The 57,671-nt window shown below is 67.7% G+C and carries 46 protein-coding genes and 1 riboswitch (1 of these 47 running past the window's edge); of the genes, 23 read left to right on the top strand and 23 right to left on the bottom strand.

The features are described from left to right. The 6 genes from BLQ75_RS18515 to BLQ75_RS18540 all read left to right on the top strand — a co-directional run. A partial coding sequence (locus BLQ75_RS18515) for a methionine adenosyltransferase domain-containing protein (protein ID WP_170837565.1) occupies positions 1-479 on the top strand: 479 nt, incomplete at its 5' end. 148 nt (positions 480-627) lie between these two features. Further along, positions 628-1,602, top strand: a complete 975-nt coding sequence (locus BLQ75_RS18520; RefSeq protein WP_092603957.1) for a carbohydrate kinase family protein — start codon at positions 628-630, stop codon at positions 1,600-1,602. 20 nt (positions 1,603-1,622) lie between these two features. Further along, positions 1,623-5,228 carry a methionine synthase gene (gene metH / locus BLQ75_RS18525; protein WP_092603958.1) on the top strand — a complete coding sequence of 1,202 codons (3,606 nt, stop codon included), beginning with the start codon at positions 1,623-1,625 and terminating at the stop codon, positions 5,226-5,228. A gap of 62 nt (positions 5,229-5,290) precedes the next feature. Next, positions 5,291-6,754, top strand: a complete 1,464-nt coding sequence (gene ahcY / locus BLQ75_RS18530; RefSeq protein ID WP_043571739.1) for an adenosylhomocysteinase — start codon at positions 5,291-5,293, stop codon at positions 6,752-6,754. Positions 6,755-6,927: 173 nt separating this feature from the next. Next, positions 6,928-7,821, top strand: a complete 894-nt coding sequence (locus tag BLQ75_RS18535; protein WP_092603959.1) for a methylenetetrahydrofolate reductase — start codon at positions 6,928-6,930, stop codon at positions 7,819-7,821. Between the two features lie 321 nt (positions 7,822-8,142). Then, complete coding sequence (locus tag BLQ75_RS18540; protein ID WP_092603960.1) at positions 8,143-9,492, top strand: alkaline phosphatase PhoX; 1,350 nt, start codon at positions 8,143-8,145, stop codon at positions 9,490-9,492. An 87-nt stretch (positions 9,493-9,579) separates the two neighbouring features. On the opposite strand, the gene BLQ75_RS18545 is transcribed toward BLQ75_RS18540, so the two are convergent. The 7 genes from BLQ75_RS18545 to BLQ75_RS18575 form a co-directional block, all read right to left on the bottom strand. After that, a complete protein-coding gene (locus BLQ75_RS18545) occupies positions 9,580-10,008 on the bottom strand; it encodes an ester cyclase (protein ID WP_092603961.1) in 429 nt (142 codons plus the stop codon). 121 nt (positions 10,009-10,129) lie between these two features. Next, positions 10,130-12,349, bottom strand: a complete 2,220-nt coding sequence (locus tag BLQ75_RS18550) for a thiamine pyrophosphate-dependent enzyme (protein WP_211481460.1) — start codon at positions 12,347-12,349, stop codon at positions 10,130-10,132. A 44-nt stretch (positions 12,350-12,393) separates the two neighbouring features. Continuing rightward, positions 12,394-13,311 (bottom strand): LysR family transcriptional regulator, encoded by a 918-nt coding sequence (locus BLQ75_RS18555; protein WP_092603962.1) that lies wholly within the window; start codon positions 13,309-13,311, stop codon positions 12,394-12,396. Between the two features lie 169 nt (positions 13,312-13,480). After that, entirely contained in the window at positions 13,481-15,085 is a 1,605-nt protein-coding gene (locus tag BLQ75_RS18560; RefSeq protein ID WP_244515702.1) for an aldehyde dehydrogenase family protein, read from the bottom strand. A gap of 475 nt (positions 15,086-15,560) precedes the next feature. After that, entirely contained in the window at positions 15,561-15,851 is a 291-nt protein-coding gene (locus BLQ75_RS18565) for a DUF6355 family natural product biosynthesis protein (RefSeq protein ID WP_092604071.1), read from the bottom strand. A gap of 331 nt (positions 15,852-16,182) precedes the next feature. Then, the gene (locus tag BLQ75_RS18570) at positions 16,183-17,808 is read right to left on the bottom strand and encodes an amidohydrolase (protein WP_092603963.1); all 1,626 of its coding nucleotides are present in this window, start codon (positions 17,806-17,808) and stop codon (positions 16,183-16,185) included. After that, on the bottom strand, positions 17,808-18,680 hold the full coding sequence (locus BLQ75_RS18575) for a hypothetical protein (protein WP_092603964.1): 873 nt from the start codon (positions 18,678-18,680) through the stop codon (positions 17,808-17,810). Before BLQ75_RS18575 ends, BLQ75_RS18570 begins: the two co-directional genes overlap by 1 nt. Positions 18,681-19,050: 370 nt before the next feature. On the opposite strand from BLQ75_RS18575, the gene BLQ75_RS18580 reads away from it, so the two are divergent. Beyond that, on the top strand, positions 19,051-20,013 hold the full coding sequence (locus BLQ75_RS18580) for an NAD-dependent epimerase/dehydratase family protein (protein ID WP_244515703.1): 963 nt from the start codon (positions 19,051-19,053) through the stop codon (positions 20,011-20,013). A 311-nt stretch (positions 20,014-20,324) separates the two neighbouring features. Here BLQ75_RS18580 and BLQ75_RS18585 read toward each other — a convergent pair whose 3' ends face one another. Both BLQ75_RS18585 and BLQ75_RS18590 read right to left on the bottom strand, forming a co-directional pair. Further along, on the bottom strand, positions 20,325-20,507 hold the full coding sequence (locus BLQ75_RS18585) for a hypothetical protein (RefSeq protein ID WP_092603965.1): 183 nt from the start codon (positions 20,505-20,507) through the stop codon (positions 20,325-20,327). A gap of 127 nt (positions 20,508-20,634) precedes the next feature. Continuing rightward, positions 20,635-21,411, bottom strand: a complete 777-nt coding sequence (locus BLQ75_RS18590; protein WP_092603966.1) for an enoyl-CoA hydratase-related protein — start codon at positions 21,409-21,411, stop codon at positions 20,635-20,637. Positions 21,412-21,656: 245 nt separating this feature from the next. Between BLQ75_RS18590 and BLQ75_RS24515 the strand changes: the two genes are divergently transcribed. The 4 genes from BLQ75_RS24515 to BLQ75_RS18615 all read left to right on the top strand — a co-directional run bounded on the left by BLQ75_RS24515 (position 21,657) and on the right by BLQ75_RS18615 (position 25,563). After that, entirely contained in the window at positions 21,657-21,959 is a 303-nt protein-coding gene (locus BLQ75_RS24515) for a BCCT family transporter (protein ID WP_092603968.1), read from the top strand. Positions 21,960-22,009: 50 nt separating this feature from the next. Further along, positions 22,010-22,267 carry a hypothetical protein gene (locus tag BLQ75_RS24520; protein WP_170837566.1) on the top strand — a complete coding sequence of 86 codons (258 nt, stop codon included), beginning with the start codon at positions 22,010-22,012 and terminating at the stop codon, positions 22,265-22,267. Between the two features lie 150 nt (positions 22,268-22,417). After that, a complete protein-coding gene (locus BLQ75_RS18610) occupies positions 22,418-23,869 on the top strand; it encodes an MFS transporter (RefSeq protein WP_244515704.1) in 1,452 nt (483 codons plus the stop codon). Between the two features lie 221 nt (positions 23,870-24,090). Beyond that, positions 24,091-25,563, top strand: a complete 1,473-nt coding sequence (locus BLQ75_RS18615) for an acyl-CoA synthetase (protein ID WP_092603970.1) — start codon at positions 24,091-24,093, stop codon at positions 25,561-25,563. A 128-nt stretch (positions 25,564-25,691) separates the two neighbouring features. Here BLQ75_RS18615 and BLQ75_RS18620 read toward each other — a convergent pair whose 3' ends face one another. Both BLQ75_RS18620 and BLQ75_RS18625 read right to left on the bottom strand, forming a co-directional pair. Continuing rightward, on the bottom strand, positions 25,692-27,332 hold the full coding sequence (locus BLQ75_RS18620) for a beta-N-acetylhexosaminidase (protein ID WP_092603971.1): 1,641 nt from the start codon (positions 27,330-27,332) through the stop codon (positions 25,692-25,694). A 195-nt stretch (positions 27,333-27,527) separates the two neighbouring features. Beyond that, a complete protein-coding gene (locus BLQ75_RS18625) occupies positions 27,528-29,201 on the bottom strand; it encodes a high affinity choline transporter 1 (protein WP_092603972.1) in 1,674 nt (557 codons plus the stop codon). 1,309 nt (positions 29,202-30,510) lie between these two features. On the opposite strand from BLQ75_RS18625, the gene clsA reads away from it, so the two are divergent. The 6 genes from clsA (at position 30,511) to BLQ75_RS18660 (ending at position 37,089) form a co-directional block, all read left to right on the top strand. Then, the gene (gene clsA / locus BLQ75_RS18635) at positions 30,511-31,185 is read left to right on the top strand and encodes a cardiolipin synthase ClsA (protein ID WP_092603973.1); all 675 of its coding nucleotides are present in this window, start codon (positions 30,511-30,513) and stop codon (positions 31,183-31,185) included. A gap of 204 nt (positions 31,186-31,389) precedes the next feature. Next, a complete protein-coding gene (gene garA, locus BLQ75_RS18640) occupies positions 31,390-31,854 on the top strand; it encodes a glycogen accumulation regulator GarA (protein WP_092603974.1) in 465 nt (154 codons plus the stop codon). Between the two features lie 335 nt (positions 31,855-32,189). Continuing rightward, positions 32,190-32,666: a bifunctional nuclease family protein gene (locus tag BLQ75_RS18645; RefSeq protein WP_026152307.1), complete on the top strand. Its 477-nt coding sequence runs from the start codon at positions 32,190-32,192 to the stop codon at positions 32,664-32,666. 296 nt (positions 32,667-32,962) lie between these two features. Next, positions 32,963-33,529: a MerR family transcriptional regulator gene (locus BLQ75_RS18650; RefSeq protein WP_092603975.1), complete on the top strand. Its 567-nt coding sequence runs from the start codon at positions 32,963-32,965 to the stop codon at positions 33,527-33,529. A 27-nt stretch (positions 33,530-33,556) separates the two neighbouring features. Continuing rightward, a riboswitch (glycine riboswitch) is annotated at positions 33,557-33,655 on the top strand. Between the two features lie 181 nt (positions 33,656-33,836). Continuing rightward, a complete protein-coding gene (gene gcvP / locus BLQ75_RS18655) occupies positions 33,837-36,731 on the top strand; it encodes an aminomethyl-transferring glycine dehydrogenase (RefSeq protein ID WP_092603976.1) in 2,895 nt (964 codons plus the stop codon). A gap of 73 nt (positions 36,732-36,804) precedes the next feature. Further along, the gene (locus tag BLQ75_RS18660; RefSeq protein WP_043571713.1) at positions 36,805-37,089 is read left to right on the top strand and encodes a HesB/YadR/YfhF-family protein; all 285 of its coding nucleotides are present in this window, start codon (positions 36,805-36,807) and stop codon (positions 37,087-37,089) included. A 42-nt stretch (positions 37,090-37,131) separates the two neighbouring features. On the opposite strand, the gene BLQ75_RS18665 is transcribed toward BLQ75_RS18660, so the two are convergent. Continuing rightward, the gene (locus BLQ75_RS18665) at positions 37,132-38,007 is read right to left on the bottom strand and encodes a 3-methyladenine DNA glycosylase (RefSeq protein WP_092603977.1); all 876 of its coding nucleotides are present in this window, start codon (positions 38,005-38,007) and stop codon (positions 37,132-37,134) included. 398 nt (positions 38,008-38,405) lie between these two features. Then, complete coding sequence (locus BLQ75_RS18670) at positions 38,406-39,602, bottom strand: hypothetical protein (RefSeq protein ID WP_139183035.1); 1,197 nt, start codon at positions 39,600-39,602, stop codon at positions 38,406-38,408. Positions 39,603-39,707: 105 nt separating this feature from the next. On the opposite strand from BLQ75_RS18670, the gene BLQ75_RS18675 reads away from it, so the two are divergent. After that, positions 39,708-40,556 (top strand): RAMP superfamily CRISPR-associated protein, encoded by an 849-nt coding sequence (locus BLQ75_RS18675; protein WP_139183036.1) that lies wholly within the window; start codon positions 39,708-39,710, stop codon positions 40,554-40,556. Here BLQ75_RS18675 and BLQ75_RS18680 read toward each other — a convergent pair. The 4 genes from BLQ75_RS18680 to BLQ75_RS18695 form a co-directional block, all read right to left on the bottom strand. Next, the gene (locus BLQ75_RS18680) at positions 40,498-41,688 is read right to left on the bottom strand and encodes an IS110 family RNA-guided transposase (RefSeq protein WP_139183037.1); all 1,191 of its coding nucleotides are present in this window, start codon (positions 41,686-41,688) and stop codon (positions 40,498-40,500) included. The two genes, BLQ75_RS18675 and BLQ75_RS18680, sit on opposite strands and share 59 nt — an antisense overlap. 144 nt (positions 41,689-41,832) lie before the next feature. Further along, a complete protein-coding gene (locus BLQ75_RS18685) occupies positions 41,833-42,873 on the bottom strand; it encodes a hemolysin family protein (protein ID WP_092603981.1) in 1,041 nt (346 codons plus the stop codon). Continuing rightward, positions 42,870-44,237 (bottom strand): hemolysin family protein, encoded by a 1,368-nt coding sequence (locus BLQ75_RS18690; protein ID WP_092604075.1) that lies wholly within the window; start codon positions 44,235-44,237, stop codon positions 42,870-42,872. Before BLQ75_RS18690 ends, BLQ75_RS18685 begins: the two co-directional genes overlap by 4 nt. 320 nt (positions 44,238-44,557) lie before the next feature. Further along, entirely contained in the window at positions 44,558-45,118 is a 561-nt protein-coding gene (locus BLQ75_RS18695; protein ID WP_092603982.1) for a TIGR03086 family metal-binding protein, read from the bottom strand. A 449-nt stretch (positions 45,119-45,567) separates the two neighbouring features. Between BLQ75_RS18695 and BLQ75_RS18700 the strand changes: the two genes are divergently transcribed. After that, a complete protein-coding gene (locus BLQ75_RS18700) occupies positions 45,568-47,049 on the top strand; it encodes a peptide MFS transporter (protein WP_092603983.1) in 1,482 nt (493 codons plus the stop codon). Between the two features lie 138 nt (positions 47,050-47,187). Here the strand turns inward: BLQ75_RS18700 and BLQ75_RS18705 are convergent, their stop codons facing one another. From BLQ75_RS18705 to BLQ75_RS18715, 3 genes are all read right to left on the bottom strand, one after another. Next, positions 47,188-48,255, bottom strand: a complete 1,068-nt coding sequence (locus BLQ75_RS18705) for a DUF3616 domain-containing protein (protein ID WP_092604076.1) — start codon at positions 48,253-48,255, stop codon at positions 47,188-47,190. A gap of 61 nt (positions 48,256-48,316) precedes the next feature. Further along, positions 48,317-50,341 carry an FUSC family protein gene (locus BLQ75_RS18710; RefSeq protein WP_244515708.1) on the bottom strand — a complete coding sequence of 675 codons (2,025 nt, stop codon included), beginning with the start codon at positions 50,339-50,341 and terminating at the stop codon, positions 48,317-48,319. Between the two features lie 215 nt (positions 50,342-50,556). After that, positions 50,557-51,150, bottom strand: a complete 594-nt coding sequence (locus BLQ75_RS18715) for a TetR/AcrR family transcriptional regulator (RefSeq protein ID WP_043571705.1) — start codon at positions 51,148-51,150, stop codon at positions 50,557-50,559. Between the two features lie 190 nt (positions 51,151-51,340). On the opposite strand from BLQ75_RS18715, the gene egtA reads away from it, so the two are divergent. Genes egtA through egtD form a run of 4 tightly spaced genes read left to right on the top strand, consistent with a single transcriptional unit; the run spans position 51,341 to position 55,768 of the window. Next, a complete protein-coding gene (gene egtA, locus BLQ75_RS18720; protein WP_139183038.1) occupies positions 51,341-52,615 on the top strand; it encodes an ergothioneine biosynthesis glutamate--cysteine ligase EgtA in 1,275 nt (424 codons plus the stop codon). After that, positions 52,612-53,958 carry an ergothioneine biosynthesis protein EgtB gene (egtB, locus tag BLQ75_RS18725; RefSeq protein ID WP_092603985.1) on the top strand — a complete coding sequence of 449 codons (1,347 nt, stop codon included), beginning with the start codon at positions 52,612-52,614 and terminating at the stop codon, positions 53,956-53,958. Before egtA ends, egtB begins: the two co-directional genes overlap by 4 nt. A 12-nt stretch (positions 53,959-53,970) precedes the next feature. Continuing rightward, positions 53,971-54,792, top strand: a complete 822-nt coding sequence (gene egtC, locus BLQ75_RS18730; protein ID WP_092603986.1) for an ergothioneine biosynthesis protein EgtC — start codon at positions 53,971-53,973, stop codon at positions 54,790-54,792. Positions 54,793-54,796: 4 nt separating this feature from the next. Beyond that, positions 54,797-55,768 carry an L-histidine N(alpha)-methyltransferase gene (gene egtD / locus BLQ75_RS18735; protein ID WP_092603987.1) on the top strand — a complete coding sequence of 324 codons (972 nt, stop codon included), beginning with the start codon at positions 54,797-54,799 and terminating at the stop codon, positions 55,766-55,768. 26 nt (positions 55,769-55,794) lie between these two features. Here egtD and BLQ75_RS18740 read toward each other — a convergent pair whose 3' ends face one another. The 3 genes from BLQ75_RS18740 to BLQ75_RS18750 all read right to left on the bottom strand — a co-directional run. Continuing rightward, positions 55,795-56,076, bottom strand: a complete 282-nt coding sequence (locus BLQ75_RS18740) for a hypothetical protein (RefSeq protein WP_092603988.1) — start codon at positions 56,074-56,076, stop codon at positions 55,795-55,797. Then, positions 56,073-56,294, bottom strand: a complete 222-nt coding sequence (locus tag BLQ75_RS18745; protein WP_092603989.1) for an HC3 family zinc finger protein — start codon at positions 56,292-56,294, stop codon at positions 56,073-56,075. The genes BLQ75_RS18740 and BLQ75_RS18745 overlap by 4 nt, the downstream gene beginning before the upstream one ends. Positions 56,295-56,498: 204 nt before the next feature. Further along, positions 56,499-57,671, bottom strand: the end of a protein-coding gene (locus BLQ75_RS18750; RefSeq protein ID WP_092604077.1) for an aconitate hydratase. 1,635 nt of this gene lie beyond the right edge of the window; the window shows 1,173 of its 2,808 coding nt (coding positions 1,636-2,808); its start codon lies beyond the right edge, outside the window; the stop codon is at positions 56,499-56,501.

The raw sequence follows: 57,671 nt of genomic DNA on the forward strand, positions 1-57,671 counted from the left end.
CGACGGGTCGGTTCGTCACGGGTGGTCCGATGGGTGACTGTGGTCTGACGGGCCGCAAGATCATTGTGGATACCTATGGTGGTATGGCGCGGCACGGTGGTGGCGCGTTCTCGGGTAAGGACCCGTCGAAGGTGGACCGGTCGGCGGCGTACGCGACTCGGTGGGTGGCCAAGAACGCGGTGGCCGCGGGGTTGGCGAGCCGGATCGAGGTGCAGACGGCGTACGCGATCGGTAAGGCGGCTCCGGTGGGGCTGTTCGTGGAGACGTTCGGCACGGAGAACGTGGATCCGGTCAAGATTCAGGCCGCGATCAACGAGGTGTTCGATCTGCGTCCGGCGGCGATCATTCGGGATCTGGACCTGTTGCGGCCGATCTACGCGCCGACGGCGGCCTACGGGCACTTCGGGCGTACGGATGTGGACCTGCCCTGGGAACGCACCGACCGCGTCGAGGCCCTGAAGAGCGCCGCGGGCCTCTGACAGCCGAATACGCGACGTGTCGCCGACGCCGCGGGGCGCGGGATGTTTCCGCGCCCCGCGGCGTGGCGAGCAAAGCCAGGTTCGCTCATCCACGACCGCGGGCCGGTGTCCGGACACCGACGCCGGCCCTGGTGAAGGAGTTTTCCCAGTGCAAATTGCGGTGACCGGTTCAATCGCCACCGACCATCTGATGTCCTTCCCGGGCAAGATCGCCGACCAGCTCATCGCCGATCGGCTCGACCAGGTCTCGCTCTCCTTTCTCGTCAACCAGCTCGAGGTGCGCCGGGGCGGCGTCGCGGGCAACATCACCTTCGGCCTCGGCCAGCTCGGCGTGAAACCGCTGCTGGTGGGTGCGGTCGGTGAGGACTTCGCCGATTACCGCGCGTGGCTGGACCGGCACGGTGTGGACACCAGTGCGGTCCACACCTCCAAGACGGCGCACACCGCGCGCTTCACCTGCACCACCGACGAGAGCCAGAACCAGATCGCCTCGTTCTACCCGGGTGCCATGTCCGAGGCCAGCGAGATCGAGCTCAAGCCCATCTCCGACCGGGTGGGCGGCCTGGACCTCGTTGTCGTCTCGGCCAACGATCCGGAGGCGATGCTGCGCCACAGCCAGGAGTGCCGCGACCGTGGTTTCGACTTCATCGCGGACCCGGGCCAGCAGCTCGCCCTGATGGACGGGCCGCAGATCCGTAAGCTGGTGGAGGGTGCCAAGTACCTGTTCACCAACGAGTACGAGCACAGCCTGCTGCTGCAGAGCACCGGCATGTCGCACGCCGAGGTGCTCGACCAGGTCGGCATGTGGGTCACCTCGCTCGGTGAGAACGGTGTGCGCATCGAGTCCAAGTCGGCGGAGACGATCGAGATCGCCCCGGTCAAGCCCAAGCAGGTCGGCGACCCCACGGGCGTGGGCGACGCGCTGCGCGCGGGCTTCCTCGCCGGGTTGGCCAACGGGCTGAGCCTGGAGCGTTCCATCCAGCTCGGGTGCACCCTGGCGACCACATCCCTTGAAACCGACGGACCGCAGGAATACGAGGTCGAGAAGGGCTCGTTCGTTTCGAGGTTCGCCGAGGCCTACGGCAAGCAGGCCGCGGGCGAAATCGAATCTGTGCTTCGCTGAAGCGTTCGGAAGGCAGCGTGATGACGAAACAGGAAGAATCGGGCCGTCGGGACAACGACCCGAGCGGGTTTCTCACGGCCATCGCCGAACGTGTGCTCGTCGGGGACGGCGGCATGGGTACGGCGCTGCAGGAGCACGACCTGACCCTGGAGGACTTCAACAACCTCGAAGGTTGCAACGAGATCCTCAACGAGACGCGCCCCGACGTCGTGCGCTCGGTCTACCGGGGCTTCCTGAAGAACGGTTCGGACGCCATCGAGTCGAACACGTTCGGCTGCAACCTGCCGAACCTCGGTGAGTACGGGATCGAGGACAGGATCCGGGACCTCGCCGAGAAGGGTGTGGCGCTGGCCAGGGAGTGCTGCGACGAGTACTCCACACCGGACAAGCCGCGCTTCGTGCTGGGGTCGATGGGTCCGGGGACCAAGCTGCCCACCCTGGGGCACGCGCCGTACGCCGATCTGCGCGACGCGTACTACCAGCAGGTACTGGGCATGCTCGACGGCGGCGTCGACGTGATCCTCGTGGAGACCTCGCAGGACCTGCTGCAGACCAAGGCGTCCATCATCGCGGCCAAGCGCGCGATGGCCACGCAGCGGAAGTGGGTGCCGATCATCGCCCACGTCACCGTGGAGCAGACCGGCACCATGCTGGTCGGTTCCGAGATCGGTGCGGCGCTGACCGCGCTGGAGCCGCTCGGCATCGACATGATCGGCATGAACTGCGCGACCGGGCCCGCCGAGATGAGCGAGCACCTGCGGGTGCTGGCCGACCACGCGCGGGTGCCGATCTCGGTCATGCCCAACGCCGGTCTGCCGGAGCTGGGTCCCAACGGCGCGGTGTATCCGCTGCAGCCGGCCGAGCTCGCCGAGGCGCTGGTCGACTTCGCCAACAACTACGGTGCGCGACTGGTCGGCGGTTGCTGCGGTGTGACCGGTGAGCACGTTCGCCAGGTCTCCGAGGCGGTCTCAGGCCTCAATCCCCCCGAGCGGACCCCCGAGATCGTTCCGTCGATCTCGTCGGTGTACCAGTCCATCCCGTTCGAGCAGGAAGCCTCGATCCTCAACGTGGGTGAGCGCACCAACGCCAACGGGTCCAAGGCGTTCCGCGAGGCGATGCTGGAGGGGCGCTACGAGGACTGCGTCGAGATAGCCAAGGGGCAGACCCGCGAGGGCGCGCACATGCTCGACCTGTGCGTGGACTACGTGGGTCGCGACGGCACCCACGACATGCGTGAGCTCGCCTCCAGGCTGGCCACGGCCTCGACGCTGCCGGTCATGGTGGACTCCACCGAGGCCGACGTCATCGAGGTCGGCCTGGAGCACCTCGGCGGTCGGTGCGCGATCAACTCGATCAACTACGAGGACGGCACCGAGGAGGGCGGTCGGTACGACCGCGTCATGAAGATGGCCGTCGAGCACGGTGCCACCGTGGTGTGCACCTGCATCGACGAGGAGGGCCAGGCTCGGACCGCGGAGTGGAAGCTGCGGGTGGCCGAGCGGATCATCGAGGACCTCACTCAGAACTGGGGCCTGGACAAGTCCGCGATCATCATCGACCCCCTGGTCTTCCCGATCACCACCGGTCAGGAGGAGGTCCGCCAGGACGCGATCGAGACGATCAACGCGATCCGGGAGCTCAAGACGCGGCACCCGGAGGTGCAGACCACGCTGGGTCTGTCGAACGTCTCCTTCGGGCTCAACGCCGCGGCGCGCCAGGTGCTCAACTCGGTGTTCCTCAACGAGTGCCGGGAAGCGGGGCTGGACAGCGCCATCCTGCACGCGTCCAAGATCCTGCCGATGAACAAGATCGACGAGGAGGCGCGTCAGGTCGCGCTGGACCTCGTCTACGACCGGCGGACCGAGGCCACCGAGACGGAGGAGGCCTACGACCCGCTGCAGAAGCTGATGGCCCTCTTCGAGGGCAAGTCGGCCGAGACCAGCGGCTCGTCCAAGGCCGAGGAGCTGGCGGCCCTGCCGCTGTTCGAGCGGTTGGAGCAGCGCATCGTCGACGGCGAGAAGAACGGCCTGGAGGCCGATCTCGACGAGGCGATGAAGGAGAAGAAGCCGCTGGAGATCGTCAACGACACCCTGCTCTCGGGGATGAAGACGGTCGGTGACCTCTTCGGCGCGGGTCAGATGCAGCTGCCCTTCGTGCTGCAGGCCGCAGAGATCATGAAGACCGCGGTGGCCTATCTCGAACCGCACATGGAGAAGGAGGACTCCGGCGGCAAAGGCAGACTGCTGCTGGCCACGGTCAAGGGCGATGTGCACGACATCGGCAAGAACCTGGTCGACATCATCGTGTCCAACAACGGCTACGAGGTGGTCAACATCGGCATCAAGCAGCCGATCAACACCATCCTCGAGGAAGCCGAGAAGCACAACGTCGACGCGATCGGTATGTCCGGGCTGCTGGTGAAGTCCACGGTCATCATGAAGGACAACCTGGCGGAGATGAACTCCAGGGGAATCGCGGAGAAGTACCCCGTCCTGCTGGGCGGTGCGGCTCTGACGAGGTCCTTCGTCGAGAACGATCTCGACGAGATGTACCAGGGCGACGTGCGCTACGCCAAGGACGCCTTCGAGGGCCTCAAGCTGATGGACCGCATCATGCAGTCCAAGCGCGGCGAGTCTCCAGAGGAGGACGAGGCCGAGAAGGCCAAGAAGGCCGAGCGCAAGGCCAGGCGCGAGCGCTCCAACCGGATCGCGGAGAAGCGCAAGGCCGAGCAGGGGCCGGAACCGGACGAGCGCGACGACAGCGTCCGCTCCGACGTCGACCCGGACGTGCCGGTGCCGACGCCGCCGTTCTGGGGTCCCAAGGTCGTCAAGGGCCTGTCCAGCAACGAGTACCTCGCGCTGCTCGACGAACGTGCCACGTTCTTCGGACAGTGGGGGCTGCGCGGAGCCAAGAAGGGCCAGGGGCCCAGCTACGAGGAGCTCGTCGAGAGCGACGGGCGTCCCCGGCTGCGCGCCTGGATGGACGAGCTGGCGACCAAGGGCATCCTGCAGCACGCGGCGCTGGTGTACGGCTACTTCCCGTGTGTGTCCGAGGGCAACGACCTGATCGTGCTCGACAAGGACTCCCCGGACGCCCCGGAACGGTTCCGGTTCAACTTCCCGAGGCAGAAGCGGGACCGCAGGCTGTGCCTGGCGGACTTCTACCGCTCCAAGGAGAAGGCCGAGGCCACCGGGCAGGTGGACGTGCTGCCGTTGCAGCTGGTCACGATGGGCCAGCCCATCGCCGACTACGCCAACGAGCTGTTCGCCGCCGACGCCTACCGGGACTACCTGGAGATCCACGGGCTCGGTGTACAGCTCACCGAGGCGATGGCCGAGTACTGGCACCGCCGCATCCGCAGCGAGCTGCAGTGGTCCTCCGGTGAGACGGTCGCCTCCGAGGACCCGGAGAACGTCGAGGAGTTCTTCAAACTCGGCTACCGAGGGGCTCGGTTCTCGCTCGGCTACGGCGCTTGCCCCGACTTGGAGGACCGCGCCAAGATCGTCGAGCTGCTGGGCGCGGAGAACATCGGCGTGGAACTCTCGGAGGAGTACCAGCTCCACCCCGAGCAGTCCACCGATGCCATCGTCGCGGTCCACCCCGAGGCCAAGTACTTCAACACCTGACAGGCGGCAGGCGCGACACTAGGCCGAAAGCTGCCCGATAGAGAAAACGAGGAAGGGAAAACATGAGCCCGAAGTTGCAGAAGGCAGGAGACATCGAGTTCGCCATCGCGGATCCGAAGCTGGCCGAGTCCGGCCGTCACCAGATCCGGCTGGCCGAACACGAGATGCCCGGCCTGATGGCGACTCGCCGGGAGTACGCGGACAGCAAGCCGCTCAAGGGTGCGCGTATCGCGGGTTCGCTGCATATGACCGTGCAGACCGCGGTCCTGATCGAGACGCTGGTGGAGCTGGGCGCCGAGGTACGCTGGGTGTCCTGCAACATCTTCTCCACCCAGGACGAGGCCGCCGCGGCCGTCGTGGTCGGCCCCAACGGCACGCCGGACAAGCCCGCCGGTGTTCCGGTCTTCGCCTGGAAGGGTGAGACGCTGGAGGAGTACTGGTGGTGCACCAACCAGCTGTTCCAGGGCTTCTCCAACAACCAGGGCCCGAACATGATCCTGGACGACGGTGGCGACGCCACCATGCTGGTCCAGAAGGGCGTGGAGTTCGAGACGGCCGGTGCCGTGCCGCAGCCGACCGAGGACGACCCGGACGAGTTCAAGGTCGTGCTCTCGGTGCTGCGAGAGAGCCTGGCCAACGACAAGCAGCGGTTCACCAAGGCCGCCAAGGAGATCAAGGGCGTCACCGAGGAAACCACCACCGGTGTGCACAAGCTCTACGAGCTGGTCAAGTCCGGTGATCTGCTGTTCCCGGCGATCAACGTCAACGACTCGGTCACCAAGTCGAAGTTCGACAACAAGTACGGCTGCCGCCACTCCCTGGTCGACGGCATCAACCGTGCCACCGACGTGCTCATCGGCGGTAAGACGGCCGTGATCTGCGGCTTCGGTGACGTCGGCAAGGGCTCCGCCGAGTCGCTGCGTGGTCAGGGCGCTCGCGTCATCGTGACCGAGATCGACCCGATCTGCGCGCTGCAGGCCGCGATGGAGGGCTACGAGGTCCGCACGATGGAGGAGGTCGTCGAGACCGCCGACATCTTCATCACGACCACGGGCAACTTCGACGTCATCACGGCCGACCACATGAGCCGGATGAAGCACAACGCCATCGTGGGCAACATCGGCCACTTCGACAACGAGATCGACATGGCCGGTCTGGAGAAGACCCCCGGCATCAAGAAGACCGAGATCAAGCCGCAGGTGCACGAGTTCACCTACCCGGACGGCCACGCCATCATCGTGCTGTCCGAGGGCAGGCTGCTCAACCTCGGCAACGCCACCGGCCACCCGAGCTTCGTGATGTCGAACTCCTTCACCAACCAGACGATCGCCCAGATCGAGCTGTTCAACAAGGCCGAGGAGTACGACCGCGACGTCTACATGCTGCCGAAGCACCTCGACGAGAAGGTCGCTCGGCTGCACCTGGACGCGCTCGGCGTCAGCCTCACCAAGATGACCAAGGCTCAGGCCGAGTACATCGGTGTGGACGTCGAGGGGCCGTACAAGCCCGAGCACTACCGCTACTGATCCGGTTCGGTCGGTATCAGAGTGCCGTGTAGGGGTGATCACCGCCGAACGTGGTGGTCTCCCCTGCATACCGAGGGAACCCCGCGCCCTCGCCCCACCCGGTGCACCCCGGGCGGGGCAGCGGCGCGGGGTTTTTACCGAGCCGGTGATGACACAGTCAAGGAGGTCAGAACGTGACCCGGGTCGTGGACCGGCTACAGCCGGGCAGGACCGTGTTCTCGGTGGAATTCTTCCCGCCGCGCAACGACGACGAAGAGCAGATCCTCTGGAAAGCCGTGCGCGAGCTGGAACCGCTGGACCCCGCATACGTGTCCGTTACTTATGGTGCGGGCGGCTCCAGCAGGGACCGCACGATTCGCACGGTTGGGCGCATAGCCCAGGAAACCACCATGCTGCCGATGGCACACCTGACCGGTGTGGACCACTCCAAGGACGAGCTCCGGCACGTCGTCGGATCGCTGGCGAACGAGGGGATCCGGAACATCCTGGCGATCCGGGGTGACCCGCCGGGCGATCCGATGGGGGAGTGGATCCCGCACCCGGACGGGATTCTCTACGCGGACGAACTGGTTCGGCTGGTTCGTTCCTGCGGCGACTTCTCCGTGGGAGTCGCGGCGTTCCCGCACATGCACCCGCGTTCGACGGACATCGAGACCGAGACCGATCACCTGGTCAACAAGATCAGGGCCGGGTCGGACTTCGCCGTGGCGCAGCTGTTCCTGCAGCCAGAGTACTTCCTGCGGCTGCGCGACCGGCTGGCTGCCCGCGACTGCCACGTCCCGATCCTGCCGGGGGTGATGCCGATCACCACCCCGAAGGTGTTGAGCAAGTTCCAGCACCTGGCCGGTGTGCCCGTGCCCGCCGAGGTCTCCAACGTGCTGGACCCGCTGGCCGACGATCCCGAGGCGTTCCGCGCGGCGGGGATCGAGCTGAGCACCAGGCTGTGCGAACGGTTGATCTCCGAAGGAGTTCCCGGCCTGCACTTCTACAGCCTCAATCGGGCCAAGGCCACCCGCGAGGTGGTGGACAACCTCGGTCTGGCCGAGGTCGTTCCGCAGCCGGCCTGACCCGTCGCGGCCGCGAGTCCTCCGGTGCCGCCGTCCCCTCCGGGGCGGCGGCACTTTCGTTCGCGCCCCGCCCGTACCTCGCCGGTTCACAGGCGGAGTTCGCCACCTTCAGCTCCAGTGCCAGCGCCTGGGCCGTGTTCGCGGTCAGTGGTGCGGGCTCCCCTCTACGGGGGAGTGACATCGGACACTCGGAGTGTTCGTCCGTGTGCCTCAAGTGATCGCCGTTTCGTGGTCAGCTCCCGTCGGCCCCGTGATCACGTGCCGGTTACCCGCCCGCTGTTCCATCGGGGCGTTCCCGGAAACCGACACGGGAGTATTCCGATGACCAGTGAGTCCAACCCGTCCGCGTCCCACCTCAACCGACGCCGTTTCCTCGCCGCCACCGGCCTGGTAGGCGCCACCGGGGCCCTGCAGGCGTTGATGAGCAACACCGCCGCGGCCGCGGGACCCGGCCGTGGCGACCGGAGCGTCCGCGCCGCGGCCAACGGTGGCTACGGCGCCCTGCGACCCGCCCCGCCGGACGGGGAGCTCCTGCTGCCCGCCGGGTTCTCCTACGTGGCGTTCGGCGAGACCGGCAGCACGATGCGGGACGGCCTGCCCACCCCCTCGCGGCACGACGGCATGGCGGCCTTCGCGGGTGAGGACGACACCGTACGGCTGATCCGCAACCACGAGCAGAGCGACGGCTTCGCGTTCGCCCAGCCGAGTTACGACTCCTTCGGGGCGGGCGGTACGACCACGCTCGTTTTCGACCCGGCCCGGATGCGACTCGTCGAGTCCTTCGCCTCGCTGGCCGGGACGGTGCGCAACTGCGCGGGCGGTCCCACTCCGAACGGTTCCTGGCTGTCCTGTGAGGAGACCTTCACCGGACTCGGCGAGAGCAGCCCGCACGGTTACGTGTTCGAGGTCCCGGTGGAGGCCGAGGGGCCGGTCGACCCGGTTCCGTACCCGGCCATGGGACGCTTCACCCACGAAGCGGTCGCCGTGGACCCGGCCACCGGGATCGTCTACGAGACGGAGGACCGGGGCAGCGCGGGTTTCTACCGCTTCGTTCCAGCGGACCCGACCGACCTGGGCGCGGGTGGCAGGCTCCAGATGCTGGCGATAGCCGGTCAGCCCCGTTACGACACCCGCAACGGACAGCGGCCGGGGCGGGCGCTGCCCGTGGAGTGGGTCGACATCGCCGATCCCGATCCCGACAGCGACGACTCGCTGGCGGTGTTCTACCAGGGCAGGGAGCAGGGCGGCGCGGTCTTCGCCAGGTTGGAAGGCGCCTGGTTCGGGGACGGCTCGGTGTTCATCAACTCCACCAGCGGGGGAGACGCCGGTCTCGGGCAGGTCTGGCAGTACCGCCCCGGCGGTTCCTCCGGCGGGGAACTCGTGCTGGTCTACGAGTCCACCGATCCGGAACTGCTGGAGAGCCCGGACAATCTCTGCGTCTCCCCGAACAGCGGCGGTCTGGTGCTGTGTGAGGACGGCAGCGGGGCCGACATGCTGCGCGGAGTCACCCCCGGCGGTGAGATCTTCGACTTCGCGGCGTTGAACAGCTCCAACACCAGCGAGCTGGCCGGGGCCACCTTCAGCCCCGACGGCAGCGTGCTGTTCTTCAACGTTCAGACACCCGGGGTGACCTACGCCGTCACCGGTCCCTGGAGCGACGGGGCGCTCTGATCGACCCGCCCCACCGGTTTCTCGTCCCCCGGTCCCAGCCGGGGACCGGGGGCGCCTCGGGGAGCGGAGCGGCTCGGATCGTGTGGGTCAGCCGTCCACGCCCAGCTGCTTCATCAGCCACGGACCGTCCGAGCAGACCCAGTAGGCCACGAACCTCCCGTCGCGGAATCGCAGGATGTCGTTGCCCGCGAACTCCACCTCGGTGCCCGGCGCGGCCGTGGCACCGGCCACGTCCCCCGCGTAGGTGCCGTTGCCGATCCACCGCGCGCTGAGCAGGTCGCCCTCCACGATCGGTCCGACGGCTAGCGTGAACCGCAGTTCGTCGAACGGCTTCCTCCCCAGCTCGACCAGTTTCACCAGGCCCGCCGGGCCGACCAGCTCCCGCTCGGTTCCGGGACGGATCTCGCCGTGGTGGATGGCGAAGTCCTCGCTGACCAGCTCCGCCGCCACGTCGTGGTTCCCCGCCCACAGCTCGCTCAGCCAACGCCGGTACAGCTTCTTCGCCGTCTCGCCCATCCCGTGCCCTTCGACCAGCTCGTTGTCCGCCCCTCGTGGTGTTCCGACACGTATCCTCCCTCCGAATCGGGGATGACACCACCGGGTTTCCCGTCGGGCCGGATCGCTAACCGGCACGACCTCAGAGCATCGCCAACGCCGTCCGCTCGATGCTTTCCTCGTCCAGCAGTACGTGGTGAGCCGCCTCGCCGAGCGGGATGAAGCTGTCGGCGCTGCTCACCCTGCGCATCGGCCCGGTGAATCCGGCGTCGATCAGCGCGGTGACCACGCGCTCCGAGATACCGCCGGAGGCTCTGGTCTCGTCGGCCACCAGCACCCTGCCGGTGGCCTCGGCGGCCAGCCACAGCTGGTGCCGGGGAAGCGGAGCCAGCCAGCGCAGGTCCAGCACGCGCACCCCCACACCGCGCTGCCGCAGCCGTCGTGCCACCCGCAACCCCATGGCCAGCCCGTTGCCGGACGTGACCAGGGTGAGGTCCGAACCGTACACGTACTCGCACGCCGAGCCGAGCGGTACGTGGCCCGAATCCCCGTCCGGGTAGGCAGCCGTCCAACCACCGTCACCCGATTCGTGCAGGTCCCGGGTGTGGTACAGCGCTATCGGCTCCAGGAACACGCACACCCGTCCGTCCACCTCGGCCGCGGCGAGGCAACTCCGCAGCATCGCCGCCGCGTCGTCCGGCCTGGCGGGGGAGGCGACGACCAGCCCGGGAATGTCCAGCAACGCGGCGACACTGTTGTCGTTGTGGAAGTGGCCGCCGAACCCCCGCTGGTAGGCGTAGCCCGGCACCCTCACGACCATCGGATTCCGGTACCTCCCGTTGGAGAAGAATCCCGTCGTGCTTGCCTCCCCGCGTATCTGGTCCGCGGCGTTGTGCAGATAGGCCAGGTACTGGATCTCGGGAATCGGCAACAGCCCGGCCAGGCCCGCACCCAGCGCGGTACCGAGGATGCTCTGCTCGTCCAGCAGGGTGTCGAACACCCGCGCGGCTCCGAACCTCCTGCGCAACCCTCTCGTCACGCCGTAAACCCCGCCCTTGCGGGCGACGTCCTGCCCGAAGACCAGTGCCCGCTCGTCGCGCTCCAGCTCCTCGGCCAACGCGCGGTTGATGCTCTGGGCCAGCGTCAACGGGCTCCCCGCCTCCGGTCGGCCGTCACCGGAGACCTCCGCCCGCTCGGCCACGCCCGGGCTCGTCCGGCGCACGCGGTCGGCGATCGCTTCGGGGCTGTGCCGGGCTATCGGCTCGCGGACCTCGGCGGAACTCGCCAGCTTGCGCTGCCCGAGCGCCCACTCCGCCACCTCGGCCACCTCGGCGCGTTTGGTCTCGTAGCGCTCGACCACCTGCCGGGAAGACAGCACACCGTGGCGCACCAGGGCCTCGGCGGTGCCCAGCAGCGGATCCCGCCCGTAGTCGGCGGTGATCTCCTCGGGAGAGCGATAGCCGGACTCCACGTCGGAGCCGGCGTGGCCCATCAACCGGACGGTGCGCAGGTGCAGCAGCGCGGGGCGGCGGTGGGTGCGCACCCAGTTCGCGGCGCGCTCGGCGACCTCCAGGCAATCCAGGGGGTCCCGGCCGTCGGCGCTGAACCAGCTCAACCCGGCACGGGCACCCAGCGAGTGCCGGATCCAGCCGTCGGGGGTGGACACACTGATTCCGATTCCGTTGTCCTCGCACACGAACAGCACGGGCAACGGAATGCGCTGGTAGGCGCAGTGCAGTGCCGTGTTCAGCGCCCCGGTGGCCGTCGAGTGGTTGGCCGAGGCGTCCCCGAAACCGCACATCACCACCGAGTCCCGGGGCCACTCGGTCCGCAGTCCCAGTTTCGCGGCGCGTTCGAGGCTGAAGGCCAGCCCCACCGCTCGCGGCAGGTGCGAAGCGATCGTCGAGGTCTGCGGCACGACGCTCAGCTCGCCGCGCCCGAAGACCTTGTGCCTTCCTCCCGAGATCGGTTCCGCCGCCGCGGCCACGATTCCGAGCAGTACGTCGCGGAGGGGATCCACGTTGGCAGTTCGTGCCGCTCTGCGCAGGTAGAAGCCACCCGAGCGGTAGTGGAGCAGCGCGGGATCGGTGGTTCGCAACGCCGCCGCGACGGCGGCGTTGGACTCGTGCCCGGCGGAGCCGATGCTGTAGTAGCCCACGCCCCGCGCACCCAGCTCGCGCGCGGCCAGGTCCAGGTGTCTGCTGCCGAGCTGGCTGTCGAAGAGCTCGAGCAGCTCCTCCTCGGTGGTGCCCTCCGAACCCACCGGGGGAAGGGGGAGGGGCGTTTCCGTCGCCGACCACGCGGTCACCTCGCGCAGGAAGTGGTCGTCGATCGGTTCGGTTCGCGGTGTTGGCCGATTCAATGTCGCTTCCGATTCGTCGTGGACTCCGCCGGTGGAGTGAGCTCTCACTCGGGGGCGGCCCACCGCTCGGCCAGCACCGCGCAGGTCTTCGCGAGACGTTCCAGTGCCAGTGCGAGCAGTGGGTTGGTGTTGTGCGGGCGGTAGATCACCTGGACGCGGCGGTGGGGTTGTCGTCCCCGGAGCGGTTTGACGCGCACGTCCTCGTCCCCCACGGCCATGGCCGGTAGCAGGGCGGGGCCGAGGCCGCGGGCCACCAGGTCACGGATCACCCCGTAGTCGTTGCTGCGGAAGACGATGTTCGGCACGAACCCCGCCGCCGCTGCCAGGCGGACCAGCACACGTGCCCCCGCTGTGTCGTCACGGGTACAGGTCCACGAGTCCGAGGCGAGCTCGTCCAATCGCACCGACTCCCGCGCGGCCAGCGGGTGCTCGGTCGGAAGGCACAGCCGCAGCGGCTCGGCGAGCAGTTCCTCGACCCGGAGTTCCGCCGGCCAGCTGCGGGGGTCGAGGTCGTATTCGAACACCACGGCCGCGTCCACGTCGCCGTCGAGGACCTCACCGATGACCTCGTCCGGCTCGCCCTCATCGAGCTGCACCCTCGCGTTCGGGCGCTCGGCGACCACCGCGGCCAGCACATCCGGCAGCACCCGTGCGTTGGCGGTGGCGAAGCTGGCCAGCCGCAGACTGCCGGTTTCGCCCACCGCCACGGCCCGGATCTCGCGTTCCACGGTTTCCAGCTCCCCCAACAGTTCCTTGCTGCGTTGTGCCAGCCGTTCCGCGAGGGGAGTGCAGTGGATACTGCGCGCGGTTCGCTCGAACAGATTCGCGCCGACGGCCCGTTCCAACAGCACCATCTGCTGTGACACGGCCGAGGGGGTGTAACCGAGAGTTCGCCCGGCTTCGGCGAACGAACCCGTTCGCACGCATTCCCGCAGCGTCCGCAGGTGTATCGGATTGAGCACGTTGCCTTCCCGGTAGGGGGCTGTTTCGGTGCGCCCGGCGGCGCCGGTGATGGGGAGATCCCACGGTTTCCCGCGCCGGGAGCCCGTGCGGCGGCTGCCGCACGGGTACCATCGGCCGGTTCGCGGTACGTCCGAAGCGCACCCCTGTGGTGCGCTCGGGTCGAGTCGTTCACCGGTGTCCGCGCAGTTCCGTGGGAAGGCGGTAGTCGAGCTGCGGTTCCACCGCCCCGACATCCATCTGCGCCTTCTGCAGTTTGCCCGAGAAGTCCCAGTTCAACGACTGCCACCGCGTGAACTGGTCGATGACCCACATGCCGGACAACCTGCTGCCGTTGCCGGACCTGCCGTTGCCACCGAACGGAAGGTGCGCCTCGGCCCCCGAGGTGGAGTTGTTGGCGCTGACCATGCCCGCGCCGATCCCCTCTCGGAACCGGAAGGCCGTCCCCGGATCGGTGGTGTACACGGCAGCGGAGAGCCCGTATCCCGGCATGTTGCCGAGTTCGACGGCCTCTTCCAGGGTTTCGAAGGTGGTCACCCCCACGATGGGGCCGAAGGTCTCCCGCAGGAAGAGCGTGTCGTCGGTTCGCAGCCCGTCCACCAGCACCGGGTGGTAGTACAGCCCCGTGGAGTGGTCGCCGCGGAACCCCTTGCGTGGGTTGGCGTCGGTGATCAGTCCGGTGGATTCCGAACCGAGCACCCGGTGGTGCGGCGCTATTTCCCCGAGGAAGCTCTCGAACCCGTCGGCGAACTTGCGGTCCAGCATCGGGCCGTAGAGCACGTCCTGGGTCGGATTTCCGATCGTCGCCTCCCGCAGCGCGGTGTCCAATCGGGAGACGAACTCGTCGTGCACGTCCCGGTGCACGATCAGGTTTCCCAGGGAAGTGCAGCGCTGTCCTCCGGTTCCCCAGCCGGAGAACAGCGCTCCCTCCACGGCCAGGTCCAGCTCCGCGTCGGCGGCGACCACCATCGGGTTCTTCCCCCCGAGCTCCAGGCAGGGGGTCTGCAGATGCCGACCGCACAGTTCGCCGATGTCACGACCGACGTCGCTGGAGCCGGTGAACCCGACCTTGTCGACCGCACCGTCCTCCAGCGCTGCCCGCAGCCCCTCGAAGGTCGGTTGGCCCTCCGCGTACACCAGATTCAGCACACCCGCCGGAACTCCCGCACGCCACGCGAGTTCGGCCAGGGCGCGCGCGGTGGCCGCCGCGTACTCGGCGGGTTTCCACACCACGGCGTTGCCGGAGACGAGGGCCGGGGCCAGATACCAGGAGGGGACCGCTACGGGGAAGTTCCCCGCCGTGATCACCGCTGCCACACCGACGGGGGCGCGAAACGTGAACAGCTGTTTGTCCGGCATTTCGGAGGGGACGGTCTGACCGTAGAGCCTGCGTCCTTCTCCGACGAAGTAGTCGCAGGTGTCGATGATCTCCTGTACCTCACCGAGGGCTTCGGTGTAGGGCTTGCCGATCTCGCGGGTGACCAGTCCGGCCAGTGCCTGCTTGTTGGCCTCGACGAGCCTGCCGAAGCCCGCGACCACGCGTCCCCGGACTGGGGCGGGGACGCGGGACCACTCCCGCTGTGCCTGTTTGGCTCGCCGCGCGGCGGCCAGGAACGTGTCCGGCCCGTCCAGTTGGACCCGAGCGACCACGTCGTCCAACTCCGCCGGGTTCCGCGAGAGGTACTGCCCGTACTCCCCTCGCGGTGCGGTGTTCCCCGCGGAACCGCGGGTTTCCTCGGGTGAACCGATCACCGAACCGCACGTCGTAGCCTCCACCTGGGCACCCCATTCCTGCTGGTGTGTTGTCCACGCTCGGGAAGCGGGCCGCGCCGCGCTCCCGTTGTCGCCACCGTAGACCGTGTTTCGCTTTCGGTAGAGGACTTCAAGCACGATTCCTGTTCGTGTCGAGCAACAGTGAAGCTTGTTCCTGCTCCGGTGATGCAACAGTGAAGCTGGTGTGCTCCGGGCGTTCGCTCCTGGTCTCGTTCCGTTGTCGGTAACGTCGATAAAGTTGTGACAATATTCATTATTTTTTCAGTGTTGACTGAAATAATCCCCAGGCGCCCAACGAGCTCCAACACGGGAAAACCCAAGCGAAAAGCCGACGACGAAGACAGCTGTTCCGAGGTGTGCGGCTCGGTCCGCACACCTCGACCCGTGAGCCCGGTTACCGCCGACCAGTGATTCTTTCCGAGGAGTGGGATCCGTTCCGCACTTCCCCGAACAGCGGTAGGAGCCGTTCAAGTGTCGTTCAGCAGGTCCTCCCGACGTAGGAGGCGAAACGAATGTCGTCGGTGCTTCCCAGGTAGGTCACGCCGGGGCCTACGCACTTGGTGTAGTCCCGCGCCCAGATCGTGTCCACATTGATCACGACGTGAGTGTTGTCGGCGCAGTGATTGTACTTGGCGTCGTGCTCGGTCTCGAAGTATCCGCACGGTGTCCTGGCGGGTTCGTTCGAGCTCGCCTCCGACGGTACGGCTGGTGCGGCCGAGGCCACAGTGGCCACGAGCAAGCTTCCGGCGGCGATCGTCAAGGCCGTCATCGTCCTCAGATTGAAAACACTTCGCATATTACCCTCCTGCTCGGTGAACGTCTCGGAACTCGTCGACACCGAGGAAAGCGGCGATTGGCCGCCGTTCTCCGGTCCGGCGCGAACTCCGTGGCGGGGCTCGCCCGGGAAAGTGGGGACGAAGTCCAGGAACTCGGTTCTCAGGATTTCTGGCTCGTGCCGAATCGGAGCGCCGCGAATGGATCACTGCAACAATCTAGAAAGATCCTGCCTGCGGGTACAGCGAATACGGACGTTGCCCACCCGATCGCGTGGAATCCGTTCCCACTCTGGAGGGATATTCGTGCTGGGGTGGTGCTCGCGCTCACTCATCACCGCGATGAACGAATCCACCGTCGACCATGGTCAGGTCCACACCGACGTTGCCGATCTCCTCCGGGGGCAGCTCGAACGGATTCGCGTCGAGTACGGCCAGGTCGGCCCGCTTGCCCGGTTCCAGCGAACCGGTGTGCTGCTCCAGTCGGTGCGCCCGCGCGCTGCCGATCGTCGATGCGCTCAGGGCCTCGGAGAGCGTGATCGCCTCTCCGGGCACCAGGGGTGGTCCGTCGTCCGAGAGACCGGTGCGGTTGACCGCCACGTGCACCGCCCGCATCGGGTCGATCGTCGAAACCGGCCAGTCGCTTCCGGTGGCCAACAGCGCGCCCGTGGCCAGCAGGGAACCGAACGGGTACTGCCGCGCGTACCGCTCCGGGCCGAGGTGGGGAGCGGTGAGCTCCGTCATGGCGGCGTCGTTGTGCGCCCACTCGGCCTGGATGTTGGCCACCACCCCCAACTCGGCGAAACGCGTGAGATCGTCGGGGTGCACCACCTGCAGGTGGGCGATCTGGTGCCGGTTCCCGCTGTCGCCGTTGGCGCCGCGCGCCGTGGCCACGGCGTTCAACGCCTGTCGCACGGCCCGGTCACCCACCGCGTGGAAGTGTACGGCGAACCCCACCGCGTCGAGCCGACGCACCGCTTCGTCCAGCTCGGGTGGGTCCAGGTACGAGATGCCGCTGCCGTGCCCGTGCAGGTACGGGCGCAGCATCGCGGCGGTGAAGTTCTCGCAGACCCCGTCGAGCATTATCTTGACCGAAGGGGTTCCCAACCGTCGACCACGCGCCGCCACGGCGCGCTCCAGCAGCTCGGGGATCTGTTCGATACCCCGTTCCCGATCCCACCACAGCGAACCGGTCACCCGTCCGGTCAACCGGCCCGTCCGGTCGAGTTCCCGATAGAAGTCGAGGGGGTCGGGATACCCCAGATAAGGGCCGAGTATGGCGTCGTGCCAAGCGGTGACCCCGTGCTCGTGCAGTCGACGCTGCCCGGCCAGCAGGGCGCGCAGGTGCTCCTCCTGCCGGGCTCGCGGCACGTGTCGGCTCACCAGCTCGACCGCCGTCTCGTGCAGGGTCCCCTGCGGGGAGCCGTCCAGATCGCGTTCGATGCGCCCCCCGACGGGGTCCGGGGTGTCGCTGTCGATGCCCGCGATCCGCAGAGCGGCGCTGTTCGCCCACCCGCCGTGCTGGTCCTCGTTGATCAGCAGTGCCGGGCGTTCGCCCGTGACGCCGTCCAGACTTTCACGATCGGGACACCCGCCGGGGAACAGCGCCATCTCCCACCCACCGCCGAGCACCCACTCCGCGTCCGGATGTTGCGATGCGTACTCGGCCACCCGCCGCAGGCACTCCGCGCCGCTACCGCTGTCGGTCAGATCGCACCTGACGAGCTGTAGACCGCCGTAGAGCGGGTGCACGTGGGCGTCCTGCAGCCCGGGAAGCAGCATCCGACCGCGCAGCTCGACGACCTCGGTCTCGGCGGACAGCGACTCCTCGACCTCGGCGCGACCCAGCGCCAGGATCCTGCCGCCACCGACGGCCACGGCATCGGTGAACGGCAGGCCGGGGACCATGGTCGCCACCGTTCCGCCGAGGAATGCCGTCTCGGCGCTGGGCATCAGGCGTTCTGCTCCGCGGTGATCACCGAGACCGCCAGTTCGCGGGCCTCATCGTCCACGTAGGGGAGCTGGAAGTCGCGCTCGCGGATGTGCCGCACCAGATCCGCCTGGGGAGCCAGTTCGTGGGTACGCAGGTAGTAACCGACCGCACCCGGCCAGATCCAGCTGCCGTCGGTGTGAAACGTCATGGGCACGGTGGCCCTCCCGTACGGATCGAGGCGGTCGCTGTCGTAACCGCGGGCCGCGAGGATCACGGGGGCGCGTTCGAGGTACTCCAGCACCAGGTCCCGTTCTTCGGGGGGCAGTTCCCCTCGGTTGGTCACCGGTCGCCCCACCGCGTCGGTGCCGTCGAACACCTCCGCCTTGCGGAGTTGTTCCGGGCTCCTCGCGGAGGTGGGCGTGGTGACTCCTCCCCGTTCCGCGAGCCAGGCAGGGATGTTGTGCGTCGCGCGGGGGTACAGGTTCAGTTCCGCGGCGAACTCCGTGTACGGGGGTTCCTGCTCCCAGTCCGGGTTGTGGTCGCCGTTGAAGTCGACGCTGTAGCTCGCCGGGCGGCTGAGCCGGTAGGTGGCGCTGACCCATGTTCCGCGTTGTGGCTGGTACATACCGTGCCGCAGTTCGGCGAACAGCTCTCCCACCTCGGGGGTGACGGTTACCGGGATGCCCGTTCCATTGGGGGCGATCAACTCCGCGTCGAGCTCGCGATACGAACCGACCGCACGGTACCGCACGCTCGCTTCCCGCCAGCCCGGCGGCAGCGAGTGCACGATCCCCCGACCGATTCGCTGGATCATGTCCTGCTGACCCTGCTGATCCAGCGTGCCCGGGGGTTCTTTCCCGGCGGGCTCGCCCGGTGGTTCCGGTTGGCTCATACCTGCATCCTCCCAGTCGGATGGCCGAATCTGGCTGCTCCCGCGATTTCGCGACTGGTGTTCGGCACGCGGTTGTGCGAGACGACTCCGCCACAAGCCTAGTAGTACTTCGACGCCCCTTCGTCGTGCTCGCTTCGCGAGGTCTTTTCCCGCATCGTCGGTCGGGGCGACCACGAGGCGGTCGTTCGATGTCGGATTCCGGTGGCGCGGTCCGGGGAGTCGTCGCCCCGTGACCATCGGCTGGAGCCGGGACGACGAAGTTCCGAGAGTGCTCGGAAAGTTTCGTCCAGCTTTCGGGTGGACGCTCGGTAACCGAAATGACTGGTCGAATTCACCCGTATTGACGATGTTTTAGGCGGTAGGGTACTGGGTGCTGCTGTCGATCGCCTGCGAGGTCCCCGTGCCTTTGCGCGTGTTCGTAGCCGGAGCCACCGGCGTGGTCGGACGACATCTGCTGCCGATGCTGGCAGAGCGTGGGCACCACGTAACCGCACTGGTGAACGGAGAACCGAGATTCTCCTCCGGCGCCGACACCTTGATGTCGGCTGATCTGTTCGACTTTCCCGGGCTGAGGCATGCTCTCCGGGCCGCCGCCCCTGACACGGTGCTGCAGTTGTCGGGCCTCGACGGGGTGGACACCGAGGAGGCGCTGTGGCACACCGCCCGGCTGCGCGACCAGGGGACGCGCAACCTGCTGGCGGCCGCCACCGAGGTGGGGGTGCGCCGTGTGGTGGTGCGCAGTTCCGCCACGGCGTACGCCCCGAAGGGACACGAGGTCGCCGACGAGCAGGCGGACCTGTTCACCACCGCCCCCGGCAGTTGGGGGGAGGCCTGCCGTGCCGTCGAGGAGATGGAGCGAGTCCTGCTGCAGGAACCGGATGTCGAAGGGGTGGCCCTTCGATTTGGCGAGCTCTACGGGGCCGACACCCCCTTCGCCGAATCGGGCGGCGTCTACCGCCTCGTGCGGGGCAGTGCGCTTCCCCTCGTCGATACCGGTGGGGGAGTCACCTCGTTCACCCACGTCGAGGACGCCGCCGCGGCCGTGCTCGAAGCGCTGCACGACGTCGAACCCGCCGCGTACAACGTGGTGGACAACGAGCCCGCCGAGAGCGGGGAGTGGTTGCCCGCCTACGCACGTATGATCGGGGGGCCCGAACCGGTGTCGCTGACCTTGGAGCAGGCCAATCAGCAGCTCGACTGGGCGACAGTACACCGGCTGACCGAACAACGCGGGGCCAGCAACTTCCGTTTCAGGGAGGTCTCCGGGTGGCGCCCTCGCTGGCCCAGCTGGCGCGAGGGGCTGGCCAATCTCTTCGGATTCTGGCCGGTCTGAGCACGGAAGGGTGCTCCCGTCTTCGTGGTTTCCCCACACGGAATCATGGAGGCCGAAAAGGAGGTCACTTTTCGAGCTCGTTCGGATTCGTTCGGCGAAGCTGCTCCGGGCGGGGCCCTTGTCGTTAGAGCGGTTCGACAGGGTTGTCTCCGACTTCGGGACCAAGGTGCGCGATCAGCCGACCAACACGGATTCCGCTGCCCTGAGTCCGAGCTCCGGTGGTTCGACCTGTGCTCGGCCCGGGCCACCGGAGGCTTGGCCCGCGGCACCACGACGGTGAACCGTTGGTCAAATCCGGTGCGAAGCGGGGATTAGCCGTGCTCGTAGTCCTCCTCGTCGGGCACCACGATGTGCTGCTCGGCGAGATCCGCCGGGTTGGCGTCCGAGAATGTCCCACTCGTGGTGAGCTCGTCCTCTCCCGCTGGTTCGTCGAGGTCTTCCGCGTACGGTTCCTCTTGCTCGGCGGCGTCCCATTCCGGGGTCTCGAAGTTCATGAGCGTCACTCCTGCCGCGACGGCGCGTCGATCCTCTCCGCCCAGATGCGGACGGGGTTCGCGGTGAAAACCGGTTCACGAGTGAACGGCGGTCATTTTCCGGCCGGCCAGATCGGTGCTGGACCGATCAGTCCAGCGGCGGAAACCCCGGTTCGTGGCGCTGCCGCGTGTCACGTTCCCGCGTCGGGTCGGTGCCGCCGCGCAACGCCGTGATCATATGGAGCCCGGCGTCGGAGACCGCAGTTTCCAGCCCCGTGTCCAACCCACTGTAGACCCGCTGCTTGACGGCTGCCATCGAGGCCGGTGAGCACTCGCGCGCCAGCGTCGCCGCGTACTCCATCGTCTCGGCCAGTACCTGGTCGCTCGGGACCACCCGGTCGACCAGTCCCAGTTCGTGGGCCCGGGTGCCGTCGATCGTCCGTGCCGACAGCAGCAGGTCCATGGCGGTGCCGAGCCCCACCAGCTTCGGGAGCAACCACGCCAGGCCGTGCTCGGCGACCATCCCGTCCCGACTGAACGCGGTGGTGAAACCCGCCTCCGGCGTCGTGAACCGGACATCGGTGAACAGCGCGGCAGCCAGCCCCGCCCCCGATGCGGCACCGTTGATCGCCGAGATGACCGGTTTGCGCAACCGCATGCTCAGGCTCAGCCGGTGATGAGTGTCGGCGGTGCCGAGGTCCTCGGAATCCGGCGGTGCCGTGATGTCCGAGCCCGCGCAGAAGCCGCTTCCCGAACCGGTGAGCACCACGACCCGGACCGACGGATCCCGGTCGGCCCGTTCGAGCAGCGCGACGTAGCGGGATCGCATCGTGGGAGTCCAGGCGTTGAGCTGTTCCGGGCGGTTCAGCGTCAACAGCAGTACCGCCTCGTGCTGTTCGGCAAGGATCTCGTCGGTACCTGACATGTGATCACCTCCGCCGGGACTGGCTGGAAACTACCCAGCTATGCGAAGCATCACAAGTCCATTACCTCCGGTCGGGTGAGTAGGCCCCGTGCGGGGCTCATCAGCCCGGTACGTCCGGAGCAGTCGGGAGCCGGTTCGAGGAATTCGCCGGCCTTCGCCGCCACGTGCGCGGCCATCGGGATCGCACGTCCCGAAGAGGTACCCACATGCGACGCGAGGATCTCCAAGGGACGCACCATCCGGGAATGATCGCCGGAATGTTCGTGGCGGGCAGCGTCGGGTGCTGGGGTGCCTTCACCCCGCTGGGCAACACCGCGATGTTCTGCCAGATCGCCGACATCGTGTGGACGCAGGGCAACGTCGCCGGCACCATGGCCGCGTTGTCGCAGCTACCACTCGGCACGGTGGTGCTCGCGGTGTTCGTGCTGCTCGTGGTGCTGTTCCCGGCGACCACGCTGGACTCCTCTGCCTACACCATGGTCGCGGTGGCCTCCGCCGAACTCGGAGGTCCGTCGTCCCGTCGGCAGGCCGCGTTCGTCGCCCCGTAAGCGAGCTGCCCCGTGGCGCCGATCCGGCCCGCTGGCCCCGAGTCTTCTGGGTGGTGGTGCCGGCCGCGGTCTCCATCGCGCTGATGTACGCGGGCGGTCTCGAAGCGCTGCAGACCTTGCCGATTATCACCGCCTTCCTGCTGATATTCGTGCCGACGCTGGTCGTGGAGCCGTTGCGTTGGTGGCTCAGGGACGACGTGAAAGCCGAGCGTGCCGTTGGCGACGGGACTGTGGCCCCGAGGCCGAAGTCCCGGACGAGCCCGGTTCACGGGAACCGGAGGAGGAGCCACGCCCCGATGCCGTCGTAGCCCCCGGCGGAGGCTGAACCACCGGCCGGTCCGCTCGTACCGCAGGCCGGAACGAGCCGGCGGTATTTCCCACCACCGCCGTGGCGGGCTCCCAGGGGACGTGATGAGGTGTGGGACGGGTCCGGTCGGCAGCCGCTGATGAGGTGAGCAGTGAGTGGAGCAGAGTCGGCAGCGTCCGCCGTGACAGCGGGAGGCGAAGGGCACGACCGTCGTTGGCGTGTTCTGGCCCTGTGCCTGCTGGCCGGCTTCATGACACTGCTGGACGTCAGCATCGTCAACGTGGCCCTGCCGTCGATCCAGCGCGGGCTCGACGCGCCGCCGGTGGCGCTGTCCTGGGTGATCTCCGGTTACGCGTTGGCGTTCGGACTGGTGCTGGTGCCGATGGGCAAGCTCGGTGACGCCCACGGACGCGGCAGGATGTTCCTGGTCGCGCTCGCTGCTTTCACCGTGGCCAGCGGTCTCGCCGGAGCAGCGCAGAACCCCGCTTGGATCGTGGTGGCGCGACTGCTGCAGGGCGCCGCGGGTGGAATGCTCAACCCTCAGGTGCTGGGGCTCATCCAGCAGCAGTTCCACGGACGGGAGCGTGGTACCGCCTTTGGGCTGTTCGGCGCGGTGGTCGGGATCTCCACCGCCGTGGGGCCACTGCTGGGCGGGTTGATCATCGAACTGGCCGGGGCCGAGCACGGCTGGCGCTGGGTTTTCTTCGTCAACCTGCCGATAGGTCTGGCCGCGCTCATCGCGGCGGCACGGATCATGCCGCGCGGTTCGGGGAACCGGCAGCTCCGGGGAGCCGATGCTCTCGGGGTGTTCCTCCTCGGGGCGGCCGTGGTCTGCCTGCTGCTGCCGCTGGTCGACCGGGAGGGGATGAGCGGCCCGCTGAGCTGGTCGCTGTGGGCCGCCGTCCCGGTTCTGCTGCTGTTGTTCGTCACCTGGGAGCTGCGGTGCTCCCGCCGCGGGGGTTCCCCGCTGGTGGACCTGAGGCTGTTCCGTATCAGCAGCTACACCTTCGGAGCGACGCTGGGCATGCTGTACTTCGCCGGTTTCACCAGCATCTTCTTCGTCCTCGCCGTCTACTTCCAGCGCGGTCTCGGATACTCCGCGTTGCAGGCCGGGCTGGCGCTGACACCCTTCGCGGTGGGATCCGCCGTTTCCTCCGCGTTCAGCGGTCGCGCGGTGCACCGACTCGGTCGCAAGGTCGTGCTGCTCGGGTTGGGCGGAGCCCTGCTGGGGTTGTTGACCACCGAGATCCTGTTGTCGAGGCACCAGGGTGACCTCGCGGGGTTGGTCATCGCGTTGCCGTTGCTGGTGGGGGGAGTGGGCAGCGGCATGGTGATCTCACCGAACCAGACCGTGACCCTCAGCGAGGTCGATGTCGCCAGGGGCGGCACCGCGGCGGGCGTGCAGCAGACCGGCCAGCGCATCGGTACCGCCATAGGGACCGCCACCGCCTCCGGCCTGTTCTTCGCCGCGCTGCCCGGTGACTACGACACCGCCATAGCGCACGGCCTGCTGGCCTCGGTCTCGTTCGTGGCCGCCGCCGTGCTGGTGGGTCTGCTCGAACTGCTCGTCACCCGTCGACGGCGTGATCCCTCCACCACGTGAGGGCTGAGCCGAACCGGTGGTCACACGGAGTCCCGCCGTCCCGTCCGAAACGCGTGGCCTCCGGTTACGGCATCCCTGAACCGTGTTCGGGTGCGTCGTTGCAGGACGTGCAGCCGCGCTCCACAGCGAGCTGACGACGGAGGCCGAGACCGAAGTTGTCGACCTCCCTCTGAGACGGTTGTGTGGTCGGTTTGGTGACGGACGGAGTTCCGAGGGCGATTATGTGTGCTGATTCCGCGGTGTTGCTGCCGAAGCTGCGTGAACCTGACGAGAGCGAGGCGGTGCGTTTCGGGACACACGGACTGAGTTACGCGCGGTTGGCCAGCGTGGCCGGCGAGGTCGCCGCTCGTGTCGGAGGGGCGAAACGGGTGGCGGTGTGGGCCGATGCCGCGCCGGAGAACTGCGCGGCTTTGGTCGGGGCGCTGTGCGCCGGTGCCGCGGTCGTGCCGCTGAACCCGAAGCTGGGGGAGCGGGAGCTGGAGCACATCGTCACCGACAGCGAGCCGGAACTGGTACTCGGTGCGACCGGGTTCTCGGCCCCCTCGGCGTTGTCCCACGTGCCGGTTTTCGAGGTCTCGGTCGAAGTGGCCGGGCGGGAGCTGCCCGAGGAACCGGCGTCGGACTCCGACGCCCTGATCGTCTACACCTCCGGTACCACCGGGATGCCGAAGGGAGTGGTGCTGTCCCGGAAGGCGATTCGCAGCAACCTCGACGCGGTGGCCCGGGCCTGGGAGTGGACCGCCACAGACGTGCTGGTCCACGCCCTGCCGCTGTTCCACGTGCACGGTTTGATCCTCGGGCTGCTCGGGCCGCTGCGAGTCGGGGGGACACTGCGGCACCTGGTTCGCTTCGAACCGGCGGGAGTGGCTGACCAGCTCGCCGGCTCGGGCACGATGCTGTTCGGGGTGCCCACGATGTACCGGCGGCTGGCCGACGACGCGGAACGCGACCCCGACATCGCGCGGGCGCTGGGGCGAGCGCGGCTGCTGGTCTCCGGCTCGGCCGCGCTGCCGGCGGTGGAGCACCGGCGTATCGCCCGCTTGACCGGCCAGCGGGTGGTGGAGCGCTACGGCATGAGCGAGACCATCATGAACTGTGGAGTGCGGGCCTCCGGTGATCGCAGACCCGGCTACGTGGGGACCCCCTTCGGCGGTGTCGAGCTGATCCTGGTCGACGACTCGGGGAGCAGGATCACCGTCTCCGACGACGAGACGGTGGGCGAGATCCTGGTGAGCGGCCCGAATCTGTTCCGGGAGTATCTCAACCGGCCGGAGGACACCCGGGCGGCCTTCACCGACGGCTGGTTCCGTACCGGGGACATGGCGACCCGGGCTCCGGACGGCTACATCCGCATCGTCGGACGCCGCGCCACCGACATGATCGGCAGTGGCGGTTTTCGGGTCGGTGCCGGTGAGGTGGAGAACGTGCTGCTGGAGCACGAGGCTGTTTCGGAGGTAGCGGTGACGGGTGAGTACGACCCCGACCTCGGTCAGCGCATCGTGGCCTGGGTGGTGCCCGGTCGTGCCGAGGTCTCCGAGCGGGAGCTCGTCGAGCACGTCGTCGGACTGCTCAGCTCCCACAAGCGTCCGAGGGAAGTGCGTTTCGTTCGGGAACTGCCGCGCAACGAGCTGGGCAAGATCCAGAAGGGGAAGCTGGACCGGGAATGGGGGGCTCTGCACGCCTTCGCGGGCTGAGCTCGCCGTCGTCCGGGGTCGTGGCCCGGACACGCAGGCGAGCGGGGCGCGACGATGGGGCCGGCACACCCCGGAACGGCTTCCGGGGTGTGCCGGTGATCAGTGCGGTCTCGAGCGTTCGGCGGGTGTCACGACCAGGGAATCTGTTCGGAGCGGTAGTAGTCGATTCCCTGTTCCTCCCAGCTCGGAGCCTGCTTGGCCAGCCGTTGCCGGAACGAGGACCAGTCGAGCTCGTCGGCGGAGGACCAGCCCAGCTCGGCGATGGCGGGCAGTCGGGGGAACGCCATGAACTCGATCTCGTCGGAGTTCGTCAGGGTTTCGCTCCAGAGCGGAGCCTCCACACCGGCGATCGAACTCTCGGGGACCGACTTCATGAAACCGCCCGGATCCCAGTCGTATGCCTCCCGCACCGTGGTGGGGCCGGCCCAGTCCAGGCCGAGCTCGGTGTCCTCGTTGTACTTCTGGTCCAGGTAGGACTTGTGCGCGGGCGAGAGCAGAATCTCGTTGCCCCGTGCCGCTGCCTCGGCGACCTCCGCGTTGGAGTTCGTGGTGCCCCAGTACTGCACCATGGCCGACTCGGAGGGGTTCGCCTTGGCGTACTCGTGCCAGCCGAGCGGGGTCTTGCCGTACTTCTCCACGATCGGCAGCACCCTGGACATGAACTTCCGGTAGTCCTCATCGGTGGTGGCGTGAGCTTCGTCGCCACCGATGTGCAGGTACTGGCCCGGTGTCATCGCGGCGACTTCCCGGATGACGTCGTCGACGAATTCGTAGGTGATCTCCTTGTCGATGCACAGCGAGCTGAAGCCCACCTTGATCCCGGTGTAGAGGTCCGGGGCCTCACCGTCGCAGTTGAGCTCGGCGTAGGAGGCCAGCGCGGCGTTGGTGTGCCCCGGCATGTCGATCTCGGGCACGATGGTGATGTTGCGGGAGGAGGCGTAGCGCACGATCTCGGCGAACTCCCGCTTGGTGTAGTAACCACCCTCACCGCCGCCGACCTCGGTGCTGCCACCGTGGGTGGTCAGCCGCGGCCAGCTGTCGATCTGAATCCGCCAGCCCTGGTCGTCGCTCAGGTGCATGTGCAGATAATTGATCTTGTACTGGGCGAGTTGGTCGATGTAGGTCTTGACCTGGCCGACCTCGAAGAAGTGCCTGGCCACGTCCAGCATGGCCGAGCGCCGTTCGAACCGGGGCTTGTCGACGATCTCGCCCGCGCGCACCTTCCATGGGCCGTGCCTGGGGAAGTCGCTCTCGGCCTTGGCGGGCAGCAGCTGCCGCAACGTCTGGACGCCGTAGAACAGCCCTTCCGAACCGGTCGCGTGGATGGTCAACCGGTCCTGGTCGACGTCCATCCGGTAACCGGACTCGCCGAGCCTCTCCCGCGAGCCGTCCAGCCGCAGCACGATGTCGTTCCGGCCGGGGCTGTCCCGGTTGACCAGGAGTCCGTATCCGGTGGAGGGCCTCAACTGCCGTTGCAGGTAGTGCGCGACCTCGACCGCTTCCGAGCTGTCCGGAGGAGTGTGGATGCCGGTGTTCCACTTGATGTGGAATTTTTCACCGGGCTCTTCCCGCACCGATGTGGGTGCGGGGATCACGTCGTGCAGGGAAGGCGTGTCGTCCGAGTCCCGCTGCTGTCCCGCTTGGGGCTCGTGCTGTTGCGGAGCGGCGACGGACAGGGTGCCTCCCGCCAGCATCGCGCTGGTGGCCAACGCCAGTGCCGCGGGTATACGCCTGTACGGATTTCGGGGTGTTTCCCGAGTTCGTTTCATCCTGGTCTGTACCTCTCGTCGGAGACGGTTGGATAAGGTATAGACCAAAGTTTCGGGGGAGGTATATAGCCTGTTCGGAGTAGAACGGTTGCTGCTGGTGGTCGCTTTCCGGTGTGCGACGCACGTCGGACCCGCCGCGCTCGAGTTGCGACGGGTCCGACGGTTCGCGGTGCCGACCTCACGAGGTGGTGATGGTCAGACCTCAGTCCTGGCCGTGTTGTTCGGAACGCTTTCGGACTCCGAGTCCTCGGTGAGATCGTTGCCCCACCGGGCACGTTCCGGGGTGTCCGGCTCCAACGCGGCCATCGGTACCGGTTCACTCCGGCGGCGGGTGATCGCCGACACCACGACGATCGTCAGCAGGGCCGCCACCATCGTGACCGTGCGGAACGGGAACAGCACCGCGCCGTCCTCGTACCAGGGCCACGGCAGCAGCGGCTGGAGCCCGAATGTGTCCTCTCCCGCGGAGAACCGCAGCACGACCGCGACGAGGAATCCGGCCGTGGCGCCGATCCGGTTGGCGAACGGAACGAACAGCGCGCACACCAACAGCGGGAACAGCATGACGAAGATCAGGTCACTGGCCAGATACCACAGGTCGTAGACACTGCTGGCCCGCAGCGCCATCAGGGTGGCCGCCGCGCCGATGATCACGATCAGCCTGCGGATCACCTTCTGCACCTGCTCCGGTTTCGCGTTCGGCCGTACCAGGCGTCGGTAGACGTTCCACCCGGTCAGTGACGAGGCGGACAGCACCGAGGAATCGACGCTGGACATGACGGCGGCCGCGAGAACACCCAGACCGAGCGCCGCCGCACCGGTGGGCAGCAGATAGCGCAGCACGTAGGGCAGCACCATCGAGGGGTTGTCCAGCGGGGGAGCTCCTTCCGCCTGGAAGTTCGCCGCGGTGGCCACGACACCGATGAGCACCGGCGGGATGGCGGCCAGCACGCACATCACGCTGGCGCCGACCGAGAGCCTGCGCGCGTTCTTCGGGCTGCTGGAGGACAGCACCCGCTGAAAGTAGACCTGCCAGGGGATGCCGCCGAGCACCAGGGCGATTCCGGCGTCCCACCAGTTCCAGTAGGAGTGGCCCCATGCGGGGTCGTCCCAGCCGGTCAACGGTGGGAACAGCGATGCGTAGGACTCGAAGTCGAAATTGGAGGGGTAGGCGCTCCAGGCGTCTCCCAGCCCACCGACGGCCGATGCGGCGAACGGTACCGCCACGATCAGGCCGATGAAGATGACCACGACCTGCACCACGTCGGTGATGGCCACCGACCACATGCCGCCGACGACGGTGTAGGCGACCGCGATCACCGCCGACAGGATGATGGAAACGGTGAAATCCAGGCCGATGATCGTGCCGAAGGTGGTGCCCAGCGCGGTGAGGATCGCCCCGGTCCAGAAGATCTCGCCGAGGATCGCCGGGATGGCGCCGAGACCGGCGACGCTCCTGCCGAACCGGATGTCGATCGGGTCCAGCATGGTGGTGAACCGGCCGCGCCGCATCTTCTTGGCGAAGAACAGTCCGCCGATGAGCAGGCTGACCGCGTAGCCCCACGGCGCCTGAGCCCAGGCGAGACCACTGCTGAAGGTGCTCTCGGCGGTACCGCTGATGTAGCCGCCACCGACCCAGGTGGCCGTCATGGTGAACACGCCGATCCACAGCGGCATGTTGCGGCCCGCGACCATCGTGTCGCCCAGCCCGCCTCCGCGTCGGGCGGCCACGAAAGCACCCAGCCAGTAGAACAACGCGTAGAAAACCAGCATCGCGATCAGGCCCGGCCACGAAACATTCGGTTCCGCGAGGGCGACATACGTCAGGGCGAATGCCAAAACGATCACGAAAACGCCGATCTTCACCATCCCTCTTTTGCCCACGTGGGCAATGGGTGGTCGGGTGCTGTCGTCACCGTTCGTACGTGTTTCGGCAGGCACGTTCTTCCCTTCCGTGTCGCTGTCAGAACGGTTCGAGACCATAGCCAGAAATAGCGTTGATGTACAGATGTACTAGTTACGCGAAGGTAACGAATCACTGTTCCTCGATGCCGCTGCCGCTCAAGGGGAGAGCTCGGTTCAGTGGTGGCTTTTGTGGTCGAAATACCAGGTCAAGAAGTTTTTGATTATGAAGGGGATCCCGGTGTGGACCTCCCCGGCGGCTCGGGTGGGCCGTTGGTTCACCGGAGGCGAAGTGTTAGCCGACTCACCGAGGATTGAGAGACGCGACACACTTCGGCTGCCGTGTGAAGGGAAGGTGGTGCGGTTCGCGAGCGGCCCTGTCGTGGGGGCGCGTTTTCCACACATTGTGCCCCCCCTGTTACCGACTGTTTTTTGATTTTCGCCCCTTCGGGGCTTCGATCATCCCCGTCCGGTGGCGCTTCGCTTCCGGTTCGTCCGGGGATGTGGTTCGATTCGATTCTTCCGCTCTTTTCGGGGGTAAGGTCGGATTCGGAGGCGGTTGTCGTGCGATTTCGGCGCGAGCCGGTTTCGCCGCCGCGGCGGTGAGAGTCACTCGGCCCGGTTCCCTGCCTCGGAAGGGCTTACGAGAACCGCTCGTCGCGTCCCCGGACGCGCCGAGCGGCGGGCGGCCGGAGCGGGCTGCCCAGCCCGGGGGATCGTCCGCGCGTACCTCGGGCCCGGTTCGGCGCTCGAGAAGGACCGCCCGGCGCAACGGGAGATGTGTGCCGCGACACATCCTCGGCCCGCGCGCACAATCGGTACCGAGGGCCCGAAAGCTAACGTTGGACGCGGTCAGGACGACGGTTCTGGCGGAGGTACTACGGAAGATGCGCAGCGATACGTCATCGAATTCGGAGTCCGTTCCCGAGGACGAGACCGGAAGCGGGGGTGGTGGGCTCCCCACGACCCCCTGCTCGGTGGTCTGGAGCGGTGGCCACCCTTTCGTGCTCGAGGGAAGCGGCGGACGGTCGCGCTGGGTCGGCGTCGACGACCGCGGTCGACCACGGTTTCTCAGCGACGCCGAGCTCAACCGCAGAGGTTGGTCTCTTCCCGCGAGCTGACGCCTGGTGCCGCCGACCGCGGGGCGCACGCGTATGGCACCCTGAACGAACAGGCACGATGACGCGTCCGGCGTGACCACGAGCGGGCGCGTCATGGATCGCGGGCCCACTCGTGGAACTGGAGTGGAGTCGGCCCGCTCGCAGGGGAGGGTCTCGTGGTGCAAGACGCCGATGGCGCCACTACGGGATCGGCGCGGAGTTCCCGGGGGGAAGGCTCGGACCAGGGAATCGATCGCATCAGGGAAGTGGCCGCCGGGGTCTGGAGCGATCCGTGGTGGACGGTTCCCAACGCGTTGAGCGTGCTGCGGCTCGCCGGAGTTCCGGTCTTCCTGTGGCTGTTGCTCGGTCCTCAGTGGGACCTGCTCGCGTTGCTGGTGTTGGTCTTCAGTGGCGTCACCGACTGGCTGGACGGCAAACTCGCCCGGTGGCTGAACCAATACAGCAGAGTGGGACAGCTACTGGACCCGGCGGCCGACCGGCTCTACATCGTGGCGACGTTGGTGGCGTTCGTGGTCAGGGGAGTGGTCCCGTGGTGGGTCGCTTCCGCCCTGATCGCGCGTGATCTGTTGCTGACGTTGTGCCTGCCCGTGCTGCGGTACCACGGGTTCGAACCGCCTGACGTGCACTACCTGGGCAAGGCCGCCACGTTCTGCTTGATGTACGCCTTCCCGCTGCTGCTGGTGGTGCAGGGGGACTTCGCGCTCGACTGGATCGCCCGCCCGTTCGCCTACGCGTTCACGGGTTGGGGGGCCGCGCTCTACCTTTGGGCCGGGCTGCTCTACCTCGGCCAGGTGGTCGGCGCCGTCCGGCTCGCCCGCGTCCGCGGTTGAACACTCCATCCGTCGCGTCCCGAGTCGTGCGGGCACGGCGGGTGGGCCGTTGAACGAATGTGATCTTCGCTGCGATGATCGTGTGAACACCCTGGTGGTATCCGGCCCGATCGGCCTGAATATCGGGACTCGCCGTCCGCCGTCGTGTACGGCGAGGTACGTTGGGTGGTACTGGCACGATCCATCCGCAGGAGGAGAGCTCAGGTGAGCACCAACGACGGGCCCGGCGACGTACCGCCGGAGCAGTCATCGGAGACCACCTCGGTCTTCAAGCCCTTCCTCTCCGAGCAGGAGAACGCCGAGAGTGCGCCTGCAGAGTCCAACGCGTCCGGTGTGGACGCGCTGCCCGCCGGATCAGCTCTTCTGGTGGTCAAGCGCGGCCCCAACGCCGGTTCGCGCTTCCTGCTCGACCGGGAGACCACCAGTTCCGGCCGGCATCCCGACAGTGACATCTTCCTGGACGACGTGACCGTTTCCCGCAGGCACGCGGAGTTCCGTCGGGAGGGCGCCGAGTACGTCGTCGTCGACGTGGGGAGTCTCAACGGAACTTACGTCAACCGTGAGCCCGTGGACACCTCGGTGCTGGCCAACGGTGACGAGGTGCAGATCGGCAAGTTCCGCCTGGTGTTTCTGACCGGTCCTGGGGAAGGGGCGCAGGGCACTCGGTAACGAGCGGACTGCTCTGTTCGGTGGTGACCACGGCGCCACCCTGTACGAGACCAAGGGATTCGATACGGCTGCCGAACCCGCGAGCCACGCCCGCTCGTGGGCATTTTCGGGATCTGCCGACCCGACCCTGTCCGGCGAGGCCGTGGGACGTGCCCGATCATTCGGTGTGCGGGGTACGGTATGTACGTCCCATCGGGTGATCCGTGGGGCAGGGGAAGCGGTCGGCGCTTGTGTGGGCGGCGTCTTCGCCGTATCGCGGGTAGCGTCGGAGGCGTCGGTGCGCGATCCTCGAAGGAGATGTCACGCTTCGGCGCGCTGGAGGAGGCGATTTGACGATGAGCAGCGAGATGCGCGTCGTCGGCGTGCGAGTGGAACTGCCGGCCAACCAGCCGATCCTGTTGTTGCGCGAGACCGACGGTGAGCGGTATCTGCCGATCTGGATAGGCTCGGTCGAGGCTACCGCGATCGCGCTGGAGCAGCAGGGAGTGCGGCCCGCCAGGCCGCTCACCCACGACCTGCTCAAGGACGTGGTCGGTGCGCTCGGGCGAGAGTTGGAACAAGTTCGGGTGACCGACCTCCAGGAGGGGACCTTCTACGCGGAACTCGTCTTCGACGGGGACGTGCGGGTTTCCGCGAGGCCGAGCGATTCGGTGGCGCTGGCACTGCGCACCGGTGTTCCGATCCACGCCGAGCAGTCGGTGCTCGACGAAGCGGGGTTGCTGATCCCCGACGAGCAGGAGGACGAGGTCGAGAAGTTCAAGGAGTTCCTGGACTCGGTCTCGCCGGAGGACTTCCGCGGCGCTGACACCTGAGGCATCCCACCACGGCGGTGCCCGCGGACGTCGCTTCCGCGCGAGGGCGCCGGTGGGACGTCCCGAAGGTGTTGAGGGGGCGCGGGACGTCTTGCCGGTAGCGGGGCACCGCCACTCGACGGAAGCGCCGCGCGTCGCGTTGACCGCCGTCACCGGTGGGCATACCTTCGAACGACACGGTGGACGTACGCGCGGTGATCGAGCGGGTGGGGGCGTGACGAGATCGGATTCGGACCGGCCGGGCACCGCTGTCCCGGATTCGAGGGCCGCCGTGGGTCGGCCGAGGGGAGGCGTGCGTGGTCGAGAACGCATCACGGCTGGATACGAACGTAGAGCAAGCTGAGCTGTTCCCGGACGCCGCGCTTCCGGACGAGCTGGTCGGCTACCGAGGACGTGCTGCCTGTCAGATCGCCGGTATCACCTATCGGCAGCTGGACTACTGGGCCCGCACCCAACTGGTCGAACCATCGATCAGGCTCGCGGAGGGTTCCGGGTCGCAACGGCTGTACTCGTTCAAGGACATCCTGGTTCTCAAGGTGGTCAAACGCCTGCTGGACGCCGGTGTTTCGCTGCACAACATCCGCACCGCCGTGGACCACCTGCGCGGCCGCGGGGTCCGCGACCTGGCTGGCGTCACCCTGTTCAGTGATGGGACCACTGTCTACGAGTGCACCTCGGCGGAGGACGTGGTGGATCTGCTGCGCGGCGGGCAGGGGGTCTTCGGGATCGCCGTCAGCGGCGCCATGCGAGAGATAAGCGGCACGATCCGCGAGTTCCCCGCTGAGCGGGCCGACAGCGCCGGTGTTCGCTCATCGGACGAGGACGAACTGTCCCGCAAGCGTCGTGATCGCCAAACGGGGTGACATATGAGGTACGCTCACACTTGTCGCTGACCCCGTACGGGAGAGATCGTGCCGACCCTCGGCACGGCGCCGAAGGAGCAACCCCTCCCCGACAACCTCTCAGGCTATTGGGACCGTACGGGCGAGATACCTCTGGAAAGAGGGATTCACCACAGCGTCGTGGTGAACCCCGCCGACGGTGCAAACCCGCGATCCCGGGTGAAGCTCTCAGGCGCCCGCCTCGCGGGCATTGACAGAGGGGGAGGTCAGTCACTCGACCGAGTGCTGTCTGCCCTGTCCGAGATGCCCGACGATTGAGGTTTTGGCGATGACCGACGAACGTATACCGTTGGCCGCTCTCGAGCACGGAACCCCGTTCGCCGACCGCCACGTTGGCCCCATGCCGGCTGAGCTGGCTCGGATGCTCGATGTGATCGGTGTCGGTTCCCTCGAAGAACTCGGCGAACAAGCCGTCCCGCCCGGAATCCGGGAGCGGGACGCGCGGATGGCGTTGCCGGAACCGGCCACCGAGGCCGAGTCCCTCGACGAACTGCGCGAACTCGCCGACAGCAACAACCCGCATGTGGAGATGATCGGCCTCGGCTACCATCCCACCATCACCCCTCCGGTGATCCGCCGCAACGTGCTGGAGAATCCGGCCTGGTACACCGCCTACACGCCGTATCAGCCCGAGATATCCCAGGGGCGGTTGGAAGCCCTGCTGAACTTCCAGACGATGGTCGCCGACCTCACCGGCGTCCCGGTCTCCAACGCCTCGATGCTCGACGAGTCCACGGCCGCTGCCGAGGGGATGACCCTGGTGCGGCGCGCGGGCCGCTCGAAGTCCCCCCGGTTCGTCGTGGACACCGACGCGCTGCCGCAGACCATCTCGGTCATCGAGACACGGGCCGAACCGCTCGGAATCGAGATCGTCCACGCCGATCTCTCCCAGGGAGCCGCCGGGCTGCCGGAAGGGGAGTTCTTCGGTGCGTTGCTGGCCTATCCGGGTGCGTCCGGTGCGGTGCGCGACCACGAGGAGGTCATCGCCGAGGTGCACCGGCGCGGCGGTATGGCCGTCGTCTCGGCCGACCTGCTGGCGCTGACACTGCTGCGCGCACCCGGCGAGATCGGCGCCGACGTCGTCGTGGGAACCAGCCAGCGCTTCGGCGTCCCCATGGGCTTCGGCGGTCCCCACGCGGGCTACATGGCGGTACGCAAGGGCGTGGAGCGCCAGCTGCCCGGCCGACTGGTCGGGGTCAGCGTGGACGCGGACGGCAACCAGGCCTACCGGCTGGCGCTGCAGACCAGGGAACAGCACATCCGCAGGGAGAAGGCCACCAGCAACATCTGCACCGCCCAGGTGTTGCTGGCCGTGGTCGCCTCGATGTACGCCGTCTACCACGGTCCCGAAGGGCTGCGCGCCATCGCGACCCGCACGCACCGCATGGCCACCGTGCTGGCCGAGCAGCTGCGGCGGGGCGGTGTGGAGGTCTGCCACGACGACTTCTTCGACACCGTGCTGACCCGCGTCCCCGGCCGTGCCGACGAGGTCGTCGCCGCCGCACGCCGCAACGGTGTGAACCTGCGCAGGGTCGATGCCGACCACGTCGGTATCAGCTGTGACGAGACGACCACCAGGCAACGGCTGGCCTCGGTCTGGCACGCCTTCGGACTGGCAGCGGGCGACCTCACCCCGGTCGACGAGCTGGACACGCTCGTTTCGGACGCCCTGCCCGCGGCGCTGCGACGTACTACCGAGTACCTGACCCATCCGGTCTTCCACCGGCACCGCTCGGAGACGGCGCTGCTGCGCTACCTGCGCGGGCTCGCCGACTCCGACGTCGCCCTCGACCGCAGCATGATCCCGCTCGGCTCCTGCACCATGAAGCTCAACGCGGCCGCCGAGATGGAGCCGATCACCTGGCCCGCCTTCGGGGAACTGCACCCGTTCGCCCCAGCAGAGGACGCGGCCGGGATACTGCGAGTCGTCGAGGACCTGCGGAACTGGTTGGCCGAGATCACCGGCTATGACGAGGTGAGCCTGCAGCCGAACGCGGGCAGTCAGGGCGAGTTCGCGGGCCTGCTGGCGATCCGGGCCTACCACCGCCAACGTGGCCAGCAGCAGCGCGACGTATGCCTGATCCCGGCCAGCGCCCACGGCACCAACGCGGCCAGCGCCGTCATGGCCGGCTTGCGGGTGGTCGTCGTGCGCTGCGACGACGCGGGCAACATCGAGATGGACCACCTGCGTGAGCTGGTGGACAAGCACCGCGACGAGCTCGCCGCGATCATGATCACCTACCCCTCCACGCACGGGGTCTACGAGAACACCGTGCAGGACGTCTGCGGGCTGGTGCACGACGCGGGCGGTCAGGTCTACGTGGACGGGGCCAACCTCAACGCGCTGATCGGGCTGGCTCGGATGGGCAAGTTCGGTGCCGATGTCTCCCACCTGAACCTGCACAAGACCTTCTGCATCCCGCACGGTGGCGGCGGTCCCGGTGTCGGCCCCATCGGGGTGCGTGAGCACCTCTCGCCGTTCTTGCCGAATCACCCGCTACAGCCGCAGGCGGGTCCGGAGACCGGCGTGGGGCCGATCAGCTCCGCCCCGTGGGGCAGCGCCTCGATCCTGCCGATCTCTTGGGCCTACGTCCGCATGATGGGATCGGACGGGCTGCGCCGGGCTACGCTGACGGCCGTCGCCTCGGCCAACTATGTGGCCAAGCGGCTCCACGACTACTTCCCGGTGCTCTACACCGGCAGTGGGGGGCTCGTCGCCCACGAGTGCATCCTGGACCTGCGCGAGATCACCAAGGAGGCCGGGGTATCCGTCGACGACGTGGCCAAGCGGCTCGCGGACTACGGGCTGCACGCCCCCACGATGTCGTTCCCGGTCGCGGGCACGCTCATGGTGGAGCCGACGGAGAGTGAGAACCTCGCCGAGCTGGACCGCTTCTGCGACGCGATGATCGCGATTCGTGCCGAGATCGACAAGGTCGCGGCGGGAACGTGGTCGGCCGAGGACAACCCGCTGGTCAACGCTCCGCACACCGCCGCCTCGCTGGCTGGGGAGTGGGAGCATCCTTACAGCAGGTGGGAGGCCGCGTACCCGACGGATAGCCCGGAGAACAAGATCTGGCCTCCCGTTCGGCGGATCGACCAGGCGCACGGGGACCGCAACCTGGTGTGCTCCTGCCCGCCGATGTCGGCTTACGAGGGGTAACCGAGAGTTCCGCGAGGCTGTCTAATACGGTGGGCTCTTTACGTGACCGACTCCGAGAGGGGTATACGAGCAGATGCTCACCATCAGCGAGAACGCGGCCGAGGTCATCAAGCTGATCTTGGTCGGCGGAGAGTCCCCCGAGGGGGCCGGTCTGCGTATCAGCTCGCCCGAGGGGCAGGCTTCGCCAGACGGTCTGGAGGCGGCTGTCGCCAACGCTCCGGAGGACAGCGACCAGATCGTCGAGCAGTCCGGTGTGCGGGTCTTCCTGGACGAACAGGCCGCCACGGTGCTCGGGGACAAGACGCTGGACGCCGAGCGGGACGACAACGGGGAGCTCGGCCTGACGGTCAGTGAGTGACCCGAGTACGGCAGTGCCGAGGTGGGGTGGCCGCGGTGGCGGTCACCCCACGCGCTGTTCCAGCAGGTGTCGGCACGTTTCGATCAGACGTCGCCGCAGCGCGCTCGCTCGTTCGGCGAAGGCCCGCTGCTCGCGGACGTACTCGGCGCGCCCGGGAGCCGTCTCGATCGCCACGGGTGAGTAGCCGAGTTCGCTGAGGTCGTAGGGACTGGCACGCATGTCCAGCTCGCGGATCTCGGCGGCCAGCTCGAAGGCGTCGGCCGTCAGCTCGGCGGGTACGAGCGGGCCGAGCTTGTAGCACCACTTGAAGACGTCCATGTTGTTGTGCAGGCAGCCCGGCTGTTCGAGGTTGACCCGGTCCTGCTGGGTGGGTTGCAGCGTGTTGCGCGGCCGGGCCGCCGTGCTGAAGAACCGGAACGCGTCGTAGTGGCTGCATTGGATGCGCATCGACTCGACGACTTCGTTCGTGCCCTGGATCCCCAGGCGCAGCGGCCATTCCGAGTGCCGCAGCTCGTCCTGGGTGAGTCGGTATACCATGGCCCACTCGTGCAGCCCGAAGCAGCCCAGCTGTGCCGGACGTGACTCCGTGGCGCTCAGCAGGCGGTGCACGAAGTCGGCGGTGTCGAGCAGTCGAGGAGTCAGCGCCTCGGGCGCGACCATCACACCGTCCGGCGTCTCGCTGTAGCCGCGCCGGTCGAGGAACTTCGCGCCGCCCTCCAAGGCCACGCCGAAACCCGGTTGCCAGCGCTCCAGCCTCGACGGGCGCTGGGTGTAGTACGTGAAGAGGAAGTCCAGCACCGGGTGCTTCTCGCCGCGCCGCTGCCGCTCGCGGTGCGGCAGCGTCCAGTTCCGTATCCGTTCCAGGTGAGCCTGTTCCCTGGCACGCCACGTTCGTTCGGACAGTACTTCGGGTGGCACATGGGGAAGGATAGGCCACCCGTGCGGCGTCTCCCCGGAGTGGTGACGTCGGAAGTGAAGCCCGTTCGGGCTCGTTCGGTCGGTGAGTGCGGGTCGTGCCCGCCGTCCGGTGCGCCGGTTCATGCCCGTCGCGTTTCGCGAGGTGGCGTCCCATTCTTACTTATCGGAAAATCCGCACCGAGACGTTTTCCGTAATTCGATAAATCTGGCGCTCGCCCTTGATGTATTTTTTGGCCGAAAAGGATTTTGCGGGAGAAGAAGTGTCTATTTCCGTTGTCCAGGAAACTTCTGTGCCCTGTCCGGCGGGCGAGGTTTCCCCGGGCGACAGGCTGTGCTACGAGATCACAGTGGACTCCGTGTGCAGCCGAGCCGGATAGATCCGCGCCGAACCCGGTTGATCAAGCGTCAGCCGTATCGTCGCCGGCACCGTCGGCCTCATTCCCGTGTCCGTTGCCGTTCACCGTCACCGAGGTCGCCTCCGGGACGGGTTGGGGTGGGGTGGTCGGCTGCGATTCCCGCACCCGCATCGGCACGTAGCGCCGCTCGGCCTGGTCGAAGTTCATCAGATGCGTGCCGCGGAAGAACGCGGGCGCTTCCTGCGAGAGGTGCCAGCCGAGAGCCAACGCGACTGACTTGGGCACCATCGCCACGACCACGAGTTCCCGCTCACCCGCACCGGCCTTGATCATCGCCAGCTTCTCGGCGATCTCCGGACCCATGCGTTCGAGCTCACCGCGCCCGAAATTCGGCTGGTAACCGTTCCGCCCCGGAAGGTTGCCCCGACAGGTGAGCGTGTGGACGGTCCCCACCCCGAACCGGGCGAATTCCTTCGCGGAGAAGTTCTCGGCCTGCTTCGTGAACGCCAGCCACGCACCGACCAGGCTCGCCTGCTGATCGGCGACGCTCGAATCGGCTTTGACTAGGCTCACCGGGTCGGTGTCGAGCGGGTACTCGATCTCCACCCGCGAGGACGAGCCGCCGTTTCGCCGCGTCTTTCGTTCGAACGGGGTGGATTTCGGGGGCGTGCCCTGGTTCTGCGGCTGCAACTCCAGCATTCGCAGACTGTCCGGGTGCGGCAGGGAGAATCCGACGGCCAGGGCGATGGGCCAGAACATGTTCGGCGCGACCGAATAGCCCGTGTCGTCACGATCGGTGTTGATGGCCTCCTCCAGAGCCTGGCCGAGCTCGCGACAGGGCTCCACGCAGTCGATCACTCCACCGTGGAAACGGGACTTGAGGTCGACCCACCGGGTCAGCGAACGCATCGACATGCGCCGGTCCCGGGCGGTGGCGAGTGGCTGCTCGTGCCGGTTGGGCATCGACTCGTCGAGCAGCTGCACGTAGAACAGCGTGCCCCGCTGGTCCTGCGCGATCGCCCGCAGCCCCAGCACCACCAGTAGCAACAGCACGGCTGTCAGGAAGATCCCCCACCGCCACGGCACGACCCGGCCGTCGTCGGAATCCCTCGGGAAGAAATCCTCCACGACCAGCGCCAGCGAGGCGGTGATGAACGCGCCGAGTATCACCACGGACCAGTTGGAGCCGATCATGGGCAGCTGGCCCCAGCTCGGCAGGACACGGCGCAAGGATTTCATCGATACCCCTCTCACGATCCGCACGCGTTCGATAACCTACCGCAACAGATCATCATCGTGGTGTGATCACGCGGACATCGAGCAGGCCCGCTGGGGAGGCATCGCGTGGTCGAGACCTTCGTCAATCCCTACACCTTCGTGCCGTTGCCGGACGCGGTACCGAAGCGCTCCGCGCCGCACGACCACAGCGGCCGGGGCGATCTGTTGTCCGGCACACTGACCGTCACGATCACGGCCGAAACCCCGCTGCTGGTGCGCGGGATCACCGCCGACGACGAACAGCGGCCCCGGTTGCCGCGACGTCCCGACGGCACGGTCATGATCCCGGGCTCCTCGCTGAAAGGCGCGCTGCGCTCGCTGCACGAGACCCTGGCCGGGGGATGCCTGCGGGTGTTCGACAACGAGTTCGCCCCCGGCTACCGCGCCTCGGCGAATTCCGGCGAGATCGGCACAGTGCGGCTGGCGGTGGTGGTGAGTCACGACGACGAGGACTCACCCCCCGAGCTGGAGCTCTGCGAGGAGGGGGACACGCGGACGCACCGGCTGCACCAGAACGAGCTGCTCCGGCTGCACAGCGAAGAGGCCCCACTGACCTCCGGTGACAGGCTGGAAGTCACCTTCGACGAGCACACCGGAAAACCGTCCGAGGCCACCCGCTCCGCCGAAGGGGACTGGGTGGTGTTCCTCAGCGACGCCGGTGTGCGCGACAAGAAATGTCCCTACCGCGCGCACATCCGCAAGCTGCCGGAGGTGTCCGACCGGGTTCGGGTCTCCCAGAGGTCTGGCAGACCTATCAGTACGCGGCCGATGGCGCCGACGACCTGCGGACCCGACGGGGCGCTCGACCAGGACGCCACCATCCAGCTCGTGCCCCACCGCCGCACCACGGCACCCTTCATCGGGAACCGGGACAGCCTGACCGGCGAGTTCGGGAAGCTGCTCGGCTCTGCCTGAGCGGCGAGCGCGGCGCGGCGGACGAAACCGCCATCGGTGGATGAGCGGTTGGCGCTGTTTCCGCCCGAGTGTGCCTTGAACTGCCGCTGCACTCAGCCCAATTCCGACCGCCTTCAGGGCAGCGGCGGAAACGAGACGACTCGCGATTTCCATGCCTGTCGGTCGGGCGAGGTTGTGTGGGGGCCTCTATGGGGTGGGCAAGAGGTGTTGGTGGAGGGTGGCTGTTTTTGAGCATGGCGTGGAGGACGTCGTAGCGGCGTCGGGCGAGGCAGAGTAGGGCTTGGGTGTGGCGTTTGCCCTGGGTGGTCTTTTTGGCGTAGTAGGCCCGTGAGGGTGGGTGGTGCAGCGAGGCGAACGCGGCGAGGAAGAAGGCCCGTTTGAGCTGCTTGTTGCCTCTTTTGGCGGGGTGTTCGCCGCGGGTGCTGCTGCCCGAGCTGCGGGTGGTTGGTGCTAGCCCTGCGTAGGCGGCCGGGTGGGTGGCGGTGGGGAATTGGCTGGCGTCGCCGACGTCGATGAGGATGCGGGAGGCGGTCGGAGACGCCGATGCCGGGCATCGAGGTCTCCGACCGTGGAAAGAGGGGCCTGGCGGCAGGGCCTCGAGCTGGCTTTCCACGTCGTGGCGCTGTGCCAGCACGGTGCGCAGGCTGGCCGTGAGGTTGGGGATGACCACTCCTGCGGTCTCGGTGTCTGCCACGACTACGGTCTGCTCGGCCGGCGCGGTGCGGATGTCGGTGGTCAGGCGGTCGGCCATGTGTGGGGCGTGGTGACGCAGTAGCTCGGCCAGGCCGTCGTGCCCGGTGTCTCGTAGTGAGGCCGGGGTGTGGTGGGCAGACAGCAGTGTCAGCACGGCGGGGTGGTCCAGGCGGGGTCCGAGGACGCGTTCGAGGTGCGGGTGGATCTGGGTGAGTAGTCCGCGTAGCCGGTTGCGTACGCGGGTGGCCTCGGCGGCGAGGTCGTCGTCGTGGCCGCACAGCATGGACAGGGCGGCCACGGTTTCGTCATCGGGGGCCAGCTCCCGCGGCGTATGGGGCATGGTGCGGGCCGCGTCGGCGATCACACCCGCATCCCGGGAATCGGTTGTGGCCTCTCGGGGGTAGAGGTCGGCCAGCCGCCCCTCGGGGCGACGCTCCAGCCTCTATCAACGGTCATGCGGCGCCTGCGGGTCCGGTGACATACCCCGGATCATGCGGGCAGGAGGGACAAGTCCTGCCGGACCCGAAGGCCGGGAGCCCTCTCGCGGGATCACCCAAAAGGTAATGGGGCGGCCATCGTGGAGTCAGGCCACGTGGGTGCCGTCGCGGACGGTGCCGACGTACTCCTCGACCAGGTCCTCCAGCGCCACCACGCCGAGCGGCCTACCACCGTCGTCGATGGCAGTGGCCAGGTGGCTCCCCGTACGCCGCAGCGCCGTCAGTGCGTCGTCCAGCCTCGCTCGCGACCGCACGGTGGGCAGCGTACGGATCCGCGAGGTCGGGACCAGCGTGTTCGGCGAGCTGCCCGCCTGGTCCAGCACGTCCTTGACGTGCAGGTAGCCCACCAGGTTGCCTCCTTCGCCGCGAACCGGGAAACGCGAGAAGCCCGTGGCGGAGACCGCCTCCTCCACGTCCGTCAGTGTGGGGTCACCGGGCAGCGTGGTCAGCTCTCCCAGCGGAACCAGCACGTCGCCGACGGTGCTCTCCACCGACGACAGCGTTTTCGCCAGCCTGCGGTGCTCGGACTGGTCCAGCAGCCCTTCGCGTCGGGACTCCACCAGCAGCTCGGCCAGCTCCGAGGAAGTGTAGGCGGTCTCCAGGTCCTCCTTGGGCTGCACCCGGAGCAGCCGCAGCACCCCGTTGGCCAGCATGTTGAACAGCGCGATGAACGGCCGCGCGATCTTGACGAACCCCACGAGCGCGGGGACCAGCCACAGCGCCAGCCGCTCCGGATCGGCGATCGCGAGGTTCTTCGGCACCATCTCGCCGACCAGTACGTGCAGCACCACTACGATGGCCAGCGCGATCGCGAAGGAGACCGTGTGCACCAGCACCGAGGGCACCGGGATCGGGCCCAGTAGCCGGTCGAGCTGGTGCGCCACGGCCGGTTCGCCCAGCCGGCCCAGCCCCAGTGAACAGAGCGTGATGCCCAGCTGGGCGCTGGTCAGCATCAGCGAGCCTTCCTCGTTGGCCCTGATCACCGTGCTAGCCCGTTGGATCCCCTGCTCACGCAGTGCTTCCAGGCGGTCCCGGCGGGACGACAGCAGCGAGAACTCCGCACCCACGAACAGCGCGTTGAGCAGCAGAAGCAGCACGGTGAGTCCGATGGCCGCACCGTCGCTCATCGTGACACCTCCCGCTGGCGTCCGAGGTCGGAGGAAAACTGCCGTGAACCCGTCTCGGGCGCATTGTGCTGCAGCCGCAACTCCGCGATGCGGTGCCGGTCCATGCCGGTGACCGTCAGCGTCCAGTCATCCTGTTGGATCCGGTCGCCCGCGGTGGGGATGCGCCCCAGCCGGGAGAGCACGAATCCGGCCACCGTCTCGTAGTCCCCTTCCGGCATCTCGAATCCGGTGGCCTCCTCCAGTTCGTCCGCGCGCAGCAGCCCCGATATGTTCCAGCTGGAACCACCGGTGCGCCGTACCGCCGCCACCTCGCGCCGGTCGTGCTCGTCGCGCACGTCTCCGATGATCTCCTCGACGACGTCCTCCAGGGTCACGATCCCCGCCGTGCCCCCGTACTCGTCGACCACCAGTGCCAGCTGCAGCCCGGAACCCCGTAACCGTTCCAGCAGCGCGTCGCCGTCCAGACTCTCCGGAACCGTGGGCACCGGTCGTGTCAGCGAGCCCACCGATTTCTCGGTGCGTTCCCGGGAGGGCACTCCGAACGCCTGCTTGACGTGTACCACCCCGTGCACGTTGTCGAGATCGCCACCGTGCACCGGAAACCGGGAGAACCCGGTGCGGCGGGCGGTGTCTATCAGTTCGAGCACGCTGTCCTCGGCGCCGAGCGATTCCACCCGAACCCGAGGGGTCATCAGTTCCTGGGCGGTGCGCTCGCCGAACCGCAGCGAGCGGTCCATCAGTGCGGCGGTGGCCTCGTCGAGCGTGCCGTGCTCCGCGCTGGAGCGCACGATCGAACCGAGTTCGTCGGGAGATCGGGCCGAGCGCAGTTCCTCCTGCGGTTCGATCCCCATCTTCCGGATGAACCAGTTCGCGCTGTTGTTCATGCCGTTGATCAGCGGGCTGAACACGCGGGAGAACATGGCGTGGTACCCCGACACGGCCCTGGCCGTAGGCAGCGGCCGCGCGATGGCCAGGTTCTTGGGCACCATCTCGCCGAAGACCATCGACAGCGTGGTCGCCAGGAAGATCGCGAGCACGAGCGCGGCCGGCACGGCCACGCTCATCGGTATCCCGACCGCGCTGATCACCGGGCGCAGCAGGTCGCCGATCAGTGGCTCGGCCACGTAACCGGTGACGAGGGTGGTGAGTGTGATCGCCACCTGCGCCCCGGAGAGCTGGAAGGAGAGCGTGCTGTGCGCGCGTCGCACCGACCTGGAACGTCGGTCACCGACTTCGGCGACGTGGGCATCGATGGTGCTGCGTTCCAGCGTGGTCAGCGAGAACTCGGCGGCCACGGCCAGCGCCGTGCCGAACGTGAGCACTCCGACGAACAGCAGCCCCAGGATCGCTAGCGCAACGTCCATCATCGGCCGTCCCGGTCCTGGTGACTACGGTGCCGCGGCCGGTGGTGGGAGACGGGACCGCCGGGTCTTCGACCCGGCCCGGTGGTACTGCCTTCGGGCGAGTGTGCCTCGGGCACTGACGCTGTCACTCCTCTTGCGTCGTGTCGTGATGCCGACCCCGTGTCGGGATCTTCGGGGCCGCACGGCCGTGCGGCCCCGAAGATGGCTGTCTTCGGTGGGTACATTCTACCGTTCGAGGGCCGGTGAGGGCTCCGGTCGTGTCGTGGATATCGCATCGGAGTCCGTCCGGCCCGGTGGGACGGTGAACGGAAGGGCAGGACTCAGGGCTTCCTGCCGAGCATCGCCAGCAGGCGGGTCTGCGGCGCCGCCGACTCGTCGACCGGTTGCGGGGGTGCGAAGAGTCCCGAGTCGGCGAGTTCGGCCACGTGCGGTTCGAACACCGTCCGTACCGATTCCACCAGTTCCGGGTCGAGCCCGGTGTCGACTCCGATGCCCCTGGCCAGGTCCCACGCGTGCACGGTGAGGTCCATCGTCATCTGCCAGCCGTAGTCCTCGGTGGGGATCGTTCCGCCCGTCACGTGCACCCGGCCGGACAGCGAGGAGCCGTCCCAGGCGGCCCGTGCCGCGGAGCTGGCCCTGTCCCAGGCGGCCTGGGGTGCCTCGCCCACCAGGTCGCCGTCGAACCTGTCACCGACCTCCCGCAAGGTGTGGCCGTTCAGCAACCACGGTACCCACAGCTGCTCGCTGACCAGGTGGTTGAGCAGGTCGCGCACCTTCCAATCGTCGCAGGGGGTGGCGTTGTCCAGCTGGTCAAGTTCGACGCGCCGGACGCGGTTGTCGAATTCGCGCATCGCCACCCTGTGCGCGGGCAACAGTTCCATCGAGGTTCCTCCACGGCTCGTCGGCAGCGAGGCTGCCGCGGTGTGCGGTACGAAAGCTGGAATGGTCGTCGGGTCCGGAGTGTTGGGTGTCGGGGGCGTCCGGAGAGCCCGGTCGGCTGTGTCCATGGGGACGGCCCACCGCCAGGGTGTGTCCACGATGTGGACAACTGGCATCGTGAGTTGACTCACCTGAGCCGGCCGCCGCGGACGAGGGTATCCGTTACGGATCCGGCGTGGTCAGCACGGAGTGTGTAACTCCCGTAACGTGTCATGTCCTCGTTCGGGGGTGGGGCACCCCGCTGGAGATCCGAACTGCCCACTGTTGAAACATCTGCTTGTCCAGAGGTCACACCTTTGAGGGACCCAGTGCTCCTGGCCTGCGAAGAAGTACGTATCCTGCCGCAAGTTGTCAGGTGGCTACCGCCGCCTTGCCATGCGTACGAGAGGACGTGATCGTGAACACCTCCACGGTTACGAACGAGTCGCGCGACAGAAGTTTCTTCGGACACCCACGTGGGCTGTCGACGCTGTTCTTCACCGAGATGTGGGAGCGCTTCTCCTACTACGGGATGCGAGCGATTCTCGGCTACTATCTGTACTTCGCGGTAGCCGAAGGTGGGCTGGCCATCCCCAAGTCCACCGCGCTCTCCCTGGTGAGTGCTTACGGCGCCTCGGTGTACCTGACCGGTGTGGCGGGCGGATGGCTCGCCGATCGCGTCCTCGGGGCCCAGCGCTCCATCTTCTACGGCGGCGTGCTGATCATGCTCGGCCACATCAGCATGGCGCTTCCGGGGGGTGTGCCCACCCTGCTGCTCGGGCTGGTGCTGATCATCACGGGTAGCGGTCTTCTCAAGCCCAACGTGTCCAGGGTCGTGGGCAGTCTCTACTCCGAGGACGACCCCCGGCGTGACGCCGGTTTCTCGATCTTCTACATGGGGATCAACATCGGCGGTTTCGCCGCGCCGCTGATCTGCGGCTGGCTCGGTGAGAAGATCGACTGGCACTACGGCTTCGGTGCCGCCGCGGTCGGCATGGCCCTGGGCCTGATCCAGTACGTGCTCGGCCGGCGCCACCTTGGGCGGGCCGGTCTGCACCCTGCCAACCCGCTGCCCACCGCGCACAGGTCCGCGGTGCTGGGGCGCGCCGTCGGGATAGCGGTGGCGCTGGTCGTGGTGATGGCGCTGCTGTTCGGAACCGGGATCGTCGGCCTGGCCGGGCTGGTCAACGTGATCACCCTGATCTCGGCCGTGCTGCCGGTCGTCTACTTCGCGGTCATGCTCGGCAGCAAGCAGATCACCAGGATCGAGCGGGACAGGCTGCTCGCCTACATTCCGCTTTTCCTCGCCACGGCCCTGTTCTTCCTGCTGTTCGAACAGCAGCCCAACACGCTGGCGAACCTGGCCGAGGCCGACACCAACCTGAACGTGTTCGGGTACGTGATCCCGGCCTCCTGGTTCCAGTCGATCAACGCGCTGTCCATCATCGCACTGGCCCCGGTGTTCGCGATGTTGTGGATCAAGCTCGGCAACCACCAGCCCGGTACCCCGATGAAGTTCGTGGGTGGTCTCGTCTCCGTCGGTGTGGCGTTCCTGTGGGTGGTGCTGTCCAAGACCGTCAGCGGTGACCAGCACATCGCTCTGATGCTGGCCTTCGTGTTCGTGCTGATGACGGTCGGTGAGCTGATGCTCTCCCCGGTCGGGCTCTCGGTAACCACCAAGCTGGCACCCGCGGTCTTCGCCTCACAGACGATGGGACTGTACTTCCTGGCCCCGGCGATGGGGCAGGGAGTCGGGGCCCAGGTGGTCAAGCTGTACTCGCTGGACAACCAGCAGATCTACTTCGGCATCGTCGGTGTGGCCACGCTGGCCTGCGCCGTGTTGTTGGCAGTCGCCAACCGCAGCATCAAACGCTCCATGCACGGAGTGCAGTGAGCCCCGCCGTCGCGTCCCGCGCCGCGTACCTCTTCCGACGAGAGGTGCGCGGCGCGGTTCTCCTTTCGGAGGGCAACGACCGGGGAGCTCCTCACGCCGAACGCGGTGGGACTCACACCCGGCCCCGGCCGGTGCGACTCACGGCAGCGTGAACACGTCGCCCAACACGACGTGCTCGGTGGCGACCCGATGCGCCGCCGGGCTGTCGTAGACCACGAACAGCTTGTCGCCGTCCGACTCCGACACGACCGAGATGCCCTCGGCGTGATCATCACCCGCTCCGTGGGGCAGGTCCAGCTCCACCGGAAGTTGTGCGGAACGCACCACTTCGGGAGCCTCGCTCTTCGCCGCGCCCTGCCAGCGGTGCAACCGGACCGGGCCGTCGAGATCCATGGAGGGGCCCGCCAGCACGAGCAGGTCGTCACCGTGTGGGCAGAGATCGCGTATTCCCAGGCCGCCGAGATCGAGGAAGTGCTTGCGGTAACGCGATCCCCCGAACTTGCCCAGGGCCAGCTCACCCTCTTCGGTTCCCTCTACCGGGGTGATCTCCAGCAGCACGGCCCAGCCTCGCAGCACCGGTCCCCGCAACCCGAGGAACAGGTTCTCCCCCTTGACCGCGATCCCCTCGACGTCGATCCCGTTGTCCTTGGCCGGTATCCGCAGGAAGGGGCTCAAGTGCGGGTCCTCGGCCAGCGCCTCGGTCAGACTGTCCCGGCGGCGCGCTCCCAGCACCGCGGAGCGTCTGCCGTCCGAAGCCTCCCGTACCAGGCGGGGCGGACCACCGCCGTCGCGTTCCACCGCCAGCCTGGCGACGATGTGTCGATTGGCCTCGTCCCGCACCTTCGCCAATCGCTTCGCGGCCTTGGTGTCGTCGTGCTTGGGCTTTACCTTCTTGCGCACCAGGCTGTGCGAGCCCACCGCCCACAGCCAGTCCCCGTCCAGGCCGAGTCCCTCGATGTCGGCCTCCTCGTCGGCCGGGCCGGGCAGGGGAATCAGGTCGGACAGCCCGAAGGTACGCTGCTCACCGTAGGAGTCGGGGTGCTCGCCGCCGGCGACGTGCATCCGCTCCACGGTCGCGGTCTCGTCACCCGCCAACCACAGGCACCCGTCGTCTCTCCGGATCGCGGAGATGTTGACGTGCGTTTCCGCTTCCACCGACTCCTCGTGGAACCGCAGTGCCACGCGCCGTTCGATTTCGTGGTGCATGGTCCGCATTATGCGGTCCGCGGCCGCTTCGACCGTGGTCGCCGCCCCCCGCGTCGAGGGTTCACCTCGCGGGCTCTGCGTCCCGGCGTTCGACGAACCCGAACTCCCTGCCCAGATCGTGCAGGATTCGCCCGACCCGGTCGAGCAGGTACACCGTGCGGTGCAGCGAGGTCGGCCCGGCGGGGAGGGCCTCCGCGATGTCGTGCAGTTCCTCCGCACGATCGCGCATCCGCGAGACGACCTCGTCGAAGTCCCGCTCGCCCCGGCCCGTCAGCCGCTCCGCCGTCTCGGCCATGTCCCGAAGCAGCGCGACGAGTCTGTCCCGGGTGTCCCGGTCGATCATCTCGGCGGTGGGGCCCAGCACCACGGTCAGGTTGCGGACGTAGTAGGCGCACCCGCTGGCCATGGTCAGCTCCCGTTCCAACCGGCTGCCCTGGGAACGCAGCCGCAGCCCCGTCAGGGGGCGCGCGCTGCCGCGCAGCCGGTGGAACCGGTCGTCCAGTTCCCGCACGTCCTCGCGCAGTCCGGAGACCGTCCCCTCGTCGTCGATGCTGTCGGCGGCGCTGCGCAACAGGTCCCGCAGTCGTAGCAGGAAGTCCTCCGAACGCGAGCGGACCACGGAACGGGTGCTGGTGGGTAGGATCAGCACAGCGGCGACCACGCCCGCCGCGGCCCCCACCGCCGTCTCCACCAGGCGAGTCTCCAGTACCCCCACGGAGAAGGTGCCCAGGATTCCGTAGAGGATGCCGAGAGCGGTGGTGATGAAGAACGTCAGCGCCGCGTAGGAGTACCCGATGAAGTAGAACGCGAGGAACAGGCACAGCAGCACGAGTCCCAGTTCGGTGGCGAGGTACCCCGTCACCTGTGAGGCCACCAGAATCCCGGCCAGCACGCCCAGCAGCGTGCCGGCGGTGCGTTGCCAGGCCCGCATCAGCAGCTCACCGCGGCTGTTGACGCTGATGAACACGACGAACGCCGTGATCACCGCCCAGTACCAGCGGTTCGGCGACACCAGCTGTCCGCCGAGGATCGCCAGAGCCGCCGCCGTGGTCACCTGCACCGCCGTGCGCACCTCGGGGCGGCGCAGCCCCGTCTCGGTCTCCTCCTGTTGGCTGCGTTCGGCCTCCTCGAACTCTTCGGTCTCCTCCGGTTCCGACTCCTCGGGGACGTAGTCCCCACCCAGTTCGGAGGTCGCCTCGGCGAGCTCCGCCATCGCGGTCCCGAGTCTGCGCACGGTCATGGCCAGCTCAGCCGATCCCTGCCGTTCCAACTCCTCGGCGACGCGTTTGGCCGCTTTCCGGAATTCGGCGGGATCCGTGCGCAGCAGGTACAGCAACGGAGTCAGCGCCGGAACCGCCCCGGAGGGGTGGTCTATCGCCCTTGTCAGCGGTGTCAGCAGGTTCTCGGCGGCCAGCTCGACGTTGAGCAGCCGTTGGCGCAATCGTCGCCTGCCCCGCTCGTCGATGCCGGTCAGCTGCTCCACCGTGCCCTCCAGCATCAGCGCCGTCTCGTTCAGCCTGGTGGAGCGGCTCTGCAGCCGACGGCGGCGAGCCGCCGAGTCGGGATGTTCGGCCAGGTCACGTACCGCGTGCAGCAGTGCGTGCACCTGGGCCCGCATGGTTCGTCTGCCCCTGCGGAGAACGCCCTGCGGATCGTCCCGCAGCACCACGAAACGCACCAGGCAGGCCGCCAGCGCACCGCACACCGCCGCCACCGCCATCATCGGGATCTGGGACAGGTCGGGGCGCAGGAACATCGCGAAGAAGTAACCGAAGAACCCCACGAACCCCAGCGCGAAGTAGCGCACGCCGAACCGGCGGACGTAGGTCGCGGCGAAGATGACCACCAGAAAGACCAGTACCTTGAGGACCGGGAGGGGTTGACTGGCGGTGGCCGCGGTGAGGCTGGCCGCGGCGGGGATCGGCATCAGCAGTGTGGTGATCAACCTGCCGCGCTCGGTGGCGTCGTTGACCGCCACCGACGACTGGATGGCGACGATGGCTCCGATCAGCGCGCTCGAGAGGGGCTCTCCCAACCGGGCGAGCAAGGGCAGCACGACCAGCAGCGTCACGACCACCGAGGACACGACTCGCACCGCCGTCCGGAACCTGCGAAGCGCCGGGTCCGAGGCGACGAAGCGATTCCACCACTCGCTCCACATGCGTGCCTCCGGCTGCCGTCGCTCACCGGCGTCGCCGCGCCGGTCCCCGCCGGTTCTGGTCGGGCCGGGGGCGAGATTACGCCCGGTACCGCACCACGGCATCGCACACGCCGTGGTGCTCGGTGCGGACCAGGGCGGGCTCACACTCCGCCGCGATGGCGCCGCACGCTCTCCTCCACCAGGTCCAGCACCGGATCCATGTCGTCGGCGGGAAAACCCATCGCCAGGTGCGAGACGAGCCCCTCCAGCACCAGTTCCAGGTAGGAGGTCAGCACGTCCACGTCGACGTCGTCACGCAGGTTGCCCGAACGGTGCTGCCGTTTGAGGCGTTCCCTGGTGGCGGCCGTGAGCTGTTCGGAACGTTGCGCCCACCTGCTGCGGAACTCCGCGTCGGTCCGCAGCCTGCGCGAGACCTCCAGGCGAGTGCCCAGCCAGTCCGCCCCGGGAACGCTTCCGCCTCCGTGCGGATCGGAAAGCAGGTCGCGCATCACCTGCACCAACCCCTGCTCGGCGACGACGTCGGCCATCCTGCCCGCGTCGTCCTCGGCCAGTGCCAGGAACAACGACTCCTTGTCCTTGAAATGGTGAAAGATCGCGCCCCGTGAGAGCCCGGTGGCCTCTTCGAGCCTGCGTACGGTAGCCCCCTCATAGCCGTACCGCGCGAAGCAGGCCCGAGAGCCGTCCAGGATCTGGCGGCGCCGTGCCCGCAGGTGGTCCGAGCTTACGCGAGGCATGAACTGATCGTCGCAGCTCGCGAGCATTCTCGCAATCCGTACGTACGTTTTGTGAGATCCACGAACGCCCGAGAGGGAGCGCGGCGTTTCTTAGCAGTCGAACAGCCGCGACCGCAAGTGGTGCGTGTTCCCCCGAGCGCCGGTAATGTCAATGTGTACACCAGAACACAGGTGGTGATGGAACGTGGCCATGCCCATCGAACGGGAGAGTCCCGTCGATCCGGCGGTCCACGAGGTACCCGAGTCGCGCTTGCGGAGCCGTGCCGACGCGGAGGCCTATGTGGCCTCGGTGTGCTTCAAGCACGGCCCACCCCGCTTGCTCGGCATCGAACTCGAATGGACCGTGCACCATGCCGGCGACCCCCGGCTCCCTCTCGACCCCGAACGCCTGGAACGGGCTCTCGGTTCTCACACTCCGACTTCCTTGGCCCCGGACAGTCCGAACCGCGAACTGCCGAACGGTTCCTCCCTGACACTCGAGCCCGGCGGCCAGATCGAGATCTCCAGCGTCGCGCACGAATCGATGACGACGCTGTTCGAATCGTTGACCGGCGACATCGCCTACGTGCGACAACTGTGCGACCGGGCCGGACTCGTGCTCGGTGAGCGCGGTGTCGATCCCTGGCGTCCGCCGCGCCGACTGCTCCCGGTGGCGCGCTACGCGGCCATGGAGCACGCCTTCGAGCGAATCGGAACCGGTGGCAAGCGCATGATGTGCAGTACGGCCGGAGTCCAGGTCTGCCTGGACATCGGCGAACGGAACCGGGTCGGAGCGCGCTGGACGGCGCTGCACGCGCTCGGTCCGGTGTTGACCGCGACGTTCGCCAACTCCCCGGTGCTGCTGGGCGACCACACCGGTTGGGCCTCAGCCCGTGCCCGGGCGCTGCTGCACACCGATCCGCACCGCACCAGGCCCGCCCCGGTGACCGCCGACCCGGCCGGAGCCTGGGCGCGCCACGTGCTGGACGCTCCGATCGTGTGCCTGCGTCGGGACAGCGGTGACTGGAGCACCCCGAACGGGATCAGCTTCGCCGAGTGGATCGGTGGCTCACTCGGTGAGGCGCCCACGTACGAGGATCTCGACTACCACCTCACCACCATGTTCTCCCCGGTGCGACCTCGTGGTTACTTCGAGGTCCGCTACGTCGACGCCCAGCGCGGTGACGAGTGGATGCTGCCCGCCGCGGCTCTGATCGCCCTGTTCCGCAGCGAGACCGCCGTGGACAAGGTGATCGAGGAGACCTCGGCGGTCGCGGACAGGTGGATCGACGCCGCACGTCGCGGACTCGCGGACCCCGAACTGGCCCGTGCTGCCGAAGCCGTCTTCGATCTGGCCTGTCGCTGTCTGGAAGCGACTCCCGACAGTCCCGCGGGCCTGGCCGAACGGATGGCGGAAAGCGTGCGACGGCGCCTCGAAACCGCCCGTCGAGCGGAGCCGGTCACATCTCGGAGGAGGACAACGTGAGCACAATCGGCCCCGAGTCGGTCGAACTGTCCCAGGATGACCTCAAGAGCCTCGTCGCCGCCGAGCTCGAACGAACCCGGCGACGCAGCGCCGCGCTGACCGACGCGGTCGACGACGACGACCTGGTCGAACAGCACTCGCCGCTGATGTCGCCGCTGGTCTGGGACCTGGCGCACGTCGGCAGCCAGGAGGAACTCTGGCTGGTACGTGACGTCGGAGGGCGTCCCGCGCTGCGTCCGGACATCGACGACCTCTACGACGCCTTCCAGCACTCGCGGTGCGACCGTCCCGAGCTGCCCCTGCTCGGTCCCCGGGAGTCCCGCGAGTACATCGCCACCGTCCGCGACAAGGCTCAGGACGTGCTGCACCACGTCAGCCTGGAGGGACGACGTCTGGTGGACCAGGCGTTCGCCTTCGGGATGATCGTGCAGCACGAGCAGCAGCACGACGAGACCATGCTGGCCACCCACCAGTTGCGGCGCGGCGATCCCGTGCTGCACGCCCCCGATCCGCCCCCGACGGCACGAGCACCCAGTTCGCACGAGGAAGTGCTGGTACCGGCGGGCACCTTCACGATGGGAACGTCGACCGAGCCGTGGGCGCTGGACAACGAGCGTCCCGCCCATCCCGTCCACGTGGCCGACTTCTTCATCGACGCCCACCCGGTGACCAACGCCGACTTCTTCCGATTCATCGACAGCGGTGGTTACCGAGAGCCGCGCTGGTGGACCGAGGAGGGGTGGCGGCACCGCGAGCACGCGCGGCTGAGCGCCCCGCTGTTCTGGCGCCGTGACGGGGACACGTGGTTGCGCCGCAGGTTCGGGCGGATCGAACCCGTGCCCCCCGAGGAACCGGTGCTGCACGTCAGCTTCCACGAGGCGCAGGCCTACGCGAACTGGGCGGGAAAGCGCCTGCCCACCGAACCGGAGTGGGAGAAGGCCGCCAGGTTCGACCCCGCCACCGGACGTTCCATGCGCTACCCGTGGGGGGACGACGAACCGGGCCCCGAGCGGGCGAACCTCGGGCAGCGGCACCTGCGGCCCGCCGCGGTGGGCGCCTACGCGGCGGGCCAGGCCCCCTCGGGAGCCAGGCAGCTGATCGGGGACGTCTGGGAGTGGACGGCCTCCGACTTCGCTCCCTATCCCGGGTTCGAGGCCTTCCCATACCCGGAGTACTCGCAGGTCTTCTTCGGCACCGCCCAGAAGGTGCTGCGCGGCGGCTCGTTCGGCACCGACCCGGCTGCCTGCAGGGCCACCTTCCGCAACTGGGACTTCCCGATCCGGCGGCAGATCTTCGCCGGATTCCGCTGCGCGCGTACACCCTCGCGCGAGGAACTCGACTGAGCGGACGTTTTCATGTGCAGACACGTCGGTTATCTGGGTCCGCCGGTGGCGCTGGACGAGCTGTTGCTGCGCCCGTCCCATTCTCTGCTGGAGCAGAGCTGGGCACCGGCCGACATGCGTCGCGGCGGAACGGTCAATGTGGACGGATTCGGCGTGGGATGGTACCGATCGGACCGTCCCGAGCCCGGGCGCTACCGCGCCTGTGGTCCGATGTGGGCCGACGAGAACTTCGCCGCGTTGGCCCCCGACATCTCGTCGGGGGCGCTCGTCGGTGCGGTTCGTTCCGCCACCAAGTCGACCCCGGTGGTGCGTACCGCCTGCGCTCCGTTCCAGTCGGGACACTGGTTGTTCAGCCACAACGGTTCCGTGCCGGGCTGGCCCGAGTCCCTGTCCGAGCTCGTGGAGAAACTCGACACGACCCGGTTGCTGGCCCTGGACGCCCCGGTGGACTCCGCTGCGGTGTGGGCGCTGCTGCTCCGCAGGCTCGACGACGGACAGTCCCCCGCCGACGCGGTCCGCGACACTCTCGTCGAGGTGGTCAGGGCCGTACCCGACGCGCGGATGAACCTGTTGCTGTCCGACGGCGACCTGTTGATCGCGACCACCTGGACCCACGCCCTGTCGGTCTGTCGTACCGACAACGCGGTGATCGTCGCTTCCGAACCGTTCGGGGTCCCCGCCGTCGCGCGCGGCGCTCCCCCCGATACGACTGGAGAGCCGCATTGGCAGGCCGTCCCGGACGGGTATCTCGTCGTCGCCGACCGCGTCGAGACCAGCCTCGTCCCGTTGCCTGAGATCGAACTACGAGACTCCCCACCTTCCGAGAGCAGGTAACAGGTTGAAACCCGTGGAACTGATCAATCGCCGTTCCGATGACGACGTGGCGCGCGAACTGCGTGCCGATGCGAGGGAGGGACTCACCGCCGAGCCGAAACGGTTGCCTCCGAAGTGGTTCTACGACGCGCGCGGTAGTGAGCTGTTCGAACGCATCACCGAATTGCCGGAGTACTACCAGACCAGAGCCGAGTACGAGATCCTCGAGGCGCACGCACTGGACATGCTGGAACTGACCGGAGTGGACACCCTGGTCGAGCTCGGTTCCGGATCCTCGTACAAGACCAGGTTGCTGCTCGACGCGATGCGCAAGAACGGGACGTTGCACCGGTTCGTCCCACTCGACGTGTCCGCCTCCGCGCTGCGCGGTGCGCTCGAGACGATCGCGGTGGACTACCCAGAGGCGACGCTGTACGGGATCGTGGGGGATTTCGACACCGCCCTGGCGGAGTTACCGGCGGAGGGCGTACGCATGGTGGCCCTGCTCGGCGGGACGATCGGAAACATGCGCTCCCGGCAACGGGTGCGGTTCCTACGCACCGTTCGGGACACGCTGTCGTCGGGGGAGTGGCTGCTACTGGGCACCGACCTGGTCAAGGACCCGACACGGTTGCGGCGTGCCTACGACGACAGCGCCGGGGTCACCGCCGAGTTCAACCGCAACGTGCTGCACGTGCTCAATCGCGATCTGGGAGCTGACTTCCCGGTGGCCGAGTTCGAGCACATCGCCCGCTGGAACGGGGATCGGGAGCGTATCGAGATCGGGCTGCGTTCGCCGCGGGCGATGCGGGTGCGACTGGACGGATTGGACTCGACTGTCGAGCTGGTCGCGGGCGAAGTGATAGAGACCGAGATCTCGGCGAAGTTCCGGCGTGAACGGGTCGATTCCGAACTGGCCGAATCCGGGTTCGAACGGGTCGAGTGGTGGACCGACAGTGCCGGTGACTTCGCGGTCTCGCTGGCGCGGGCCCGCTGAACGCGAGCTTCCCTGGCGGGCCGGGGTCAGCCGGTGGTTCGTCCCGGTGGTGCGCCTTCGCCCGGGAGTTCCGAGGCGTTACCGGAGACCGTTCCGCCAAGGGCGGGAGTGCGCGTCAGGCACCGCAGGCACGGCATGCCCGCGGGACGGTCCGCGGTCTCGGCCACGTCGTCGGGGATACGCAGTCCACAGTAGGTTTCCCAGGTCTCCGAAGGGTCACCGGCGTCGTCGAGAGCGCAGAAGTGGACCTGACGCTGGGATTCCCCGACGACCCCGGCACGGTATCGGACGGCTATCGTCCTGTTCACGCCGTCGCTCCGACACGTTCCTTGGCGACGTCCATGCACGCGTCGCAGGTGGGCCAGAGCCAGTTGAGCTCGTTGGAAGCGGCGGCCACGACCTGGCGTCCGCAGAGCGTATCGAGTCGCTCCCCTTCGTTGTGCTGCTTCCCCCCGGGCAGTGGGCCCGCGATGGCGTGTCGCTGATTCTCGGCGGGCTGCCAGTGATGTTTGAGTTCACTTGTCATGTTCACACCTCCGTGGGGGAGACGCGCGAGTCGGGTGGGGGTGATGCGCGTGAACGTATTCTGTGACTGTTTTCACCCATCCGTGTGACTCGAGTGTCTCGAAGACGGAATCGCCCCACTCGATCCTAGTCCGTTTCGGAAAAGAACGGCGCCGTGGCCCCGTCCGAACGGGACCACGGCGCCGAGGGCGAATTCCGCGTCGTGTCAGGAATTGACCATGTTCCGCAGCACGTACTGGAGAATGCCGCCGTTGCGGTAATAATCGGCCTCACCGGGCGTGTCGATGCGGACGTCCGCGTCGAACTCCACGGTGGAACCGTCCTCCTTGGTGGCGGTCACCTTCACGGTGGACGGGATCTCGCCGTCGTTGAAGGCGGTGATTCCGCCGATGTCGTAGTGCTCGGTGCCGTCGAGGCCCAGCGACCTCGCGGAGCTTCCCGCCGGGAACTGCAGCGGGATCACCCCCATGCCGATCAGGTTCGAGCGGTGGATGCGCTCGAACGACTCGGCGATCACCGCACGCACGCCGAGCAGTGCGGTCCCCTTGGCGGCCCAGTCCCGGGAGGACCCGGAACCGTACTCCTTGCCCGCCAGGACCACCAGCGGCGTGTTCTGGGCCGCGTAATTCTGCGCCGCGTCGTAGATGAACTCCTGCGGCCCGCCCGGCTGGGTGAAGTCGCGGGTGTAGCCACCCTGCACGTCGTCGAGCAGCAGGTTGCGCAGCCGGATGTTGGCGAAGGTACCCCGGATCATCACCTCGTGGTTGCCCCGGCGCGACCCGTAGGAGTTGAAGTCCTTGCGCTCGATGCCGTGGTCGCGCAGGTACCGCCCGGCCGGTGAGTCCGGCTTGATGGCCCCGGCGGGGGAGATGTGGTCGGTGGTGACCGAGTCCCCGAGCAGGGCGAGCACCCGTGCTCCCGAGATGTCGCTGACCGGTTCCGGCTCCAGACCCATGCCCTCGAAGTAGGGAGGCTTGCGCACGTAAGTGGAGTGCTGGTCCCACTCGAAGGTCTCGCCCTCCGGAGTGGGCAACTCCCGCCAGCGCTGGTCGCCCGCGAAGACGTCGGAGTAGTCCTTGGTGAACATCTCCTGCGTGATCGCCGAGTCGATGGTGCTCTGGATCTCCTGCGGGCTCGGCCAGATGTCGTTCAGGTAGACCGGGTTGCCCTCGGTGTCGTGGCCCAGCGGATCGTTGGCGAAGTCGAAGTCCATCGAGCCCGCCAGGGCGTAGGCGATCACCAGCGGCGGTGAGGCCAGGTAGTTCATCTTGACGTCCGGGTTGATCCGGCCCTCGAAGTTGCGGTTGCCGGACAGCACGGACACCACCGAGAGGTCGTTGTCCTGCACCGCCTGGGAGATCTCGGTGGGCAACGGCCC

Source organism: Actinopolyspora xinjiangensis (assembly GCF_900104475.1).
GTDB lineage: Bacteria > Actinomycetota > Actinomycetes > Mycobacteriales > Pseudonocardiaceae > Actinopolyspora > Actinopolyspora xinjiangensis.

Coding starts and splice junctions, on each gene's coding strand:
- BLQ75_RS18545 (WP_092603961.1), bottom strand. CDS start 10,008: ATGGGCGAGACGGCGAAGAAGCTGTACCGGCGTTGGCTGAGCGAGCTG.
- BLQ75_RS18705 (WP_092604076.1), bottom strand. CDS start 48,255: ATGCACCACGAAATCGAACGGCGCGTGGCACTGCGGTTCCACGAGGAG.
- metH (WP_092603958.1), top strand. CDS start 1,623: ATGACGAAACAGGAAGAATCGGGCCGTCGGGACAACGACCCGAGCGGG.
- BLQ75_RS18670 (WP_139183035.1), bottom strand. CDS start 39,602: ATGAAATCCTTGCGCCGTGTCCTGCCGAGCTGGGGCCAGCTGCCCATG.
- BLQ75_RS18615 (WP_092603970.1), top strand. CDS start 24,091: ATGTGTGCTGATTCCGCGGTGTTGCTGCCGAAGCTGCGTGAACCTGAC.
- egtC (WP_092603986.1), top strand. CDS start 53,971: ATGTGCAGACACGTCGGTTATCTGGGTCCGCCGGTGGCGCTGGACGAG.
- BLQ75_RS18570 (WP_092603963.1), bottom strand. CDS start 17,808: ATGCCCAGCGCCGAGACGGCATTCCTCGGCGGAACGGTGGCGACCATG.
- BLQ75_RS18585 (WP_092603965.1), bottom strand. CDS start 20,507: ATGAACTTCGAGACCCCGGAATGGGACGCCGCCGAGCAAGAGGAACCG.
- BLQ75_RS18625 (WP_092603972.1), bottom strand. CDS start 29,201: ATGGTGAAGATCGGCGTTTTCGTGATCGTTTTGGCATTCGCCCTGACG.
- BLQ75_RS18575 (WP_092603964.1), bottom strand. CDS start 18,680: ATGAGCCAACCGGAACCACCGGGCGAGCCCGCCGGGAAAGAACCCCCG.
- BLQ75_RS18565 (WP_092604071.1), bottom strand. CDS start 15,851: ATGACGGCCTTGACGATCGCCGCCGGAAGCTTGCTCGTGGCCACTGTG.
- BLQ75_RS18620 (WP_092603971.1), bottom strand. CDS start 27,332: ATGAAACGAACTCGGGAAACACCCCGAAATCCGTACAGGCGTATACCC.
- ahcY (WP_043571739.1), top strand. CDS start 5,291: ATGAGCCCGAAGTTGCAGAAGGCAGGAGACATCGAGTTCGCCATCGCG.
- BLQ75_RS18590 (WP_092603966.1), bottom strand. CDS start 21,411: ATGTCAGGTACCGACGAGATCCTTGCCGAACAGCACGAGGCGGTACTG.
- BLQ75_RS18540 (WP_092603960.1), top strand. CDS start 8,143: ATGACCAGTGAGTCCAACCCGTCCGCGTCCCACCTCAACCGACGCCGT.
- BLQ75_RS24515 (WP_092603968.1), top strand. CDS start 21,657: ATGATCGCCGGAATGTTCGTGGCGGGCAGCGTCGGGTGCTGGGGTGCC.
- BLQ75_RS18715 (WP_043571705.1), bottom strand. CDS start 51,150: ATGCCTCGCGTAAGCTCGGACCACCTGCGGGCACGGCGCCGCCAGATC.
- gcvP (WP_092603976.1), top strand. CDS start 33,837: ATGACCGACGAACGTATACCGTTGGCCGCTCTCGAGCACGGAACCCCG.
- BLQ75_RS18645 (WP_026152307.1), top strand. CDS start 32,190: ATGAGCAGCGAGATGCGCGTCGTCGGCGTGCGAGTGGAACTGCCGGCC.
- BLQ75_RS18745 (WP_092603989.1), bottom strand. CDS start 56,294: ATGACAAGTGAACTCAAACATCACTGGCAGCCCGCCGAGAATCAGCGA.
- egtA (WP_139183038.1), top strand. CDS start 51,341: ATGCCCATCGAACGGGAGAGTCCCGTCGATCCGGCGGTCCACGAGGTA.
- BLQ75_RS18685 (WP_092603981.1), bottom strand. CDS start 42,873: ATGAGCGACGGTGCGGCCATCGGACTCACCGTGCTGCTTCTGCTGCTC.
- BLQ75_RS18695 (WP_092603982.1), bottom strand. CDS start 45,118: ATGGAACTGTTGCCCGCGCACAGGGTGGCGATGCGCGAATTCGACAAC.
- BLQ75_RS18690 (WP_092604075.1), bottom strand. CDS start 44,237: ATGGACGTTGCGCTAGCGATCCTGGGGCTGCTGTTCGTCGGAGTGCTC.
- BLQ75_RS18660 (WP_043571713.1), top strand. CDS start 36,805: ATGCTCACCATCAGCGAGAACGCGGCCGAGGTCATCAAGCTGATCTTG.